The organism is Streptomyces sp. CNZ287 (genome assembly GCF_007827615.1).
The window spans coordinates 171,742-229,412 of record NZ_VISV01000005.1; the positions used below are offsets into that span (position 1 = coordinate 171,742).

A 57,671-nucleotide genomic window follows, 5' to 3' on the forward strand; every position below is an offset into this window, starting at 1 on the left:
GCCCCCGTGTACGGCAACGGACGCGCCCCCCGCGGACCGGCCGCAAGCGGCCATCGCCGCACGGCACTTCCGGCCCCGGGGGCGCGTCGAAAAACAGCCAGGGCTCAGGCTTCCCTGGCACCCGCGTACATGTCCTCGATGAGGTCCGCGTACTCCTTCTCCACCACGGGACGCTTCAGCTTCAGGCTCGGCGTCAGCTCCCCGTGCTCGACGTCGAGGTCCCGCGGCAGGATCCGGAACTTCCTGATCATCTGCCAGCGCTGCAGCCGCTCGTTGAGCTGCTGCACGTACCCGTCGACCAGCTCCCGGGCCTCCGGGGAGGCGACCAGCTCGGCGTACGACCTGTCCGCCAGACCGTTCTCCTTCGCCCAGCCGGTGAGCGCCACCTCGTCGAGGGAGATCAGCGCGGTGCAGAAGTTGCGGTCGGCACCGATGACGAGGATCGAGCCGACGTACGGGCAGACGGCCTTGAACTGGCCCTCGACCTCGCTCGGCGCGATGTACTTGCCGCCGGACGTCTTGATCAGGTCCTTCTTGCGGTCGGTGATGCGGAGGAAGCCGTCGTCGGACAGCTCGCCGATGTCGCCGGTGTGGAACCAGCCGTCGTCCTCCAGCACCTCGGCGGTCTTCTCCGGCAGGCCGTGGTAGCCCTGCATGATGCCGGGGCCGCGCAGCAGGATCTCGCCGTCGTCGGCGATCCGCACCTCGCAGCCGGGCAGCGGCTTGCCGACGGTGCCGGTGCGGTAGGTCTCCAGGCGGTTGCAGAAGCTGGCGGCGGCGGACTCGGTGAGCCCGTAGCCCTCCAGGATGGGGACGCCGGCGCCGTCGAAGAAGTAGCCGATCTCGGGGGCGAGGGCGGCGGATCCGGAGACCATGCCGCGCATCCGGCCGCCGAAGGCGGCGCGGAACTTGCCGTAGACCAGCTTGTCCGCGAGGGCGTGCTTGGCCGCCAGGCCGACGGGCGCGGTGCGCTTGCCGGTGCGGCGGTGGTTGTCCTGGGTGACGCGCGCGTACTCGCGGGCGACCTCGGCGGCCCACAGGAAGATCTTGTACTTGGCGCCGCCGCCGGCCTTCGCCTTGGCGGCCACGCCGTTGTAGACCTTCTCGAAGATCCGCGGGACGCCGCACATCTGGGTGGGCCGGACGACCGGCAGGTTCTCGATGATCTTGTCGATCCGGCCGTCGACGGCCATCACGTGCCCGACCTTGATGTGCCCGGCGGTGAGCACCTTGCCGAAGACGTGCGCGAGCGGCAGCCAGAGGTACTGGGTGTCCTCCGGCATGACCAGCTCGATGCCCTCGATCGCGTAGCCCATGTACGACCAGGCGTCGTGGGCCAGCCGCACGCCCTTGGGACGGCCCGTGGTGCCGGAGGTGTAGATGAGGGTGGCGAGCTGCTCGGGGCGGAGGGCCCGGATGTGCTCCCGTACCGCCTCGGGGTGCTTCTCCAGATAGTCGGCGCCGCGCCGCTCCAGCTCGGCGAGGGAGAGCACCCAGCCGTCCGGGTCGCCCTCGGCGGCGAGCTCCTCTCCAGTGCCTTCGGCCTCCACCACGACGACGTGCGCCAGGTCCGGCAGCCCCGCGCGCATCTCGCGCGCCTTGGCGAGCTGGGCGGCGTCCTCGGCGACGAGCACGCGGCTGCCGGAGTCGGCGAGGATGTACGCGGTCTCCTCGGCGTTGGTGCTCGGGTAGACCGTCGTGTTGGCGCCGCCGGCGCAGAGGATGCCGAGGTCGGTGAGGATCCACTCCAGTCGGGTGTTGCAGGCGAGCGCGACCCGCTCCTCGGGCTGCAGGCCGAGGTCGAGCAGCCCGGCGGCGATGGCGAAGACCCGCTCGGCGGACTGCGCCCAGGTCAGCGACCGCCACTCGTCGCCCTCGCCGGCCGTGGCCGCGGGCACCGGGTACTGGAACGCCTCCCGGTCGGGGGTGGACTCGACGCGGTCAAGGAAGAGCGTGGCGACGGACGGCGGGCGGCTGTCCAGCTTCGTCTGGGTTTCGGTCTCGGTCACTGCATCCTCCGGCCCTGCTCTTCGCTGGTAACTGGCGAGTAACCAGCAGATTAGAGGGTGACATCGAACGGCGTAAGGGTCTGCAAGGCTCGGATAGGTCTCGAAGCCGGGCCGGGCGGGGATCCCCGCGCCCGGCCCGGTCCGTATGATTCCGCTTCGCGCCGCCCGGGGCGGCCGCCGCTACTTCTTCGCCTTGCCGTCCTCGTCCGAGGAGAGGACCGCGATGAAGGCTTCCTGCGGCACCTCCACGTTGCCGACCATCTTCATCCGCTTCTTGCCTTCCTTCTGCTTCTCCAGCAGCTTCCGCTTCCGGGAGATGTCACCGCCGTAGCACTTGGCGAGGACGTCCTTGCGGATGGCGCGGATGGTCTCGCGGGCGATGACCCGGGAGCCGATGGCCGCCTGTACGGGCACCTCGAACGCCTGCCGCGGGATCAGCTCCTTCAGCTTGGCGACGAGCCGGACGCCGTAGGCGTACGCCTTGTCCTTGTGCGTGATCGCGGAGAAGGCGTCGACCTTGTCGCCGTGCAGCAGGATGTCGACCTTGACGAGCTGGCTGCTCTGCTCGCCCGTGGGCTCGTAGTCGAGGGAGGCGTAGCCGCGGGTCTTCGACTTGAGCTGGTCGAAGAAGTCGAAGACGACCTCGGCGAGCGGGAGCGTGTAGCGGATCTCGACGCGCTCCTCGGAGAGGTAGTCCATGCCGAGCAGCGTGCCGCGGCGGTTCTGGCACAGCTCCATGACCGAGCCGATGTACTCGCTGGGGGTGAGGATCGTCGCCCGTACGACCGGCTCGTAGACCTCCTCGATCTTGCCGACAGGGAACTCGCTGGGGTTGGTGACGACGTGCTCGGTGCGGTCCTCCAGCACGACGCGGTAGATCACGTTGGGCGCGGTGGCGATCAGGTCGAGGTTGAACTCGCGCTCCAGCCGCTCCCTGATCACCTCCAGGTGCAGCAGGCCGAGGAAGCCGACGCGGAAGCCGAAGCCGAGCGCCGCCGAGGTCTCCGGCTCGTAGACCAGCGCGGCGTCGTTGAGCTGGAGCTTGTCGAGGGCGTCGCGCAGCTCGGGATAGTCGGAGCCGTCGACCGGGTAGAGCCCGGAGAACACCATGGGCTTGGGGTCCTTGTAGCCGCCGAGCGGCTCGGTGGCGCCCTTGCTGAGCCGGGTGACGGTGTCGCCGACCTTGGACTGGCGGACGTCCTTGACGCCCGTGATCAGATAGCCGACCTCGCCGACGGAGAGGCCGTCGGCCGGGGTCATCTCGGGCGAGTTCGTGCCGATCTCCAGCAGCTCGTGCTGGGCGCCGGTCGACATCATCTTGATCCGCTCGCGCTTGCCGAGCGTGCCGTCGACGACCTTCACGTACGTCACGACGCCGCGGTACGAGTCGTATACGGAGTCGAAGATCATCGCGCGGGCGGGGGCGTCCTTCACCCCCACCGGCGCGGGCACCTGCCGGACCACCTCGTCGAGCAGCGCCTCGACGCCCTCCCCGGTCTTCGCCGAGACGCGCAGCACGTCGGAGGGGTCGCAGCCGATGAGCCCGGCCAGCTCGGCGGCGAACTTCTCCGGCTGCGCGGCGGGCAGGTCGATCTTGTTCAGCACCGGGATGATCGTGAGGTCGTTCTCCATCGCGAGGTAGAGGTTCGCGAGGGTCTGCGCCTCGATGCCCTGCGCGGCGTCCACCAGCAGCACGCAGCCCTCGCAGGCGGCGAGCGAGCGGGAGACCTCGTACGTGAAGTCGACGTGCCCCGGGGTGTCGATCATGTTGAGGATGTGCGCCCGGCCGCTGCTCTCGCCCCCGGAGGGCGACCACGGCATGCGTACGGCCTGGGACTTGATCGTGATGCCGCGCTCGCGCTCGATGTCCATACGGTCGAGGTACTGCTCGCGCATCTGGCGCTTGTCGACGACTCCGGTGATCTGGAGCATCCGGTCGGCCAGCGTCGACTTGCCGTGGTCGATGTGCGCGATGATGCAGAAATTGCGGATCAGCGCGGGCTCGGTACGGCTGGGCTGCGGCACGGTGGTTTCGGTCGCGGGCACCTAGGGGTCCTGTCGGGAGGGAGGGGCGTGTCTGCACTCGTCGCCCCCATGGTCCCATGCGCGCGGGGCCGGGAGCGGTTTGGGCGGTTGTCCTGGCTGCTGGTAGCCTGAGCCACTGTGCCTGGACCCGGTGAGGTCCGGCAGTTCAGGTCCCACAGGACGATCGACGAACATCTCTCAAGAGGCAGCTACGTGGCGAACATCAAGTCCCAGATCAAGCGGATCAAGACCAACGAGAAGGCCCGGCTGCGCAACAAGGCCGTGAAGTCCGAACTGCGCACCGCGATCCGCCGTACCCGCGAGGCCGTCGAGGCGGGGGACGCCGAGAAGGCCGTGGAGGCGCAGCGCGCCGCCGCCCGCAAGCTGGACAAGGCGGTCAGCAAGGGCGTCATCCACCGCAACCAGGCGGCGAACAAGAAGGCCGCCCTGGCCAAGCGCGTCCAGGCCCTCCAGTCCTGACCCCGGGCCCTCAGGGGCCCACCCCCGGCCGGCAGCCGCGAGCCCTCTCACTCCGCTCCGGTCGGGCACCGAGAACACCACGCCGCACGCGGCCTGCGTTCGCCACGCGGGTGCGGCGCACAGCAACTCCGCAAGGCCCCGTCCCGGCCCCTCCCCAGGGCCACGGCGGGGCCTCGCGCATGGGCGCGTCGAGCCCGGGCCACGGAGGCGAACCGGTCGCCCCGGTCGTTCCTCGGTGGCTCCCGGACCTGTAGGTGCCAGGTCAGCGGGGGCGGGCGGCTGTGCTGATCGTGACCACGGCTTTCTCCAGGGCGTAGCCCGGGTCGTCCGAGCCGCCCTTGACGTCCGCGTCCGCCTGGGCCACCGCGCGGAGCGCCGTCGCCACGCCGTCCGCGGTCCAGCCGCGCATCTGCTGGCGGACGCGGTCCACCTTCCACGGCGGCATGCCCAGCTCGCGGGCCAGGTCGGCGGGGCGCATGCCGCGGGGGGCCGAGGCGAGGCGGCCGATGGAGCGGACCCCCTGGGCGAGGGCGCTGGTGAGCAGGACCGGGGCCACGCCCGTGCCCAGCGCCCAGCGGAGCGCCTCCAGGGCCTCGGCCGTACGGCCCTCGACCGCCCGGTCGGCCACCTCGAAGCCGGAGGTCTCGGCCCGGCCCGTGTAGTAGCGCGCGACGACCGCGTCGTCGATCGTGCCCTCCACGTCGGCCGCGAGCTGCGCGCAGGCGCCGGCCATCTCCCGCAGGTCGGAGCCGATCGCGTCGACCAGCGCCTGGCAGGCCGACGGCGTCGCGGTGCGGCCCGCGGCCCGGAACTCCGCCTTCACGAACGCCAGCCGGTCCGCGGGACGGGTCACCTTCGCGCAGTCGACCTCGCGGGCGCCGGCCTTGCGCGCCGCGTCCAGCAGGCCCTTGCCCTTGGCGCCGCCGGCGTGCGCCAGCACCAGGGTGATCTCGGGGGCGGGTGCGGCCACGTACGCCTTGACGTCCTTCACCGCATCGGCGGCGAGGTCCTGCGCGCCCCGCACCACCACGACCTTGCGCTCGGCGAAGAGCGACGGGCTGGTCAGCTCGGCGAGCGTGCCGGGCTGGAGGGCGTCGTGGGTGAGCTCGCGCACGTCGGTGTCGGGGTCGGCGGCGCGGGCGGCGGCCACGACCTCCTGCACCGCGCGGTCGACCAGCAGGTCCTCCTGGCCCACGGCGAGCGTGACGGGGGTGAGCGGGTCGCCGCCGGCGCTGCCGCCCTTGCTGGTCCTGGGGTTCCGCGTCGTCGCTGCCATCGCCGTACAGCATCCCACGCCGGTACGACACCGCCCGCGGCCGCGGGCACAATGGCCGCGTGAGCGACCTGACCTACGTACTCGTGCTGCCCGACCGCGACGCCGCGGAGGAGGTGGCCGGGCTGGCCGTGGAGCGCTTCGGCCTGGCCGGGGAGCCGCAACTGATCCGCGACGCCCTGGCCGGCGAGGACGACGCGGAGGACGCGCAGTGGCTCGTCGTCGTCGAGGACGCGCGGGAGGAGGCGGCGGCGGGTCTGGAGGAGCTGGCCGAGTCGTACGACGGCTGGCTGGAGGGCTCCGCGACCGTGCCGGACGACCCGGCCGGCTGACCGGCCGGGCGCGCGGCGCGGGCCCGTGGCGTCAGCCTGCCGCCACCACCTGTATGTCCAGTTCGATCTGGATGCTGGAGCCGACGACGGCGATGCCGCGGGCGAGCATGTGCTGCCAGGTGAGGGTGAAGTCCTCGCGGTGCAGTTCGGCGGTCGCCCGGCAGGCGGCGCGCAGTTCGCCCTCCATGCCGTAACCGGTGCCGAGGTAGCGGGTGTCGAGCGTGACGGTGCGGCTGACGCCGTGGATGGAGAGCGCGCCGGTGACGGCCCAGCGGGCACCGCCGCGGTGGAGGAAGCGGTCGCCGGCGAACTCGATCGCCGGGTAGCGCTCGACGTCGAGGAAGTCCGGGGAGCGCAGGTGGTCGTCGCGCATCTTGATGTTGGTGTCGATGCTGGCCGCCTCAATGGCGACGCGCATGGCCGAGTCCTCCATGCGCCGGCCGATGCGCAGGGCGCCGTTGAAGGCGTTGAACCGGCCGCGTACGCGCGCCATGCCGATGTGCTGCGCGACGAAGGCGATGGTGGTGTGCGCCGGGTCGATCTCCCAGTCGCCGGGCGGCGGGAGCTGCGGCAGCGGGGAGGGGCCGAGGGCGAGGTCGCCGAGGGAGTTGTGGGCGCCTTCCGCGACTTCGATCTCGCCGCGGTACGGGGTGAAGCCCTCGGCGTTGATCGAGAGCCGGTAGCTCCCGGCCGGGACCGCGACGACGAAGGTGCCGAACGGGTCGCTCTCGCCGCTGACGACCTTGCGCCCGGCGGCGTCGGCGAGCACGATCTCCGCCTGCGGCAGCGGCTGGTCGACGGGGTCGAGCACGCGGCAGCTCAGCACCCCCGCGTGTGCAGGGACCCGCACGCCGACCAGACCGGCGCCGCGCCGGGTTGCCGTGGCCGGGGATCTGCGCCGAAGACGACCGATCATGAAGCATCCACCCCCGTGGAATTTCAGTGGCTCGGGCACTCATTCGAGCACTGGTTCTGCTTTCTATGCAAACCGGGGGTTCACCGCCGGGTTGTGATGGCTGGGGCGGGCTTGGGTCAAGTGCCGGAGTTCAGCGGGCCGTTCGGATCCGTTTCCGGCCCGGCTAGCTGCCGCCGACGGTGGCGGCGGGGGTGCGGTCCTCTCCGTCTCCTTCCGCGGTGAGGGCGAGCGGGCCGTGCAGGTCGGTGCGGAGCACCGCGGCGCCCTGGGCGCGCAGGGCGGCGACGGTACGGGGCGAGGGATGGCCGTACGGATTGCCGGCGCCCGCGCTGACGAGGGCGAAGCGGGGTCTGAGGCGCCGTAGCAGCTCGTGGTCCTGGTACGCCGAGCCGTGATGCGGGACCTTCAGCGCATCGAGGCGGGGCAGCCGGGGGGCGGCGGCGAGCAACGCGCGCTGGGCGGGCGGCTCCAGGTCCCCGGGGAGGAGCACGGTGAGACCGGCCGTCTCCACGAGGAGGGTGACGCTGGCGTCGTTCGGCTCGGCCGGGGGCGGTGCGCCCGCCGCCGGCCACACCACCTGCCACGACAGCCCGCCCACCCGGCGCCGCTCCCCCGGACGCGCGCGGACCACCGGCACGCCCGCGGCGGCGGCCGTACGGCGCACGGCGGCCGCCTGGCCCGGGGGTTCGTCCAGGCCGCCGACCTGGACGGCGCCCACGGCCCGGCCCCGCAGCACGCCGGCCAGACCGGCGACGTGGTCGTCGTGGAAGTGGGTGAGGACGACGAGCGGGATGCGGCGGACGCCGAGGTCGCGCAGGCAGCGGTCGACCAGCGCGGGGTCGGGTCCGGCGTCCACGACGACCGCGTCCCCGTCGCCCGCGGCCAGCGCGAGCGCGTCGCCCTGGCCGACGTCGCAGGCCACGAGGCGCCAGCCGGCGGGCGGCCAGCCGGTGAGGACCCGGGTGAGGGGGACGGGGCGGAGGACGGCGAGCAGCACGAGGAGGGCGCAGGCGGTGCAGAGCCACCGGCGGCGGGCCAGGCGGCGGAAGCCGAGCAGGAGGGGAGGAGTCGCGGCGGCCAGGGCCAGCCCGCCGTACCACCCGCCCGGCCAGCCGTACGTGGCGCCGGGCAGCGCCGCCCCGGTCCTGGCGACGGCGGCGATCCACTCCGCCGCCCAGCCCGCGGGCGTCGCCAGCACCTCGGCGACGGGCATCGCGGGCAGGGCGACGGCGAGCGCCGCGAACCCCAGGACGGTGGCGGGCGCGACGGCGAACTCGGCGAGCAGGTTGCACGGAATCGCGACCAGGCTGACCCGCGCCGCGAGCACGGCGACGACCGGCGCGCACACCGCCTGCGCGGCCCCGGCCGCCGCCAGCGCCTCGGCGAGCCGCGGCGGCACCCGGCGGGCGCGCAGCGCCGCGCTCCAGCGGGGCGCGAGGGTGAGCAGCGCGGCCGTGGCCAGGACGGAGAGGAGGAAGCCGTACTCGCGGGCGAGCCACGGGTCGTAGAGGACGAGCAGCAGGACGGCGGCGGCGAGGGCGGGCAGCAGGGAGCGGCGGCGGCCGGTGCCGAGGGCGAGCAGGGTGAGGAGCCCGCAGACCGCCGCCCGCAGGACGCTGGGCTCGGGGCGGCAGACGACGACGAAGCCGAGGGTGAGGAGCCCGCCGAGGAGCGCGGTCACGCGCAGCGGAATGCCGAGCCGCGGCGCGAGCCCGCGGCGCTCGGCACGCGCGGCGAGGTGGGGCGGTCCGATGAGCAGGGCGAGCAGGATCGTGAAGTTGGCTCCGCTGACGGCGAGGAGGTGAGTGAGGTCGGTGGCGTGGAAGGCGTCCTGGAGCTCGGCGGGGATGCGGGAGGTGTCGCCGACGACGAGCCCGGGCAGCAGCGCGCGGGCGTCGGCGGTGAGCCCGTCGGTGGCCTCGCGCAGCCCGCCCCGCAGCGCGCCCGCGGCGCGCTGCGCGGCGCTGGGCCCGCCCACGACGTCCGGCGGCCCGTCCCCGGCGGCCCGCAGCACGGCCCCCACGGCCCGGCCGCCCCCGGAGTCCGGCGAAACCCGCGCGTCGACCCGCACCCGGGTCGAGGGCAGAAGCCCCAGCCACGCTTGCCGCGCGGCGGCGTCACGGGGCTGCACGAGGACCAGCACGGGTGTCCGCACGCGGATGGTCTGCGGGGCGGTGGGGGGTGGAGTGGGAGCCGGGTCGGCGGCTTCGGGGGGTGCGTCGACGGCCGTTGTGGCGGGGGGAGTCGGCGTCCGATCGGTGGAGGTGGTCGCCTCCGGATCGGCGGCTTGCGGTGCGGGAAGGGCGGTCGGCGGGCCGGCGGCGGTCTGTGGTGCGGGGCTCTTCGGCGACGCCTGGGGCGTGTCCGTGGGGCGGGTGGTGACGTGGCGGGCTTCGGCCCTGAGGAGTACGGCGGCGGGGGCGGCGGCCGGGCCGCGGGCCTGCGGGCGGGTCAGCCGGGGGTCGGAGGTCACCTCCATCTCGACGGTGGCCTGCCCGTACCGTTCGGCGACCGCGGGCAGCGGCCCCCGGTGGAGGTCGGCACCGTGCAGCGCCGCAACGCCCGCCCCCGCCGCACCGCAGAGCAGCGCCGCCGCCCCGGCCGCCAGCACCCGCGACCGCGCGGCGGCGACCGGGCGGACGGTGGCGGCGCCGCGTTCCGGGCGCGGCCCGTGCCACCTCCCGCGGAGGCCGGCGGCGGCAAGCAGCGCCAGCGCGGCGGCCGTTGCCAGCCCGCACGCCACCGGCACCGCCGCGCCCTCCCGGCCCAGCGCCAGCGCTGCCGCCGCCCAGGCGGCCAGCGCGGGCGGCACAAGCCGCAGATCGACCGGCCCCTCCGCCGCGGGGGCCTGGCCCGCCGTACCGTCCGCCCGTCGCGAGCCGGGTAGCCGGCCCCGGGGTGCCGGGGACCGGCCAGGCGCGGCGGTGGCCGTGGTCGAGGCGGGGTCACGGCTGGACATGGGGGCGGAGGTCCGCGAAGCGGCTGTCACCGATGCCGTTCACGTCGCGGAGTTGCTCGATGTCGGTGAAGCCTCCGTTCTGGTCGCGGAAGTCGATGATGTGCTGCGCCAGCACGGGGCCGATGCCCGGCAGGGCGTCGAGCTGTTCCAGCGTCGCGGAGTTGAGGCTCACCACCGCGCTCGGTCCGGCCGCCGGCGAACCGCCTCCCGCCGGTGGGCTCGGGGTGGGGGCCGGTGGCGCGACCGACGCCGCGGGCGGCGGCTCGCCGACGACGATCTGCTCACCGTCGACCAGCGGCCGCGCCCGGTTCAGGCCGTCCGCCTCGGCGCCGGGGCGGACACCGCCCGCGGCGCGTAAGGCGTCCTCGACGCGGGACCCGGCAGGCAGCCGGTGGACACCCGGCTCGCGCACCTTGCCGACGACGTCCACCACCACGTCCGCTGCCGCACTGGCGCCGGGCTCCCCGGCGGTATCCGGCACCGCCGCCTCCGCGGCAGGCGACGGCGCCGAGCCGCGTGCCTCCGGAGGGTGTACGGGCTGGGGACGGCCGGACCAGAAGTGATAAGCGGCGAGTGCGACCCCGGCGACGAGCACCAGCACCAGGGCCGCGCACGTCCCGGGCTCCAGCCCGCACCGCAGCCGGATCCACACCGGCAACCGCTCCCGCACCGCAACCCCCCACCGCTCCCATCGCCCCACCTCCCCGCGGTCGCGGGCGGGTCGGCCGCCGTCCCCCTCGGGCGGAGAAGCGGCACGCCCAGGGCGCGGGGCAGGGGGGAAAGCGGCGGCAGGGCGGGGTGGCGCGGCGGCAGGCGTGGCCACGGGGGCGAGGGCGGAGGCGGGGGCGAACATGGGCGTGGGTGGCCGGGCAGGCCCAGAGCCGGAGACGGGTGCGGGAGCGGGAGCGGGCGCAGAGCCACGGGCCGGCATCGGCCCGCCGTCACGGCTGCCCGCGCCCCGGCGGACGAACTGCCGCCGCGGCCCGGGCGGATCCGGTACGCCCTCGTCAAAGGGAGGCTCCGGCGCGGGTACCGCCGCTCCGGCGGCGCCGCTGCCCGCGTCCCGGCCGACGACGCGCCGCTGCGATCCCGGCCCGCGCGCCTCGCCGTCCGCGTCCCGCGGTGCCCACGCGGGCGGGACAGCGCGCCGTGCCGAACCGCCCTCGGGCGGTTGCCGATCGGTGCCGTCCGTGCGTGAGCGCGACGGCGACGACGAGGCACCGGGCGCCGCTCGGCCTGCTTCCTCCGCCGCTGGAGGCGGAGCGCTCGGGTGCCGACTCGGCGGCGCGGCCGGCTCTGCGGGCTGCGGCCCGTGCGGCTCCCCGGCCGTACTCAGGCCCTCGGCCGACCGTCCCGGCTTCGCCGGCCGCGGCCCCTCGGCACTCTCCCCGCCGGTCTCCCTCCGGGGAAAGCGGGGCGGGTCCTTGCTCGTCCAGCGGAGGTGCGGGCGCGGGTCGTCCGTGGGGTGGCGGACAGGCGGGCCGAGCATCGTCGTTGCTCTGTGGCGCAGGTGCTCCCGCGACGTGGTCCGCGGCGGCCCCGCCGCCCCGCTCCCCCGCCGACGGCGGCCGCGCGGCTCGTGGCGGCCCGGTCCCCTGGTCTCCGTACCCGTTCGTGCGCTCATGGCCCGAAGGTACGAGCCCCGCCCCCACCCCCGCTGATCACCGGCAATTCCTGTGGATAACTCGCCGGTTGTGGACAACCCGCGGCTACGCGCCGCCCCGCCGCGACACCACCGCGCCCAGCAGCCCCGGCCCCGTGTGCGCCCCGATCACCGCGCCCACCTCGCTCAGATGCAGCTCCCCGAGCCCCGGCACCCGCTCCCGGAGCCGGTCCGCCAGCTCCGCCGCGCGCTCCGCCGCCGCCAGGTGGTGCACCGCGACGTCCACCGGGCCCTCCGCCGCCCGTTCGAGCACCAGCTCCTCCAGCCGCAGGATCGCCCGGCTCGCCGTGCGGACCTTCTCCAGCAGCTCGATCCGCCCGCCGTCCAGCCGCAGCAGCGGCTTGACCGCCAGCGCCGAGCCCAGCAGCGCCTGGGCGGTGCCGATCCGGCCGCCGCGGCGCAGGTAGTCCAGGGTGTCGACGTAGAAGAACGCCGAGGTGCCCGCCGCCCGCCGCTCCGCCGCCTCCACCGCGTCGTCCACGGTGCCGCCCGCCTCCGCCGCCTCCGCGGCGGCGATCGCGCAGAAGCCGAGGGCCATCGCCACCATGCGGGTGTCCACCACCCGCACCGGCACCGGCGCCTCCTTCGCCGCCAGCACCGCCGCGTCGTACGTCCCGGAGAACTCCGCGGACAGGTGCAGTGACACGATGCCCCGCGCGCCCGCCTCCGCCGCCTTCCGGTACGTCGCCGCGAAGAGCGCCGGACCGGGCCGCGAGGTCGTCACCGGGTTCCGCTTGCGGAGCGCCTCGGCCAGTGAGCGGGCGGAGATCTCGGTGCCCTCCTCCAGCGCCCGGTCACCGAGCACGACGGTCAGCGGGACGGAGATGATGCCGTGCCGCCGCATCGCCTCGGGAGGCAGATAGGCCGTGGAATCGGCGACGATCGCGACATCGGAGGACATGCCCAAGACACTACTGGGCTTGCCGAACACCCCGCATCCGAGGGCCCGCACGGCGCGTACGGGCTAGGCGGTCCGCCGAGGTGTCGCCCGGTGTCCCGGCCCCGGACAGCGCTACGCCGACTCCGGTTTGCGCATCTTCTCGATCTTCGACAGCAGCGCCTGGAAGGCGTCCTGCCCCTCCGTCGTCCCGCCGGACGACAGGGCCGGCTGCTGCTTCGGCGACCGGCCCGCACCGTCCGCGGGCCGCGCCGTTTCACCGGGAGCCGCCTTGGACGGCCCCTCGGACGACGCGGCGCCCGGGGCGGTGGTCTCCTGCCCGTCAGCCGGCGTCCAGTGCCGCAGCGCGCCCGTCTCCAGGTCGATCTGCGTCGTCAGCGCGTCCAGCCCGTCCTCGTCCTGGGCCGTGTGCCGCGCGCGGTCCTGCGCCGCCCAGCGCAGCGAGTTCGCCGACTGCGCGATCCGCTCCGCGCGGCCGCGGAGCTCCGGCAGCCGCTCCGCGATGCGCGACTTGTCCGGCTCCCGCTCCAGGTGCCGCAGCTCGCCGTCGACCTGGCGCGCGTACTCGTGGAGCCGGTCGAGCAGCCCGATCGACTCCCGCAGCCCGGGGTCGCCCTGCACCGCGTGCTCCAGCTCGCGGCGGGTGGCGTCGATGGAGTTGCGCAGGGAGAGCCGCAGGCCCGCGATGTCGCCGGCCGCGCCGGGCTGCACCGCGCGGCGGGCCCTGAGCGTCGTCTCCTGGACCGTTCTGCGGGTGTCGGCCACCGTGCGCTCGACGCCCCGCTTCACCGCCCGCGTGGCCTTCACGGTCAGGACCACGCCCGCCGCGACACAGAGCACGAAGAACAGCGCCAGCAGAGCGACGACGACGTCCATGAGGTCCGCATCCCTCCATCTCGGGCCGCGCAGCCCCGGGCGGCCACGGCAGGCGGTCTGCCCTCCAGCGTACGGGTACGGGAAAGGCCGGGCGGCCCCGCAGGCCCCCGGCCCTCCCGGAATCGTCCCTTAGGGAACGCCCCCCGGGGACCGCCCGCGGCCGCTCCCGCGTCTCGCACGAAGGCGCCGGGCGGCCTCAGATGACCACGTTCACCAGCTTCGGCGCCCGTACGATCACCTTCCGCACCTGCGCTCCGCCCAGCGCCCGCACCACCGACTCGTCCGCCAGCGCCGCCGCCTCCAACTCCGCCTCGGTGATGTCGGGCGGCACCTCCAGCCGGGCCTTGACCTTGCCCTTGACCTGCACCACGCACGTCACCGTCTCGTCGGCCACGTACCGCGGATCGGCGACCGGGAACGGCTCGTAGACCACCGTGGTGCCGTGCCCCAGCCGGTGCCACAGCTCCTCGGCGACGTGCGGCGCCAGCGGCGCGACCAGCTTCACCAGCGTCTCGGCGACGCTCCGCGGCACCGCCGGCAGCTTGGTGACGTGGTTGTTCAGCTCGGTCACCTTCGCGATGGCGGTGTTGAAGCGCAGCCCCGCCATGTCCCTGGTGACCCCGTCGACGGCCTTGTGCACCGCCCGCAGCGTCGCCTCGTCCGGCTCGGCGTCCACGACGGTGACCGCGCCGGTCGACTCGTCGACGACATTGCGCCACAGCCGCTGCAGCAGCCGGTACTGGCCGACGACCGCGCGGGTGTCCCAGGGCCGGGAGACGTCCAGGGGGCCCATCGCCATCTCGTACAGCCGCAGCGTGTCCGCCCCGTACTCGGCGCAGATCTCGTCCGGCGTGACGGCGTTCTTCAGGGACTTGCCCATCTTGCCCAGCTCGCGCCGGACCTGCGCGCCGCCGTACCAGTAGCCGCCGTCGCGCTCCTCGACCTCCGCGGCGGGCACCGGGAAGCCGCGGGCGTCGCGGTAGACGTACGCCTGGATCATGCCCTGGTTGAACAGCTTGTGGAACGGCTCGGCGGACGAGACGTACCCCAGGTCGTACAGCACCTTGGACCAGAAGCGGGCGTACAGCAGGTGCAGCACGGCGTGCTCGGCGCCGCCGACGTACAGGTCGACGCCGCCGTGCGGCTTGCCCTCGGCCGGGCCCATCCAGGCGCGCTCGATCGCCGGGTCGACCAGCCGCTCGGCGTTGTGCGGGTCCAGGTAGCGCAGCTCGTACCAGCAGGAGCCGGCCCAGTTGGGCATGGTGTTGGTCTCGCGCCGGTAGCGCCGCGGCCCCGAGCCGTCGCCCAGGTCCAGCGTGACGTTCACCCAGTCCGCGTTCCGCGACAGGGGCGTCTCGGGGCGGCTGCCGGCGTCGTCCGGGTCGAAGGTCCGCGGCGAGTAGTCCTCGACCTCGGGCAGCTCCAGCGGCAGCATCGACTCGGGCAGGGCGTGGGCGACGTCGTTCTCGTCGTAGACGATCGGGAAGGGCTCGCCCCAGTAGCGCTGGCGGCTGAAGAGCCAGTCGCGCAGCCGGAAGCTGACGGTGCCCTCGCCGACGCCGTTGTCCTCCAGCCAGGCGATGATCTTCCGCTTGGCGTCGGCGATCTCCAGGCCGTTCAGGTCGATGCCGTCGCCCGCGGAGTTGATCGCGGGTCCTTCGCCGGTGTACGCCTTGCCGTCCCAGTCGGCGGGCGGCTGCACGGTGCGGATGATGGGCAGCTCGAAGACCTCGGAGAACTCCCAGTCGCGCTGGTCCTGTCCGGGTACGGCCATGATGGCGCCGGTGCCGTAGCCCATCAGGACGTAGTCGGCGATGAAGACGGGGACGCGCGCGCCGTTGACGGGGTTCAGGGCGTACGCGCCGGTGAACACGCCGGTCTTCTCCTTGGCTTCCGCCTGCCGCTCCACGTCGGACTTGGCGGCGGCCTGCGCGCGGTACGACTCCACCGCCTCCGCGGGCGTGGCGTGCCCGCCGGTCCACACCTCGTGGGTGCCCTGCGGCCAGCCGGCCGGGATGATGCCGTCGACCAGCGGGTGCTCGGGCGCCAGCACCATGTAGGTGGCGCCGAACAGGGTGTCGGGGCGGGTGGTGAAGACGGAGATCCGGGTGCCCTCGTGGCCTCCCCCACGACTCGCTTCGCTCGCGTGGGTGGTACCCCCAACGGGGAAGTCGACGCGGGCGCCCTCGCTGCGGCCGATCCAGTTGCGCTGCTGCAGCTTGATGGCCTCGGGCCAGTCCAGCTCGTCCAGGTCGGCCAGCAGCCGGTCGGCGTAGGCGGTGATCCGCATCATCCACTGCCGCAGATTCGCCTTGAAGACGGGGAAGTTGCCGCGCTCGGAGCGGCCGTCCGCGGTGACCTCCTCGTTGGCCAGCACGGTGCCCAGGCCGGGGCACCAGTTGACCGGGGAGTCGGAGGCGTACGCCAGCCGGTAGCCGCTCAGCACCTCGGCGCGCTCCTCGGGCGTCAGCTCGCCCCAGGGCCGCCGGTCGGGCGTCTCGCGCTTGCCGGTCTCGAACTGCTCGACCAGGGTGGCGATCGGGCGGGCGGCCCCGGCCTCCTCGTCGTACCAGGACTCGAAGATCTGCAGGAAGATCCACTGGGTCCACTTGTAGTAGTCCGGGTCGATCGTGGCGAACGACCGGTCCCGGTCGTGCCCCAGGCCCAGGCGGCCCAGTTGGCGGCGCATGGAGACGATGTTCGCCTCGGTGGTGACGCGCGGGTGGGTGCCGGTCTGCACGGCGTACTGCTCGGCGGGCAGGCCGAAGGCGTCGAAGCCCATGGTGTGCAGGACGTCGTGGCCCGTCATGCGCGCGTAACGGGCGAAGACGTCGGTGGCGATGTACCCCAGCGGGTGGCCCACGTGCAGGCCCGCGCCCGAGGGGTACGGGAACATGTCCATGATGAACTTCCGGGGCCGGTCCGACGCCGCGGCCGTGTCCACCGCGTACGTGCCCTCGCGCTCCCAGAAGTCCTGCCAGCGTCCCTCGATCTCGGCCGCCAGGGCCGCGGTGTAGCGGTGCGGTGCCGTCGGCGGCACTGACTCGGTGGCGGCGGCGGTGGTCGTCTCGCTGCTCATCGTCCTCAAAGCTCCTGGTGGTCTCTGCCTGCGGTCCGGATGCGGAAACGAAAAAACCCCTCGCACAGGAGGGGACGCCGCGCTGAGTGTTTCCTGCCGTCAGCGCGGCCCGCTAAGCAGAAGGCGTCGGGCACGCATGCGCTCAGGATATCGCAGCCTGAAGGGGAGCCGAGTGGAGCTAAGGAGATTCGAACTCCTGACCCCTTGCATGCCATGCAAGTGCTCTACCAACTGAGCTATAGCCCCTGGGCGGGCTTCACCCTACCCCACCGCGGCGGTGGCGGATCAGGCGGTCGCGAACGAGTAGAAGCGCTTGAGCGTGCAGTGCTCGTCCAGCAGCCGGCCGTAGATCGGCTCGCCCTCCAGCTCGCGGTACGTCTCGATGGGATCGCCCTTTATGATCAGCGCCCGCGCGCACTCCTCGCACCAGTACTGGTAGTCGGGGTTGAGCGGCTCCATGTCGCGCACGATGGGGGTGCCGTTTCCGCACCAGTCGCACTTCCTGCTGTGTGCTCCCATCACTCAGCTCCAGCTATGGCCGCAGGCCGTGCACACATAGGACACTCCGCCGTTGTCACCGAGCACCTGCGCGACGTGCGAGGAACCGCAGGCTGGACAGTGCAGGGCGGAGGCGCGGATGGCTCCCGGCCTGCGGGACCCGGCCGCCGGCTGCCTCCTGGTGGCGCACGAAGGCATCTCGCAGCCCCTCCCTTCGGCTTCCGCCCTGTGAGGATGCTGTGATTCTGCCACGCGCGGCCGAGGTGGTCAGCGCCGATACCGGTACCGAACCCCCGCGAGCAGCCCGAGCACCCCCACAGCGGCCAGCGCGAGCAGCGCGTACCACACCGCGTCCGCGGAACTACGCGCCGTGAGCGCCCCCACGCGCTCCAGATACAGGGTGCCGATCGTCGCCACGCCGATGAGCCCGCCGAGCTGTGCGGTGGTCGTCAGCAGCCCGCTGGCGTGCGGCGCATCCTCGGTACGTACGAGCGCGAGCGCGGCCGTCAGGTTGGGGCTGAAGGCCAGTGCGAGGCCCAGGCCGACGCCGGTCAGCCCGGCGTAGAAGCCGGGGCCGCCCTCGCCGGCGCCGCGCATCGCCAGGCCCACCGCCAGGAACGACACCGTGAGCGTCACGAAGCCCGCCGGCACCAGCGCCGGGTGCAGCCGCTCCGGGAGCCGCTGCCAGGTCAGCCCGGCGGCCCCGAAGGCGACGGCGGTCGGCACGAAGGTGAGCCCGGCGCGCAGCGGGCCGAAGCCGAGCCCCGACTGCAGGTGCAGCGCCATGACGAACATGAACGCGCCGTTGAGCACCATCGCAAGCCCGGAGCGCACCACGGCCACGGGCATCCCCGGCGCACGCACCACGCGCGGAGGGAACAGCGGCACGCCCCCGCGCCGGGCCAGGCCCGACTCGTACGCCGCGAAGGCCACCGCCGCCGCGACGCTGCCGCCCAGCATCACCCAGCCCCAGACGGGCCAGTCCAGCTCCTGCCCGAGCACCAGCGGCACGGTGAACAAGGTCACCGCGGCCGCCAGCAGCACCAGCCCGCCGCGGTCGAGGACGCCGCCGTACGGGGCGCCGCCCGCCGCGGACCGCGGCTCGTCGGGCGGCAGCAGCCGGGCGCCGAGCACCAGCAGCGGCACGCCCACCACCACGTTCACCAGGAACACCGGGCGCCAGCTCCAGCCGAAGAGGTCGGCGCTGACCAGCAGGCCGCCCGCTATCTGCCCGGCGGCCGCGCCGGTGGCCAGGACTGCCGCGTAGACGCCGAGGGCCCGGACCCGCTCGGTGCCGGTGAAGTTGCGCTGGATCAGGCTGAGCACCTGCGGGATCATCGCCGCCGCGCCCGCGCCCTGCACCAGCCGGAACGCGATGAGCTGTCCCGAGGTGGCGGCCAGCCCGCAGGCGAGGGAGGCGGCGGTGAAGAGCACGAGGCCACCGAGGTACATGCGGCGGTGGCCGAGCATGGCGCCCAGCCGCGCGCCGGTGATCAGCAGCACCGAGTACGAGATGACGTACCCGGCGATGATCAGTTGCAGCTCGGCCCCCGAGGTGCCCAGGTCGGTGCGCATGGTGGGGGCGGCGACGTTGACGATGAAGACGTCGAGCAGCGCCATGAACTGCCCGGCGAGGACGATGCCGAGAAGCCAGCCGGTACGTGTGCCGGCCGCGTTGTCGGTGCCGCGCGCTTTACTGGAGACGGCGGCGGCGCCCAGCGCGCTCCCGCCGCCGGGGGACGTCGTGGTGGTGTCAGGCATGCAGCGAGCATCCCCCGAGCGTCGTACTGGTAGTGAGAGTCTGCCGATGCTGGTACTGACAGCACCTGGCACGGCGGGCGCAACGCCCTGACCCTGGGGAGATGAGCATGACGACGATGGCGACCGGACGCCGCAGGCCGGAGCTGGCGGCCTTCCTGCGCAGCCGCCGGGCGCGCATCACCCCCGCGGACGTCGGCATGCCGCCGGGGCCGCGGCGCCGCACCCCGGGGCTCCGCCGCGAGGAGGTCGCGCAGCTCTCCGGCGTCGGCGTCACCTGGTACACGTGGCTGGAGCAGGGCCGGCGCATCAACGCCAGCCCCCAGGTGCTCGACGCGGTGGCGCGCACCCTGCGCCTGGACGCGATGGAGCGCGAGCACCTCTACCACCTGGCCGAGGTGCCCTACGCGCCCGAGCCGGCCGCCGCCGCCCAGTCCATCGGCCCCGAGGTGCTGGGGATCCTGGCCGCCATGGACCTGCCCGCGGCGGTCTACAACTCGCGCTATGACGTGCTCGCCGCCAACGAGCTGTACGAGCGCATGTTCCCCGCCGTCCGCGCCGCCGGACCGCAGGGCCGGAACGTGCTGTGGCAGCTCTTCTCCGCCCGCGCCTGCTGCTGCGCGATGGTCAACCGGGACGAGGAGCTGCCGATCCTCGTCGCCACGTTCCGCGGGGCATACGGGCGGCACGTCGGCGAGCCGTCCTGGGAGCGGCTGATCCGCACCCTCTCCGAGACCAGCGAGGACTTCGCGGAGATGTGGCGCAGCGGGGACGTGGCCCCGCCGGGCTCGCGCATCAAGGTCGTGCAGCACGCCTCGGTCGGCGAGCTGCGCTGCGTGTCGACGTCGCTGTCCATCACGGGCGCGCCGGAGACCCGGATCGTCGTCTACACCCCCGCGGACGAGATGAGCCGCAAGCTGCTCGACTGCCTGCGGACGCTGGCGGACCCCCTGATCGGCTGCCCGGCCCACGCCCGCCCCCTCTCCGAGGAGCGCGCCCGCCAGGCGGCGCTGAAGGGGCCGGAGAACGGCGAATCCCGCCCCAGCGGGACGGGGGCGGGGTGAACAGAGCGCGGGGCTGCGGGAGTGGAGGGGGCGCGGGTGGCGAAGCCCCCGCCAGGCGCGGACGAAGTCCGCGCAGAAACGACAAAGGCGACATGGTCCGCGCTTTCCGCGGGCACTCGTCGCCGGCCGGTTTTGTGGAGCTAAGGAGAATCGAACTCCTGACCTCTTGCATGCCATGCAAGCGCTCTACCAACTGAGCTATAGCCCCTTGCAGTCGCCCTGCCGAACCGCGGGGCGAACGAGGTAGAGCTTAGCCGGAAGGGGCCCGGAAACAAAAATCGGTTACCGGAGGCCGCCCGGGAGCTACGTGTCGTCGCCCAGCACCGGCTCCGGCAGGCTGCCCGCGTTGTGCTCCAGCAGCCGCCAGCCGCGCACCGACTCCCCGAGCACCGACCAGCTGCAGTTCGACAGCCCGCCCAGCGCCTCCCAGTTGCGCGGCTCGATGCCCAGCAGCCGCCCGATGGTCGTCCGGATCGTGCCGCCGTGGCTCACCACCACCAGGGTGCCGGCCTCCGACAGCTTGTCCGCGTGCGCCAGCACCACCGGCGCCGCCCGGTCCGCGACCTCGGTCTCCAGCTCCCCGCCGCCGCGCCGCACCGGCTCACCGCGCTTCCACGCCGCGTACTGCTCGCCGTGCCGCGCGATGATCTCCTCGTGCGTGAGTCCCTGCCAGACGCCCGCGTACGTCTCCCGCAGCGCGCTGTCGTACGTCACCTGGAGGTTCGTCAGCGACGCCAGCTCCGCCGCCGTGGCACGGGTGCGCAGCAGGTCGGAGCAGATCATCGCGTCCGGACGGAGCGCCGCCAGCAGCCGGGCGGCGCGCCGCGCCTGCAGCACGCCCGCCTCGGTCAGCTCGATGTCGGTCTGGCCCTGGAAGCGCCGCTCCAGGTTCCAGGCCGTCTGGCCGTGCCGCCACAGGACGATCCGGCGGTCACGCATCCCGCCGGGCCCCGTCACCGTGGGCCTCCGCGTACTCCGCGGCGCGGCCGCGGGTGGCCACCGCGTCCGGCGGCAGGTCCAGCTCGGGGCAGTCCTTCCACAGCCGCTCCAGGGCGTAGAACACCCGCTCCTCGGAGTGCTGCACGTGGACCACGATGTCCGAATAGTCCAGCAGCACCCAGCGGCCGTCCCGCTCGCCCTCGCGCCGCACCGGCTTGGCGCCGCGCTCCTTCAGCAGCGCCTCCTCGACGCCGTCCACGATGGCCTTGACCTGGCGGTCGTTGGGCGCCGAGGCGAGCAGGAAGGCGTCGGTGATGGCGAGGACGTCGCTGACGTCGTACGCGACGATGTCGTGCGCGAGCTTATCGGCGGCGGCCTGGGCCGCGGTGCTGACCAGGTCGATGGAGCGGTCCGTTGCGGTCACGGGCAGGGCTGTCCACTTCTGTCGGGAACTCGGGGTATCGCTGCGGATACGTATTCCAGGATCTCACGCCCGTACGACAGCGCCGTGGCTCCCGGCTCCGTCACCCCTCGTAGTCCTGCCCGAGGACGACCACCACGTCGGCGTTCGCCGGCGTCTTGCCCTTGGTCACCGCCTTCTCCGGCAGCCCCAGCGTCTTGGCGACCTGCACGGCCTGCTCCTTCGCCGCCGCGTCCGCGTAGCGCACCTCGGAGGCCGCTGCCGGCTCCGCCGCCTGGCCGCCGTCGACGAACGTGAAGCCGCCGTTCACCAGCGCGACCTTCGCCGACTCCGCCGGCTTCGCGCTGCCCGCGCCGTTCTCCACGCTGACCCGCGCCGCCGTGGCCCCGCCGGGGTTCTTGACCGTGCCGCCCAGGACGTCCTCGACGACCTTCTGCGTGGCCTGCTCGCTCGGCCGCCCGTCGCCACCGACCTCCAGCGTCTCGGTCGCGTACGCGCCCTCCTTGGCCAGCTCCGACAGCGACGCGAGCGACGCGGCCAGCTCGGCCTCGGACAGGGACGGGTCCAGGACCATGCCCATGGACTTCACCAGGCTCTTGGCGCCCGCGGTGTCGCTCGGCAGTTGCTTCAGCACGGACTGCATGACCTGCCCGAAGCGCCGCAACTGCGCCGTCTGCGGCTCGCCGTCCGCCTGGTACGTCGCGTAGGCGATGGCCTGCTCGCCGTTGAGCCTGCGCTTCTCGCCCTTCTCGACCAGCGGTTCCTCGCCCTTCTTCGCGCCCGGCACAGTCGCGTCGGCGTCGAGGATGACGCCGCCGACGCCCTCCACGAGGATCTCCAGATACGGCGTGTCCAGCCGCCAGCTCCCCTTGATCTGCGAGCCGAGGAGCGCGTCGATCGCGTCCCGGGTGGCGCCCGCGCCCTGCTCGTCGACGGCCTGGCCGAGGGTGGTGGCGGTGCCGTCGTCGCCGGAGACGGCGAGGTCGTTGGGGAGCAGCACGGTGGTGCCCTTGCCGGTGCTGGCGTTGTTCACGAGCAGCGCCGTGGCGCTGCCGCCGCCGTCGGTGTCGTGCAGGTGCACCACCAGGGTGTCGCGCTTCTCCTCCGCCGCCTCCGCCGGCGCCGAGTCGCCGCCGACGAAGGGGAGGCGGTCCGTGGCCCACAGATAGCCGGTGCCGCCGAGCACGGCGAGGACCATGGCGAGCAGCAGCGCGACGCGGCGGTTGCGCCCGCGCCGCTTGGCCTCCTCGCGGCGCTCGGTGCGGCTCTCGGTGAACTTCAGCCAGTCGATGACGTCTTCGGAGGACTCGGTCTCGTCCTCGACGAAGGAGAACTGCTCGGTGGCGTACTCGCGGGGCTCGTGCGCCGGCCCGCCCCGGCCGGGGGGCTCCTCCCCCGGCGGCCGCTGCTGCGGGATGCGCCCCCACTCGCCGTCGGGCGGTACGGGCGTCACGGGCTGCTCGCCGGAGTGGGCGGCGGGGCCGTACGGGTCGTAGTCGTAGTCGTACCCGACGGCCGGGGGCGGGGCCTGCGGGGCGTAGTGCTGCTGCTGTGCCCGGGGGGCCTGGGGCGGGTAGACGGCGCCCTGCCGGGGCGGGGGCGGCTGCTGGGCGTACGGGTCGTAGTCGTACCCGTAGCCGGAGGACGGATCCCGGTAGCCCTCGGCGCCGGGTTCCTGGGGGGCGCCCTGCCGGTCGTAGTCGTAGCCCTGCTGTCCGTACGGGTCGTAGCCGCGGGCGTAGGGGTCCTGGTACGGGTCGTGGCCCTGCGGGCCGCGGTATCCGTCGTTCACTGGTGCCCCTTCCATAATGGGCAATCCCCGCCCACGGTCCCCCCGTGCTTATCCTTCGCTCCCCGTGCGGCCCCCGCCGCTCCGTAGATCCTGCGCGTCAACCGCCGTCGCGGTAAAGCCTTCGCTTGTTGATGTAGCGCACAACGCCGTCAGGCACCAAATACCAGACGGGTTCGTCGCGAGCCACCCGTTCCCGGCAATCCGTGGACGAGATGGCGAGCGCGGGCACCTCGACCAGCGACACCCTGCCCTCGGGCAGCCCGGGGTCGTGCAACCGGTGACCCGGCCTGGTCACCCCGATGAAGTGGGCGAGCGAGAACAGTTCCTCCGCGCCCCGCCAGGTGAAGATCTGGGAGAGCGCGTCCGCGCCGGTGATGAAGAACAGCTCCGCGTCCGGTTCGAGCCCGTGCAGCTCCCGGAGGGTGTCGATGGTGAACGTCGGCCCCTCGCGGTCGATGTCGATGCGGCTGACCGAGAACTGCGGGTTCGACGCCGTGGCGATCACGGTCATCAGATAGCGGTCCTCGCGCGGCGAGACCGCCTTGTCGCTCTTCTGCCACGGCTCGCCCGTGGGCACGAAGATCACCTCGTCGAGGTGGAAGCGGGCGGCGACCTCGCTCGCCGCCACCAGGTGACCGTGGTGGATGGGATCGAACGTCCCGCCCATCACGCCCAGTCTGCGTCTCACCGCCCTCAGCGGTCCCGGTTGAAGCGGGTGGTGATGAAGAGCAGGAGCAGCAGGACGAACAGCGTGCTCCCGCCGACGAAGTACGCGTTGGGGCTGGAGTCGCCCTCGTGCCCGCCGCCGCCACCGCTCTCGGAGGCGGAGGCGAGGGTCACGGCGAGGTCGTGGGCGGCGGTCAGAGCGCTCATGGTCACGGTGGCCAATCCGGTGTCGTCGGGTGGGCGTGCCTCGACATCGTAAGCGGGTCCGCGGCCCGCTCCCACGTCGGCTCCGCCATCGGGGGGCGCCGGGCGCGGCCGGCGCCGCGGACGCCGAGGTCACCGTGGAGTACGGATGCCGTGACGAACCTGCTACGGAACTCCCGGCCACGCCGGCCCGTTGTCGCACTAGCCTTGGGGGTCAGCCGTACGGGGAGGGGACGGACAGACATGCCTGAACTCAACAAGAACGTGCCGAGCCGAGAACGCCGGAGGTTCCCCGGCATCTCGTCCCGGGCGTACGAGCACCCTGCCGACCGCTCCGCGCTCGTCTCTCTGCGCAAGCTCACCGGGTTCGACAAGGTCTTCAAGGCGATCAGCGGCATGCTGCCGGAGCGCTCGCTGCGGCTGCTGTTCCTCTCCGACTCGGTGCGGGTCAGCGACCAGCAGTTCCAGCACCTGCACGACATGCTGCGCGACGCCTGTTACATCCTGGACCTCGACAAGGTCCCGCAGATGTACGTCAAGCAGGACCCCCAGCCCAACGCGATGTGCATCGGCATGGACGAGCCGATCATCGTCGTCACCACCGGCCTCGTCGAGCTGCTCGACGAGGAGGAGATGCGGGCCGTCGTCGGGCACGAGGTGGGCCACGCGCTCTCCGGCCACTCGGTGTACCGCACGATCATGCTCTTCCTCACCAACCTCGCCCTCGCGCTGGCCTGGATCCCGCTGGGCGCCCTGGCGATACGGGCCATCATCGCCGCGCTGCTGGAGTGGTTCCGCAAGTCGGAGCTGTCCGCGGACCGCGCAGGGCTGCTCGTCGGGCAGGATCTGGAGGCGTCGATGCGCGGGCTGATGAAGCTCGCCGGCGGCAACCACCTGCACCAGATGAACGTCGACGCGTTCCTCCAGCAGGCCGAGGAGTACGACCGGGGCGGCGACGTCCGCGACTCCGTCCTGAAGATCCTCAACGTGCTGCCGCGCAGCCACCCCTTCACCACCATCCGCGCCGCCGAGCTGAAGAAGTGGTCGGAGAGCCGCGACTACCAGCGGATCATGGACGGCCACTACCCGCGGCGCGACGAGGACAAGGACGCCTCCGCGCGCGAGTCCTTCCGCGAGTCGGCCAGCAGCTACGCGGACACGGTGAAGAACAGCAAGGACCCGCTGCTGCGGCTCGTGAACGACATCGCGGGCGGGACCGCCGACATAGGCGGCAAGCTGCGGGACCGCTTCAACAACCGCGGCTCCGGCGGCTCCGCCCCGGCGGACGGCTCCGGCCCCGCGGACCCCTCGCCCAACTGAGCACCGTCCCCCCTCCGCTCAGCGAGCGCCCACCGTACGCGATCCGCCGCCCCCTCGTCCCGGGGGCGGCGGCGTCGTTCGTACGGCGTGTGCCGCCTCGTACGGGCGCGCGCTCCGTGCCTTTGGCCCGTACCCCCGCGCGCCGGACAGGGCCTACGACACCTTCGCCGCCTCACCCGTGTCCAGCACCCCGCAGAGCGACCCGCTCAACTGCCCCGGCGTCGCGAACGGGTTGGTCCCGTGCGGCGTCTTCCGCGGGTCCCGCTCGCCGGCCAGCAGCGGCCGCAGATACACCGAGGCGTCCGCGGTGCACGCCAGCGGCCCGGCGGTCAGCGCGGTCTCGGCCAGCTCCAGTTGCCGGTCGCGCAGGTCGTCGTGGTCGAAGCGGATGCGCACCTGGCGGCGCACGGTGAAGAGCGACGCCTTCGCCTCGGGGGCCCCGCCGGACGCCTTCGCCGGGCGCAGCACGTAGACGAAGACGTGGTCCGCGCTCACCTCCAGCTCTTCGTCGCTGACCTCCGCGAAGGTCACCGCGCCGTCGACCCGTACCTTCCGGTCGGCCAGCCGCACGTGCTCGGGGTCGAGGCGGACCATCCAGCCGGTCGCGGCGTGCCTGCCGTCGTCGGCGGGGCGGGCGAGGCTCTGGTCGAACTGGCCGTGCTGCTGCGGGTCGAGCTGGATGCGCACGTCGCGGACGTTGCCGCCGGTGAGGGTGCGGGCGTCGACCGCGGAGGTGACGAGGTAGTCCTTGCTCGCGGTGAGCGCCTGGACGACCTGCTCCTCGGTGAAGTTCCGGGTCGCGTCCGGATCCGGGAGGTCGATGCCGTCGGCGCCGGTGCCGAAGTCCGCGGCGGGGCTGCCGGCGATCAGCTCGTCGGGCTCGCCGCCCGGCACCGGGCCGTCGGGCGTCAGGGGGACGACGGTGCTGCGCAGCGGCGCCGCGGCGGGGGCGCCGGGCTGCCGGTAGGGCATGCGTACGCCCATGTAGATGGCGGTGCCGAAGGCGAGCGCGATGAGCAGGACGAGCACCAGGGCCTGCCGGGAGGCGCCGGGCCGCTGGGGGCGGCGGCTGCGTACGGCCGGGGCGTGGTCGCCGACGCGCTCGCTGGCGGAGTACTCCTCCAGGCGGGCAGCCTTGACGAACGCCTCATCGAAGACGATGGAGCGGTATTCGTCGTCTCCGCCTCCGGGGGCGCGCTCGGGTGTCCCGTCGGGCGGGCCTTCGTGCCCGGCCATATACAGAAGAGTAGGTCCACGGCGCCCCCCGTAAACCGGCGCGTCGGCGCCAACTTGCCGCTGCGCCGTGGGGGTACCGCCCACGCCCGCAGGGCGTAGGGGGAGGGTGAGGATCAAACGGGCGGAAGCGGTTGCGGCAGATCGGCGGCGGCGCGCGCGGGGGTTCCGCACGGGGTTCCGCAGGGGTCAGCGCGGTGTCAGCGACGGTTCGAGGGCGTCCGCGCCGGTCGTGGCCGAGGGGCTGGAGCCGCCGGGGGGCGGGGCGTCGTCGCGGCCGTCGGCGCCGGAACGGTACACGGCGGCGAAGGACAGCGCGACGATGCCGACGCCGAGGAGGAGGGCGAGCAGCAGGGCGACGGGCCGCTGCCAGTGCCCGTGGCCGCGGTACGGGCGCAGGGCGCCGCCGTAGGGGCCGTACGGGTCGGGGGCGTCCGGGTCGTCCCAGCCGTCGTAGATCCGGTCGTCGTTCGCCACGTCGTCGAGGACGGCCTCCGCCTGGGCCCGCGCCTCCGCGGCTCCGACCATGCGCTCCACGGCACTGGGCTCGTGGAAGTGGGCCGAACGGACGAAATCCTCGTCGAGCACCACGGCGGCGAACTCCTCGTCCGCGCCTCCGTGGTGGTGGCTGTCGGGCTCGTCACCGTCGGCGTACGGTGGCCTGCCCCCCACATCATCCGGCACCCGACCAGCGTAAACCGGGACAGTCGGGATGCGCCAGGCAGCGCGGGAGCCGGACCCAGGGTCCCGCCACTCCGGCGGGCCCGCGGGGCGGGTGGGACGGGCCCCGGAAGGCGCCTGTACGGCCTCCTCGCGGCCCGGACGCGTCCGCGCGGGTCGTGAAGCCCCGCTGGGCCGTTCGGCGGCGACGCGCCCGGCTACTGGCCCTTGAGCTGGCCGTCGCCCGTGACGACGTACTTCGTCGAGGTCAGCTCCGGCAGCCCCATCGGCCCGCGGGCGTGCAGTTTCTGGGTGGAGATGCCGATCTCCGCGCCGAAGCCGAACTCCGCACCGTCGGTGAACCGGGTGGAGGCGTTCACCATGACCGCGGCGGAGTCCACCAGGGCGGTGAAGCGGCGGGCCGCGCCCGTGTCGCGGGTGACGACGGCCTCGGTGTGCCCGGAGGACCAGCGGCGGATGTGCGCCACCGCGTCGTCCAGGGAGCGCACCACGGCCGCGGCGATGTCGTACGACAGGTACTCCGTGGCCCAGTCCTCGTCGTCGGCGAGCCGCACCTCCACGCCGGCCGCGGCGCCCGCCTTCACCCAGGCGTCGTCCCCGTGCACGGTGACGCCCGCGGCCTCAAGGGCCCGCAGGGCGCGGGGCAGGAACGCGTCGGCCACGGCCTGGTGGACGAGGACGGTCTCGGCGGCGTTGCACACGCTGGGGCGCTGCGCCTTGGAGTTGACGAGGATCTTCTCGGCGAGGTCGAGGTCGGCGTGCTCGTCCACGTACACGTGGCAGTTGCCCGTGCCGGTCTCGATCACCGGGACCGTGGACTCCTCGACGACGGTGCGGATGAGACCGGCGCCGCCGCGCGGGATCAGCACGTCGACCAGGCCGCGGGCGCGCATCAGCTCGTGCACGGACTCCCGGCCCTGCCCGGGCACCAACTGCACCGCGTCCGGCGGCAGCCCGGCCGAGGCCACCGCGTCGCGCAGCACGGCGACGAGGGCGGTGTTCGAGGCGTACGCGGAGGAGGAGCCGCGCAGCAGCACCGCGTTCCCCGACTTCAGGCAGAGCGCGGCGGCGTCCACGGTGACGTTGGGCCGGCCCTCGTAGATGATGCCGACGACGCCCAGCGGCACCCGCACCTGGCGCAGCTCCAGGCCGTTCGGCAGCGTGGAGCCGCGGACCACCTCGCCGACGGGGTCCGGCAGCTTGGCGACGTCCCGGACGTCGGAGGCGATGCCCGCGACGCGCTCCTCGGTGAGCGTCAGCCGGTCCACGATCGCGTCGGAGACCCCGTCGGCCCGCGCGCGGGCGACGTCCTCGGCGTTGGCCGCGACGATCTCCGCGGCGCGCGCCTGAAGCGCGTCGGCGACGGCCAGCAGGGCGGCGTCCTTGGCCGCGCGGGGCAGCGGGGCGATCATCGCCGCCGCGGTACGCGCCCGCTGGGCGGCCTGGCGGACCGGGGACTGGGTTTCGCTGCTCATGCCGTGCAGGGTAGTCGGCGGTGCCGACATCGTGGACGGGCCGTATCACTCCGCGAGACACGGCACCGGCGGGTGCGTGCTCTCGCGCTTCACCTCGTGCGCGTGCGCCGGTAGCCGCCCCGGGGCGCGGAAGCTGCCGCGCGCGCCGGAGCGTACGCCCCCGTACGGCCCGCTACGGACCGCGGCCGTCCCGGTCGCCCGGCGCGGCTCAGAACGGATGGACCCCCACCGGCACCGCCGGGGCGGGCCCGTACCCGTCGGCGATGCGCTGGTGGTACGTCTCCCGGGCGATCACCTCGAGCCCCACGATCTCCCACGGCGGCAACTGCGCCGACGCCCGGTGCTCCCCCCAGAGCCGCAGCGCCACCGCCGCCGCGTCGTGCAGGTCGCGGGCCTCTTCCCAGTAGCGGATCTCGGCGTGGTCGTTGGCATAGCGGCTGGTCAGCAGGAAGGGATGGTCGTGCGCCAGCCGTTCGAGACCGCGTCTGATCTCCTTCAGCGGTGCCTCGGGTCCCGCGACGCTCAGCGTGACGTGCCACAGCCGGTGGGCACCGCCGGCGGCGGGCCCGTCGGCGTCCGCCACGGCCCCCGGCTCCTCCGCGCTGCCCGCATGCCCACCTCCGGTCCCCTGGACGCTGTTCAACGTCCGCTGTGCCGTTCCCCGGGGCAGCGCCCCTGGACGCCCTTGTGTCACGGGCGGCCTCCTGAATACGAGTCTGCAACGGGCTGCGCGCCGCGGCAGCCCCATACAACAAAGTTGACCAGCCCACGCGCCCGCCCGTGGTGCTTTTGCCCAAGGTCTCTGCCGGGACACCGGTTTTTTCGCGCGCCGCGCGCCGGTCTCACACGGGGTACGGCGCCCGTCGCGCGGCACGTACCGCCCGCGGCCTGTCAACCGTCAGTTGCCGCCCGCCATGTGCGGCACCTCGGTTGCCGCACGCGCCTGCCGCGCCGCACCCTCGCGCCTCACTTGTCGAGCACCACCAGGTCGTCCCGGTGCACGACCTCGCGCTCGTACGCCGGGCCCAGTTCCTTGGCCAGCTCGCGGGTGGAGCGCCCGAGCAGCCGCGGCAGCTCCTCGGCGTCGAAGGCGACGAGCCCGCGCGCGACCGCCCGGCCCGAGGTGTCCCGCAGCTCCACCGGGTCGCCCGCGGTGAACCGGCCCTCCACCTCCTTGATCCCGGCCGGCAGCAGCGACGTCCGCCGCTCGGTCACGGCCCGTACCGCGCCGTCGTCCAGCACCAGCGCCCCCAGCGGGGTGGAGGCGTGCGCGAGCCACAGCAGCCGGCCGCGGGCGCGCCGCCCGGTGGGGTGGAAGTACGTGCCGGTGGGCTGCCCGGCCAGCGCCGCGTCCGCGTGCACGGCGGACGTCAGCACCACGGGCACGCCCTCGCCGGTGGCGATCCTGGCGGCCTCCACCTTGGTCACCATGCCGCCGGTGCCCACCCCGGCCCGCCCGGCGGTCCCCAGCCGGACCCCGGCCAGCTCACCGCGGTGGCGCACCTCGGCGATGCGGGAGGCGCCGGGGGCGCCCGGCGGGCCGTCGTAGAGGCCGTCGACGTCGGAGAGGAGCACCAGCAGGTCGGCGCGGGCCAGGTGGGCGACGAGGGCGGCGAGCCGGTCGTTGTCGCCGAAGCGGATCTCCTCGGTGGCCACGGTGTCGTTCTCGTTGACCACGGGCACGGCGCCCATGGCGAGCAGTTGCTCCAGGGTGCGCTGCGCGTTGCGGTAGTGGGTGCGGCGGCTCATGTCGTCGGTGGTCAGCAGCACCTGCCCGACGCGCCTGGCGTAGCGGGCGTACGAGGCGGTGTAGCGGGCCATCAGCAGCCCCTGCCCGACGCTGGCCGCCGCCTGCTGCCTGGCCAGGTCGCGGGGACGCTTGCCGAGCCCGAGCGGCGCCAGCCCGGCGGCGATGGCACCCGAGCTGACCAGCACGATCTCCCGGTCGCCGTGCTTGGCGAGCGCGTCCACCAGGGCGTCGACCCGGTCCGCGTCCAGCCCGCCGGCCGCGGTGGTCAGCGAGGAGGACCCCACCTTCACGACGACCCTGCGGGCAACCGCCGCGGCTTCCCGACTCGCCCCTGCCACCTGTACCCCTGCGCTTTCCCGGCCCGCGTCCCATACCTACGGAACTGCGAATCTACGCCACCGCCCGGCCGCCCCGCGGCGCCGTCCCACGGTACGGACACCCGCCCGGAACACGCTTCCGCGGACTCCGCGGGTGCGCCCGCCCTCCATTCCTGGGCTGATATCAGAAACGAAATGGCCCTCAAGGGCCGCTACACGCATTTGCGCCCGATTGGCGGCCCATGCCGGGTGGAGAATTGTCTCCTGCCCCGTGACCGTCATACGGTCTGGGGTCAACTCCCTACCACCCCCGGAACCAGGCGGTCCCGGGACCGTCCTCACGACCTCCCTGCCAGGAGTCAGCACCCGTGCCTTTCGCCGGTATCGCCCCCCGCCGCGCCGTGCAGCTCATGGCGCTGACAACGCTGCTAGCAGCGTATTGCGCGCAGCTCGTCGGCGCGCTCAAGCCCAACGTGCCCCTGCTCGTCGCCGCGGCCGCGGGCGGGCTCGCCCTCGACCTCTACCTGCAGCACCGGCAGCCCGGGCTGCTCTCCCTGCTCAGCAGGGTCCGCTTCGACGTCATGGTCCGCCAGCTGCTGCGGGACATGCTCATCCTCTTCGGCCTGCTGCAGATCGACGGCATCGAGCCGCTGCGGGAGCAGTCCGCGCTGACGGTCATGCTGCTCTCGTCGTACCTCGTGCACTTCCTCATCCAGGGCGTCACGATCATGGTGCGCCGGGACCGGACCGTGCCGGTCGTCACCCGGAACGTCGACGTCTCCGCGCTGGGCCTCGCGCCCGCGCCGCCGCGGATCCTCGCCCGCCGCTCCAGCCACCGCCTGCTGTACCTCTCCGTGCCGGTCACGGTCGGGCTGCTGACCACCGCCGCCACCGCGGACGCGGTGTGGGGCGTGCTGGGCCTCGGCATCTCGCTGGCGCTGAGCGGGGGCGGCGCCCTCTACCTGGCGACCTGGCTGCTGCCCGCGAAGCGCACGGCCGACGACCAGCGGGTGCGCGAGTGGTTCGCCGCCTGGCTGCAGGAGTACCAGCCGACGGTGGGCCTCTACTTCTCCGGCGGCGCCACCTCGGCGTACCAGGCCAACATGTGGGTCTCCACGCTGGCCGCCCTCGACGGCAAGCCGCTGATCGTGCTCCGCGAGCGCTTCATGGTGCAGAAGATCACCGCCACCGACGTGCCGATCGTCTGCCTGCCCAAGGTGGCCGACCTGATGCTGCTGGAGCACTCGACGCTGAAGATGCTGCTGCACCCGGCGAACTCCGGGAAGACCTCGCAGGTGCTGCGCATCCCCACCATCAAGCACGCCTTCACCAACCACGGCGAGAGCGACAAGCTGTCGAGCTGCAACCCGTACGCCAAGGCGTACGACGAGGTGTGGGTGGCGGGCCCCGCGGCCCGCGCCCGCTACCAGCTCGCCGACATCGGCGTCGACGACCGCGACGTGATGGAGGTCGGCCGCCCGCAGCTCGCGCCGATCCGCCCGTACGCGGGACCGCCGCCCGCCGGCGGCCTGACCACCGTGCTGTACGCCCCCACCTGGGAGGGCTGGGACGGCAACCCCGGCAACACCTCCGTCGTGCTGGCCGGCGAGAACATCGTGCGCGAGTTGCTCGCCGACCCCCAGGTGCGGCTGCTGTACAAGCCGCACCCGCTCACCGGCTCGGTCGACCCACGCGCGGGCGAGGCCAACAAGCGGATCCAGGCGATGATCACCGAGGCGAACGCGGCCATGGTCGCCGAGGCCGCCGCGGGCGGCCAGGGCGCGGGCGGCCGGGGCGCCGAGCGGCCGGGCCCCGAGGCCGCCGCTGAGCTGGCCCGGGTCCAGGCGGAGCTGGACGAACTGGCCACCACGACCTTCCGCACCGGCGCCGACGAGGTCGAGCGCATGCTCGTGCAGTCCTCCCCCGAGGCCGGCAGGGCCGAGGCCGTACAGGCCGCGACCGCCGCGTGGGAGGAGGCGTACTGGGCCTCGCTGCCCGTCTGGGAGCACCAGATCATCACCGACTCCCGCCCCGGCATCTACGCCTGCTTCAACGTGGCGGACGTGCTGATCAGCGATGTCTCCAGCGTCATCTCCGACTACCTGACCAGCGAGAAGCCGTACGCGGTCGCCAACACCAGCGGGATGACGGAGGCGGAGTTCAAGGCGGAGTTCCCGACCGTGCGGGCAGGGACCATCCTCGGCCCGAGGGCGAAGCAGATCCCCGCCCTGCTGGAGGCTGTCCGCGACCCGGAGCACGACACGCTGGTACGGGCCCGTGCGGAGCTGAAGGAGCACCTCCTCGGGCCGTCGGAACCGCCGTCGCTGGTGCGCTTCAACGCCGCCGCGGTGGCGCTGTGCGCCAAGGCGGACGCGCGCGCGGCGCGCATCGAAGCGCGAGGGGAGTCCGATATCCCTTCTCAGCGTCGGGACGCGGCGGAGGAGCTGGAGCTGGAGCCGGAGGAGCCGGCGGGCGTCTAGGCCGCGTCCCGGACACGGACCCGGTGACAGACGAGAGCGTCGACCCGATCGCGGAGGCGAGCGTCGACCCGGATGGCGATCCGGATCCGGTGCCGTGAACGGCGGCGGCCCGCGGGAGCACTTCCCGCGGGCCGCCGCCGTCGTTCGTCAGGGCCCGGATGGTCCGGGTCAGGCGAAGGGGTCGAAGTCCTCATACTCCTCCTCCGCCCGCTCCGCGTCCCGCTCCCGGCGGCGCTGCGCGGCCGGCCGCGGGGTGTCGAAGCGGTGGTCCTCGCCGCGCCGCCCCAGCATCTCCGCGCCGGAGGCCATGGCCGGCTCCCAGTCGAAGACGACGGCGTCCTCACCGGTGCCGATCACGACGTCGTCGCCGGGCTTCGCCCCGGCCTTGCGGAGCCGGTCCTCTACGCCGAGCCGGTTGAGCCGGTCGCCGAGGTAGCCGACGGCCTCGTCGTTGCCGAAGTCGGTCTGGCGCACCCAGCGCTCCGGCTTCTCGCCGGTGATACGGAACAGGGCCCCGTCCGCGTCGCCGCCCTCGCGGACGACGGAGAAGCCCGCCTCGTCGACGGCCTGCGGGCGGATGACGATGCGCGTCGACTCCTGCTTGGGCCGGGCCGCGCGCGCCTCGCCGACGATCCCGGCGAGCCCGTACGACAGCTCCTTCAGGCCCGTACGCGCGACCGCCGAGACCTCGTAGACGGTGAAGCCGCGCGCTTCGAGGTCCGGGCGGACCATCTCGGCGAGGTCGCGCCCGTCCGGGATGTCGATCTTGTTGAGGACCACCACGCGCGGCCGGTCGTCCAGCCCGCCGTACGCGCGCAGTTCCTCCTCGATGACGTCGAGGTCGCTCACCGGGTCGCGGTCGGACTCCAGGGTCGCGGTGTCCAGCACGTGCACGAGCACCGAGCAGCGCTCGACGTGCCGCAGGAACTCCAGGCCCAGGCCGCGGCCCTCGCTGGCGCCGGGGATGAGGCCGGGGACGTCCGCGATCGTGTACGTCACGGCGCCCGCGGTGACGACGCCGAGGTTGGGCACCAGGGTGGTGAAGGGGTAGTCGGCGATCTTGGGCTTGGCCGCGGACACCACGCTGATCAGGGACGACTTACCCGCACTCGGGTACCCGACGAGCGCCACGTCGGCGACGGTCTTCAGCTCCAGCACCACGTCGCGCGCGGTGCCCGGCTCGCCGAGCAGCGCGAAGCCGGGGGCCTTGCGGCGCTGGGAGGCGAGCGCCGCGTTGCCGAGGCCGCCGCGGCCGCCCTGGGCGGCGACGAAGGTCGTGCCGTGCCCGACGAGGTCCGCGAGCACCTCGCCGTCCTTGGTGAGGACGACCGTGCCGTCCGGCACCGGCAGGACGAGGTCCTTGCCGTTGGCGCCCGCGCGGTCGCCGCCCTCGCCCGGCTTGCCGCTGGTGGCCTTGCGGTGGGGGGTGTGGTGGTAGTCGATCAGGGTGGTGACGTTCTGGTCGACGGTGAGGATGACGTCACCGCCGTGACCGCCGTTGCCGCCGTCGGGGCCGCCGAGCGGCCGGAACTTCTCGCGGTGAACGGAGGCGCAGCCGTGTCCCCCGTTGCCCGCGGCCACGTGCAGGGTGACGCGGTCCACGAAGGTGGTCATGAGGGTGTGCCTCCCGGCGTTGAGGTGCGATCGGGGGTCGTTCGGTGTCGTACGGAACGCTCGCGCCGTACGGGATGCTCGTGCCGTACGGCGCGCGTGTGCCGTACGACGTCAGGGGAACGCGCCGAGGGCGGCCCGGCTTCCCCGCACGTCGTCCGTGGCACGTGCGGAGCGGCGGACCGCCCTCGGATCAGGTGTGTGGTGTCCGGAGCCGGTGCTTACTCGGCGTCCTGCACGATGTTCACGACCTTGCGGCCGCGGCTGGTGCCGAACTGGACCGAGCCGGGGATGAGCGCGAACAGCGTGTCGTCGCCGCCGCGGCCCACGCCCGTGCCCGGGTGGAACTTGGTGCCGCGCTGCCGGATGATGATCTCGCCGGCGCCGACGACCTGGCCGCCGAAGCGCTTGACGCCGAGCCGCTGGGCGTTGGAGTCGCGACCGTTCCGAGTGGACGATGCGCCCTTCTTGTGTGCCATCTCTCCTCAGTCCTTACTTGGCGGCCGGCGCGGGGATCTGGGTGATCTTCAGCGCGGTGTGCAACTGGCGGTGACCGATCCGCTTGCGGTAACCGGTCTTGTTCTTGTACTTCAGGATGTCGATCTTGTCGCCCTTGTGGTGGTCCACGACCTCGGCCTGGACCTTCACCCCGTCCAGGACCCAGGGGTCGCTGGTCACGGTCTCGCCGTCGACGACGAGCAGGGTGGAGAGCTCGACGCTGTCGCCGACGCTCTTGCTGGCCATCCGGTCTACCTCGATGACGTCGCCCACAGAAACCTTCTGCTGGCGGCCGCCGGTGCGCACGATCGCGTACACGCGCTTCAGCTCTCTTCCTCAGTCGCGACGGAGACCCCTGATGCCAGCCGCCCGGCTGGGACACATGGGATGAGCGGCCTCTCCCGCCGCTCACGAGGAGACTGCGGGAGGGAGTTGCTCAGGAGCCTGGCGTGTCCTAGAGACACGCCGACGGTCCAGGTTACGGGCCCCTTGACCACCTGGTCAAACCGGTCTAACGGAGGGCGCGCTCGCCGTCCTGGGGCAGCGACTTCACACCCTGGCACAGGTTCGTCCTGTCCGCCGTGCCGGGCCACGCCACAGCCCGCACCGAGGTGTAGTGGCCGAGGTACGTGTCGTGCACCGGATCGCTGTCGATCTTGACGACGGCCTCGTCGTTCTCGCGCAGCGCGGGGCCGGTGAAGTTCTGCGAGCCGGTGAAGACCAGCTTGTCCCGGGAGCCGGCGTACATGCCGTCGATCAGCACGTACTTGTTGTGCACGATGTACGGCGTGGTCAGCTTCTGGCCCGGGTTCTGCGGGTCGCGGTCGTCGTTGTAGCAGCGCAGCGAGGGCCCGCCGGAGGCGTGCAGCACCTCCCAGGTGCCGGGGGTGCCGCCCTGGCTCCTGGCGCTGTCGGACTCGGCGTAGACGAGGCTGACGCCGCAGCCCGCCTTCTTCAGCGCGACGAGCTTGTCGGCGATCGCCTTGCGGGTGATCTTGAAGATCGCGACCCGGACCAGGGTGCGCCGGGTCACGCCCGCGGAGTCCCTGTACGTGCAGCGCACGTTGTCGAGGACGGCGTGGATCGTGTCCGTGCTGTTGGTGGTGCCGGACCGGGGGAAGAAGTACGCCTTGTAGAGGCCGTTGCTGGCGGTCACCGCGCGGTAGCGCCAGGTCGACCACTGGGCGCCGACCATGTCGCGGAAGTACTCCGCGTACGCCCCGTACATCGCCGGGTTGTCCGGCAGCAGCAGGGCGTCGTTGAAGAACTTCGTGTGCGCGGAGGGGGTGGAGTTGGAGGTCGTCTGGACGACGACGTTCCGCGCGCCCTCGACCTCCGAGAAGAGCCAGAACTTGTTGTGCATGATCGACGCCCCGAACTTCGGGTCGCCGAGGCAGGACTTGTCGACCGGGCAGAGCTTGACGAACGACCCCGCCGTCGTGCTGGTGCCGAGCGCCGCCTTCAGGCTCGCGTACATGGTGTTGTCCGGCCGGTCGCTGCGGCTCGACTCGTCCAGCAGCACCTGCACGTTCACGCCGCGCGCGCGGGCGCGTACGAGCGCGTCCACGACCGGCTGCTCCCAGATGTGGTAGACCGCCACCTTGATCACCGAGCCGGGAACGGCCGCGTCGGTCAGCTCGATCAGCCGGGTGCGGATCGCGTGCTGCTCGTCCACCGTGCCCAGCGGGTCGTTGAAGATCGGCCCCTCGATCCAGACCCGCGGCTCCGCCGCCGCGCCGCCCGCGCTGCTCACGGCGTGCGCGCCGGCCGCGGACAGGACGGTGGCCAGCGCGACGGCCTGGCGCGCGCCCTTGCGCGGCGAGACGGCCCGGTGGCGTCCGGTGGGCTTGAACACGGACATGGAAGGAACGACCCCCTGGGGTGCACGGCTGCCGATTGCTGCCTCGACTGCCGTGCGGTGGGGGCGCCCGCGCGTTCGAGTGCGGTGTATCCAAACCGGGCGCCGGGACCGATGTCAAGCGCACGGATAAAGGGGGCAAAAGCCCCTCGCCCCGCCGGCGGACCGGCGGGGCGAGGGGCGTACGGCATCGGCCTGGGCGGCGTCAGTCCTCCGTGGTGACGGAGACCGAGGGCGGGGAGCCCTGCTCGGCCGCGGCGGTCTTCTTGACCGACTTCTTGGCCGTGGCCTTCGCCGCCGTCTTGGTGGCGGCGGACTTGGTCGCGGCCTTCTTCGCGGTGGTCTTCGCCGTCTTCTTGGCCGCGGCCTTCTTCGCCGTGGCCTTCTTGGCGGAGGCGCGCTTGGCCGCGGTCTTCTTACGGGTCCGGGGCTTCTCCGCGGCCTCCGTCTCAGCGGCGGCCGCCTCCGGCGCCTCCGCGGGCGCCACGGGCGCCTCCGCGGGCTCCACCGCCGGCGCCGCCTCGGACTCCGCGCCGGCCGGCTCCGCCGCCTGCGGCGGGCCGCCCGGCGACATCGCCTTACGGGTCACCCGCCGCCGCGAACGGGCCGGGCGTACCGCCTCCGCGGGCTCGCCGGCCTCCGGCCGCTCCGCCTCGGCGGGCTCGGCCGCCGGCTCCGCGGGCGCGGCCTCGACCGATGCGGCCTCGCCGCCGGCCTGGACCTCCTTGACGTCCTTCGCCGCCTCCTTGGCCTCCTTGCCTTCCCTGGCTTCCTTGCCCTTCTTCTTCCGCTTGCCGCCGCCGGCCCCCGCCGCCGTGGCCTGGTCCATGTGCACGATCACGCCGCGCCCGTTGCAGTGCGCGCACGGCTCGGAGAACGACTCCAGCAGGCCCTGCCCGACCCGCTTGCGGGTCATCTGCACCAGGCCCAGCGACGTGACCTCCGCGACCTGGTGCTTCGTCCGGTCGCGGCCCAGGCACTCCAGCAGCCGGCGCAGCACCAGGTCCCGGTTGGACTCCAGCACCATGTCGATGAAGTCGATCACGATGATGCCGCCGAGGTCCCGCAGCCGGAGCTGCCGCACGATCTCCTCGGCCGCCTCCAGGTTGTTCCTGGTGACCGTCTCCTCCAGGTTTCCGCCCTGGCCGGTGAACTTGCCGGTGTTGACGTCGACCACGACCATCGCCTCGGTCCTGTCGATCACCAGCGAACCGCCCGACGGCAGCCACACCTTGCGGTCCAGCGCCTTCATCAGTTGCTCGTCGATCCGGTACGTGGCGAAGACGTCCACCTCGGACGTCCACTTCGACAGCCGCTCGACGAGGTCCGGGGCCACGTGCGAGACGTAGCCGTGGATGGTGTCCCATCCCTTCGCGCCGCTGACGATGACCTTCGAGAAGTCCTCGTTGAAGATGTCGCGGACGACCCGGACGGTCATGTCCGGCTCGCCGTAGAGCAGCGTGGGCGCGTTCCCGCTCTTCGCCTTCTTGCGGATGTCCTCCCACTGCTTCTGCAGCCGCTCCACGTCCCGGCGCAGCTCGTCCTCGCTGGCGCCCTCGGCGGCCGTACGGACGATGACGCCCGCGTCCTCGGGGACGATCTTCTTGAGAATGGTCTTCAGCCGGGCCCGCTCGGTGTCGGGCAGCTTGCGGCTGATGCCGGTCATCGAGCCCTCGGGCACGTACACGAGGTAGCGTCCGGGCAGCGAGACCTGGCTGGTCAGGCGGGCGCCCTTGTGGCCGATGGGGTCCTTGGTGACCTGGACCAGGACGGACTGACCGGACTTCAGCGCGTGCTCGATGCGGCGGGGGCTGTTGGCGAGGCCGAGGGCCTCGAAGTTGACCTCGCCGGCGTAGAGGACGGCGTTGCGGCCCTTGCCGATGTCGACGAACGCGGCCTCCATGGAGGGCAGGACGTTCTGCACCTTGCCGAGGTACACGTTGCCGACGTACGACGCCGACTGCTCCTTGTTGACGTAGTGCTCGACGAGGACGTTGTCCTCCAGCACGCCGATCTGCGTACGGTCGCCCTGCTGGCGCACCACCATCACGCGCTCCACCGCCTCGCGGCGGGCCAGGAACTCGGCCTCGGTGATGATCGGCACCCGCCGCCGGCCCTGCTCGCGGCCCTCGCGGCGGCGCTGCTTCTTGGCCTCCAGCCGGGTGGAGCCCTTGATGGACTGCACCTCGTCGCTGGGCTCGGCCTTGGCGCGGGGCTCGCGGACCTTGACGACGGTGCGCTCCGGGTCGTCGGGCGCCCCCTCGGCGCCGTCCGCGCCCTCGGTACGGCGCCGCCTGCGGCGCCGCCTGCGGCTGCTGGTGCTGGAGGAGCCGCCCCTGGCGCGTTCGCCTTCCCCGGCCTCGCCCTCCGCGGCTTCGGCGTCGGCCTCAGGGGCCTCCTCACCGTCCTCGGCGGCCTCGTCGCCGCGGTCGCCGTCCTCGGCGCCCTCGCCGCGGCGCCTGCGCCGCCCGCCGCGGCGGCGCCGGCGGCGGCCGCGGTCCTCGCCGTCCTCGTCCTGCTCGTCCTGCTCGTCGCGGTCCTCGGCGGCGGCTTCCTCGGCCTCGCCCTGTGCCTCGGTGGCGGCTTCCGCCCCGGCCTCGATCTCGTCGGCGTCCTCGGGCTCCTCGGCCTCCTCCGGCCCCACCGCCGCCTCGGCGGCGGCGCGCTGCGGGGTCTGGAACGCGGGCTCGGTGAAGACGGGGGCCTGGAAGAGCGCCAGCGGCGCGGCACCGAAGCCGGGCGGCTGCTCGCCGCCGTCGGAGAACTGCCCGGCGGTGTCGTCCACGGCCGGCTCGGTGGCGGCAGCGGCGCGGCGGGTGCGCCTGCGGGGCGCGGAGTCGGGCTCGGCGGCGGCCTCCGCGGGCGCGGGGCGGTCGCCCGTCACGGGCTCCTCCGCGGCGGCGGCAGCCCGGCGGGTACGGCGGCGGGGCGCGGCGTCGGCGTCGGCGGCCTCCCCGGCGGCCGCGCCGGTGGCCCGGCGGGTACGGCGGCGGGAGGTGCCGGAGTCCGCGGGGGTCTCGTCGGCGGCCTGCTCGGCGGCGGCACCGGCCTCGGCGGCGGGCTCGCCCGCCGGGGCGGTCGCGCGGCGGGTGCGGCGGCGGCCGGTGGCTGCGGGCCCGGCGGCGGGCCCGGCCGCGGCAGCGGTCTCGGTCTCGGCGACGGCCGGAGCGGAGTCGGCGGCGGGCGCCGGGGCTTCGGCGGCGGACTCGACGTGGGTGGGCTCGCCCGCGGGCGCCGTGACCCGGCGGGACCTGCGGCGCCGGGTGCCCGCGGCGGGCTCGGCGGCGTCCTCGGCGGCGGGTGCGGCGGGGGGCGCGGCGGGGGTTTGGTCGCCGGGCGCGGCGCCGTCCGCGGTCTCCGCGGTGCCGGCGGACTCGGCGTCGGTCTTGCGGCGGCGTACGCGACGGGTGCGCGGCGCCGGCTCCTCGTCGGCCGCCGGGGTCTCGGCGGGCGCGGCCTGGGCGGCGTCGGCGGCCGGCTCGGCGACGGCCGGTTCCGCGGCCTCCGGCGTACCGGCGCTGCGTACGACCCGGCGCCGCTTGCGCCCCTTCGGGGCGGCGTCGGCATCCGGCTCCGGCCGGGACTCCGCGGCGGGGCCGGTCCCGGCCTCCGTCGCCTCCGCCGCCGCCTGCGGCGCGGCCTCGCCGGCCTGCTCCGGTGCCGCCGGCTGCACCGCCGCCTCCGTGCCGGCGGCCGGGGTGGCCACCGTACGGGTCACCCGGCGGCGCCTGCGGCGCGTGCCGGAATCGGCGGAAGAGTCGGCGCCCTCGGCCTCTGTTTCGTTGTCGGCCACGGTGTGGGCTCCCTCGTTGGTGCTGTCATGGTGGTCTGTGGTGGTGGCGTCACCGGCCGCGGCGGGCTGCGGTACGGGCTCGGCGGCGGCCGCCGCCTGCGGCGTCCCCGCGGACCGTACGAACCGCCGCCTCCGCGGCGGCCCGGCCTCGGCGGCCGGCTCCTGGCCGGACACGGGCACCGTGTGCCCGGACGCCGCGGAGCCGGGCTGCTCGCCCACCGGCACCACGACGGTGTCCGGTGCGGCAGCCTCCGGCGTGCCGGCGTCGCGTACGACCCTGCGCCGCGAACGCCTCGCCGGCGGGGCGGCCGCGGTGCCGGAACCCGGCTCCGCCGCCGCCGTCCCGGCGGTGATCTCCCTGTCGACGGCCGCGGGCGACCCGGCGGCCTCTGCTACGTCCACGGCCGGCTCGGCGAGCACGGGCACAGGCGTGCCCGCCGGCTCTCCTGCGGGCTCATACGTCAGCGCCGGCCCCGGTTCCCCGGTGGTCGGCTCCGTCGCTCTCCGCGGCACCTCCCCCGCCGGCTCCGCCGCACGCCGGCGGCGGAAGGGCAGGCGGTCACTGGGGGTGTCGAGCGGGCCGCCGACGGCGGCTCCACCATCGCCGGTGATGCCCGCGGAAGGCGACTGCGCTTCCGAAGGCTCAATCGGTTCGAGCATGCGGGCGGTTCTCCCGTCACGCCCCCGGGCGCCACCTCCCGTACGGCGGCGGCGCCCGTGCCGTGCACAGGGCCACCGCCCGGGACGTATGCGCCGCGCGAGGGCTCTTGTCTCGCTCGCCGGACCCGCCCTCCTCGGGCGGACCGGCGAAAGTCTGCTGGTCCATGCGCCTGCCGGGCCCGGGGTGGCTCCCTCGTCCACCGGCGGCGCTTCGACACCGTCCCTACCCGGTGCCGTCCCCTGCCGTGGGCGGGGTTCCGCTCGCGACCTGCGGTGTGGCGGCGAGGGCCGCGGCATCGTCGCGGTCCGGCGCGAGCGGATCGGTCACCATGCCGGTCTCCGCGTCGAGCGGCCCCTGCGCCAGCCTGGTCACCGCTGCCGGGACCGGCGGCGCCAGGTCAGCCGCGACTCGCAGGCCGGACAGGACGTCGTCGGGTCGTACGGCAGGTGTCAGGTGCCGCACTACCAGGCGCAGTATCGCACAAGGACCCGCCTGCGGCCTATCGCCCCCGGCCGGGAGCACATCGAGCGCGGCCACCGCGCCGCGCGTGTCGAAGGTCCTCATCCCCTTCTTCGTCTGCCGTTCCACCTCGACCGTCTCCGCGGCGAGGAAGGCGCGGACCGCCTCCTGCGCCGTGGCGGGCGGCACGCCGTCGAGCCGCAGCTCCCACACCGACGCCCCCAGCCGGTCGGCGAGTCCCGGGGCGCGGGCCTCGACGGCGTCGACGACGTCGAGACCGTCGGGCAGGGACTCGTCGAGCAGCGCCCGCAGCAGCTCCGGGTCGCGGGCCTCGGCGAGCGCGATCTCCAGGTACTCGGCCTCGCTCGCCGTCCCCGTGGGGGCGGCGTTCGCGTACGAGACCTTGGGGTGGGGGGTGAATCCCGCGGAGTACGCCATGGGCACCTCGGCCCGGCGCAGCGCCCGCTCGAAGGCGCGCTGGAAGTCGCGGTGACTGTTGAACCGGAGGCGGCCGCGCTTGGTGTAGCGGAGTCGGATGCGCTGCACCGCGGGTGCGGGCGGCGGGCCTTCGGGCTGTCGCTTGCCCAGAGTCGTTCAGTCCTTCGTCCGTGAGCTTGTCCTGCCCCCAGGGTACGTGCCCGCTTTTCCGGCGGCTCCGCTCAGTCGGCCTTTCCGCTGCGTCTCCTCTGCGTCGTACGGACGCCGCGCCGGCCGCCCGCGCCGCCGCGGGCCGCCCGCCGCACTACTCCTTCGGCTCCCCCGTGGCGACCCAGTACCGCAGCTTGAGCCCCCGCCGGTCCTCGAACACGCCCCCGTTGGCCTCGATGACCTTCCGCGACGCGACGTTGTCGTGGTCGCAGGTCACCAGCACCTCCGCAAGCCCCAGACCGCGGGCCACCGGCAGCGCCTCGCGCAGCATGGCGGTGGCGTGGCCACGGCGGCGGGCGGTGGGGCGGACGTCGTAGCCGATGTGCCCGCCCTGCTCCCGCAGCCAGCCGGTGAGCGAGTGCCGGATGGCGATCCGGCCGAGGTAGGCGTCCCCGTCCACGTACCAGAGCGTGGTGCAGTGCACCCAGCCGGGGCGGATCATCGGGATGGTCTCGTCGGCCTCGGCGCGCAGCCCCGCGACGTACGAGGCGAAGACCGCGGGGTCGTGCCAGCGCCGGCGCCAGCGGCGCAGGTCCTGGCCGATGGACGTGTCGTCGCCGACCGCGCCCCTGCCCTCGGCCTCGAACTCCTTCATCGCCCCGGCGAAGGAGGCGCGGAATCGAATGTGGGGGGTGGTCAGTTGCGGCATCGCCCCATGCTTACGGCGTCCGGAGGGTCGAGGCAACCGGATAACCGGAGGTCACAGCGTATTCACAAATCAGTTGAGGCGGATGCGCACGGTGAGGCGCAAGGGAGAATTTCCGGTAATCAAGGGGTTTGTGGAAGCATGACACTGAAAGTGTCCCTTTCCTCACTGGTGGTGACCATGGGCCAGCACGCCTCCCGATTCCCCTCCCGTACGCAACGCGCCCTGCTGCGCGCCGGCCTGACCGCGGCGGCGGCCGGGTCCGCGCTCGCGGCCGGCGGAGCCGCGGGCGCCGCCGCGGCGCCCGCGGACGGCCCGGCAAGCAGGGCGCTCGACACGCTGGACGAGCTGAAGGTCGGTGAGGACAACGAGATCGACGCCGAACAGGTGGCAGCGGCCCTGGCCGGCGTCTCCCAGGGCGTGGACACGACCAGGCAGACCGCGCTCGGGCCGCTGACGGCCCTCCGGCTCAACCCGATGGCCAAGACCGGCTCCGACCCGCTGGACAACTCGGTGGGCACCGCGGTCGGCGAGGGTGGTGCGCCGGTGAGCACGGCCGCGGTCACCGGGCCGCTGGCCGAGGGCGCCTCGCTGGGCGAGCTGCCGACGGCCGGCCCGGTCGTCTCGGGCCTCGTCGACTGAGGGCGGCCGCCCGGGAACCGGGCGGAGGACCGGCGCGGACGGCCCGCGGAGTTCGCTCCGCGGGCCGTCCGCGTGCGCCGGGGCCCGCCGCCGTCGTCCGTGCCCGCCGTACGCGCCCCGCGCAAGGCCCCGGCCCGGGGCGAGTGGGACTCGCCCCGGGCCGGGTGCCGGGTTTCCCCGTGTGGTGCGGACTCAGCCGGCGTCGTTGCCCGCGCCGTTGCCCGAGAGGATCGGGAAGTCGTCCAGCAGGTGGGACAGCGGGGCGTCGCCCTGGTCCGCGCTGGAGTTCTTGGCGCAGGTCTGGTTCTGGTTCTGGCTCAGGATCTCGGAGACGGCGGTCGTGCCGGCGAAGTTCTTCGCGACCTGGGGCAGCGCGATGCAGGGCTCGTTGAACGAGCCGTTGATCAGGCTCATGTTCGGGCTCATGTAGCCACCCGTCTTGGTGTTGCCGTAGGCCTGCGTCGAGCCGTTGCCGTTGGCGTACGGGCCGTCACCGGTGTCGTCGGCGGCGAGCGCCTGCGGGGCGGCCATCGCCGAGGCGCCGAGCATGGTGACGGCGACCGCCGCGGTCTTCAGGTACTTCTTCATGATGTTCTTTCCTTTTCCACCTGAGGGAACAACGATGCGGGCACGCTGTACAACTCCGCACCCTTGAGTGAGTTATCCGGTACCGCCCGTTCGGACGATCGGATTGTGTTCCGGAGCGAAACCGACCGCTCAGGAGCCGCCGCGCGACTCCGCACCGGCGGGTGCCAGGGCGTTCTGTGGCAGGGCGCCCTGGATGACGTCGTGCGCCGCTTCGCCGACCGGTCGGGTCAGCTCCCGGACCGCCGGCCCGTCGACCGGCAGGTTGTGCTGCACCAGTTCGGTCGGCGGCCGGTTGACCAGACCCTCCACGGCCTGCTGGGCCGCGGCGTCCAGACTCAGGTCCGGGCTGGTGAGCCCGGGGTCGATGGCGCCCGCCTGGCCGGCAGTGCCGAGCGCCAGGGCGGCACCGCACAGGACCACGGCAGACTTGACGTACTTCACTTGGCATCCTTTCCGCCACGGAGTCATCGGGCGAATTTCCTTACCGTCGGAGCGACGGCCGTTCTCCCGAAACCCCACCTTCGTTAGTCGAAACGAGGGCGGCGCGCCGACGACACGGTACGCGGAATAATTGCCTGCAAGTCCCCCGTGCGGAGCAATGATGCGATTGTCGACGTAACCCGGAAATGCGGCGGCGGAATGCCGAGAAATTCCAGGGGACGGGCACGGAAAAGCCCCGGGACCGGCTTTCGGACCCGGGGCTCACCCGTGTTGTCGCCCACGCGTGCGGGTCTCGTCAGCCGGCCCGAAGGCCGGCCCGCGTCACCCCTCGTTTCGGCCCGTCCGGCCGTTGACCACGCTCAGCGGCAGCAGCTTCTTGCCCGTCGGGCCGATCTGGATCTCCGTGTCGAGCTGCGGGCAGACGCCGCAGTCGAAGCAGGGCGTCCAGCGGCAGTCCTCGACCTCGGTCTCGTCGAGCGCGTCCTGCCAGTCCTCCCAGAGCCAGTCCTTGTCCAGGCCGGAGTCCAGGTGGTCCCAGGGCAGGACCTCCTCGTAGGAGCGCTCGCGGGTCGTGTACCAGTCGACGTCCACGCCGTGCGCCGGGAGGGCCTTCTCCGCGGAGCGCATCCAGCGCTCGTACGAGAAGTGCTCCCGCCAGCCGTCGAAGCGGCCGCCGTCCTCGTAGACCGCGCGGATGACGTCGCCGACGCGGCGGTCGCCGCGGGAGAGCAGGCCCTCGACGATGCCGGGCTTGCCGTCGTGGTAGCGGAAGCCGATGGCGCGGCCGTGCCTCTTGTCGGCGCGGATGCGGTCGCGCAACTTCTCGAGACGGGCGTCGGTGTCCTCGGCGGAGAGCTGCGGGGCCCACTGGAACGGCGTGTGCGGCTTGGGCACGAAGCCGCCGATGGAGACGGTGCAGCGGATGTCGTTGGACCGCGCGACCTCGCGGCCCTTGGCGATGACCTTGGCCGCCATGTCCGCGATCTGCACGACGTCCTCGTCGGTCTCGGTCGGCAGCCCGCACATGAAGTAGAGCTTGACCTGCCGCCAGCCGTTGCCGTACGCGGTGGCGACGGTGCGGATCAGGTCCTCCTCCGAGACCATCTTGTTGATGACCTTGCGGATGCGCTCCGTGGCGCCCTCGGGGGCGAAGGTGAGGCCGGAGCGGCGGCCGTTGCGCGTCAGCTCGTTGGCCAGGTCGATGTTGAAGGCGTCGACCCGGGTGGAGGGCAGCGACAGGCCGACCTTGTCCTCCTCGTAGCGGTCGGCGAGGCCCTTGGCGACGTCGCCGATCTCGCTGTGGTCGGCCGACGACAGCGACAGCAGGCCGACTTCCTCGAAGCCGGTGGCCTTCAGGCCCCTGTCGACCATCTCGCCGATGCCGGTGATGCTGCGCTCCCGTACCGGCCGGGTGATCATGCCCGCCTGGCAGAAGCGGCAGCCGCGGGTGCAGCCGCGGAAGATCTCGACGCTCATCCGCTCGTGCACGGTCTCGGCCATCGGCACCAGCGGCTGCTTCGGGTACGGCCACTCGTCGAGGTCCATGACGGTGTGCTTGGAGACCCGCCACGGCACGCCGGAGCGGTTCGGCACGACCCGGGCGATGCGGCCGTCGGGCAGGTACTCCACGTCGTAGAAGGACGGGACGTACACCCCGCCGGTCTTCGCCAGCCGCAGCAGCAGCTCCTCGCGCCCGCCCGGACGGCCCTCGGCCTTCCACGCCTTGACGATGTCGGTCATCGTCAGCACGGCCTGCTCGCCGTCGCCGATCACCGCGCAGTCCACGAAGGCGGCGATCGGCTCCGGGTTGAACGCGGCGTGCCCGCCGGCGACGACGATCGGGTCGTCGTCGCCGCGGTCGGCGGCGGCCAGCGGGATGCCGGCGAGGTCGAGGGCCGTCAGCAGGTTGGTGTAGCCCAGCTCGGTGGCGAAGGAGACGCCGAGCAGGTCGAAGGCGCGCACGGGACGGTGGCTGTCCACGGTGAACTGCGGCACGTCGTGCGCGCGCATCAGCTCCTCCAGGTCGGGCCACACGCTGTACGTGCGCTCGGCGAGGGTGTCCGCGCGCTCGTTCAGCACCTCGTAGAGGATCATGACGCCCTGGTTGGGCAGGCCGACCTCGTAGGCGTCCGGGTACATCAGCGCCCAGTGGACGTCGACCGCGTCCCAGTCCTTGACGGTGGAGTTCAGCTCACCGCCGACGTACTGGATCGGCTTCTGGACGTGCGGGAGGAGGGCTTCCAGGCGGGGGAAGACCGACTCGACGGTGGGTGCGGGCACGGCAGTCATCGGGAAAGCTGTCCTCGTCGGTCCTGTGGTAGGTACGCGGGTGACCATCCAGCGTAGCGCGCGCCCCGCGCGTGCCCCTCTTCACGCTGCTCAGAGATGCTTCCGGGACAGCCGCGGAAGCAGGTCGCGCAGCTCCGCGGCACGCGCCTCCTCGCGCGCGTAGAGGACGCCGTACGTGAACGAGGGCTCCCCCGCGGCCTGCGCCTGCACCGCGATCTCGCGCAGCGCGGACCGCGCCAGCACCCCGTCCTGGTAGTCGCCCAGCAACTCCTGGACCTCCCGCATCAGCGACGTGACGGTCTTGGCCTCCCGGCCCAGCGCGGGGCGGGCGACCTCGGCCGCGTAGCGGGTGCGCTTGGCGGCCTTGCGGGTCTCGTGGATGGCGGTGTCGCGGTCGGGGCCCGGCGCGAGGTCGAAGGTCTCCTGGAGGGAGCCGGCGAAGCGGCGGTACTGGCGGTCGACGGCCTTGCGCAGCACGGGCTCCGCGGGGCGTTCCGCGGCGGTGCGCAGCGGCGGGTCGGTGAGGATCGCGTCGAGGGCGTCGAGCAGGGCGAGGTAGCGGCCGCCGTCGAGCACGGCGACGATACGGCGCCGGGAGCCGGTGCGGCGGGCGGCGGACCAGGTGCGCAGCCGGCCGCGGACGGGGCCGAGGACGAGCGGGCGGTCCAGCTCCGCGAGAGCGGCGTGGATGCGCTCGGTGAGCACCTCGCGGTCGCGGTCGACGCCGAGTTCGCCGGCCAGCCAGCGGAGTTCCGCGGAGACCGGGTCGGTGACGGTGCGGTCGAGCACGGCGCGGTAGCTGCGGAAGGTGCTGCGCAGCCGGCGGCTTGCGACGCGCATCTGGTGCACGGCGTCGGGCTGGTCGCGGCGGACGGCGGGGTCGAGCTCGACGACGGCGGTGATCTGGGCGCGTACGTAGTCGAGGACGAGGTCGCCGGCGGGCCGGGCGGCGGGCTCGGGGTGCTTCTTGCCGGCGGCCTTCTTCTTCTCCCCCTTCTTGCCCGGCTTCTTCTTGTCCGCGCTCTTCTTCTTGCCGTCCTTGCTGGTGTTCGGCTTCTTGTCGTTCTTCTTGTCGCCCTTCTGCTTCCGCTCGTCCGTCTCCGCCAGCGCCCGCGCCAGCTTCGACGGCGCCGTGGAGCGCCGCAGCCCCGCCCCGGTCAGCGCCGCGTCCACCGCGTCCAGCACCTCCGGGTCTCCCCCGGCGCTCAGCTCGGCCTCCACCTCGGCCCACCGCGCCGTCGCCCCCGTCTCCGGGCGCTCCGCGGTCACCCGGTCGACGGAGACCTCCGCGACCGGTTCGCCGTCCGCGTCGAGCAGTTGGTGGACGTCCCGCTCCGTGCGGATGCGGACGACGGGCGCCAGCTCGGCGTCGCGCGTACGGGAGCGGACGAGGGCCGCGAGGCGGCGCGGGATGCCCTCGCAGAGCGGGGCGCGGATCTCGTCGCGTACGCCCGCGGCGACCGGCAGCTTCAGATGCCAGCCCGCGTCGTCGCCGCCCGTGCGGCGGCGCAGGGTGATGCCGTCGGCCGCCAGCCGGCGGGCGGCCGTGTCGTAGTAGACGGCGTCGAGCAGAGCGGTGCCCTGGTCGATCACCGACGTCACGCCGTGGACGCCCGTCAGGTCCGGCAGCGGGGGCAGTTCGCGGGTGCCCGCCGTGGCCTCGTACTTCCGCTCGATCTCGCGCACCGTGTCCACCATGAATCGAATTTAGCCGCGGATGGGCGAGGGGTCATGAGGTACGCGGCGCCGGATCACGGGAATGTGCCGGGTGGCGAGGGTCCCGGGGGTGTCCTAGCGTCGCGCCTGGAACGACAAGGAGCTCGCCCATGGCCCAGACGCGCACCATCCCCGCCATCAGCTACGCCGAGGACATCGACGAGGGCGTGACCGGTGTGGACGCCGGGCTGCTGGTGCTGCGGGCGGTGGCCGGCATGATCCTGGCGGGGCACGGGGCGCAGAAGCTCCTCGGTTGGTTCGATGGCCCGGGGTTCGACGCGACGGCGGCGACGCTGGCAGGGGCCGGCTATCCCTCCGGGCGGACGATGACGTGGGTGCTGGGGCTGAGCGAGATCGTGGGCGGGTTCGCGCTGGTCATCGGCTTCCTCACCCCGTTGGCGGCCGCCGCGGTGATCGGCGTGATGATCAACGCGGTCGCCTTCAAGTGGGGCTACGACTGGAGTGGCCCGATCGCGGCGACGGATCCGCGGGGCATCGAGTACGAGTTCCTGCTCGGCGCCGCGGGCGTGGCGCTGGCGCTGACCGGGGCGGGGCTGGTCTCCGTGGACGGTGCGCTCGGGCGCGGCGGGAGGCTCGCGCCGGGGGTGGCCGCGGTGCTGCTGGGGGTGGCGGCGGGGGTGGGCGTGCTCATCCTGCGGCGGCTGTAGCACGGGCGGGCCCCGGCTCCGTAGCGCCGGGCCTCACCTCGCAGCGGCGCTCAGGCGGAGAGGGGCCGCTGCGCCTTGATGGACTGCAGCAGTCCCACCGCGATCCACACCGCGAACATCGACGAGCCGCCGTAGCTGACGAACGGCAGCGGCAGGCCCGCCACCGGCATGATGCCGAGCGTCATCCCGATGTTCTCGAACGCCTGGAACGCGAACCACGCCACCACGCCCGCCGCCACGATCGTGCCGTACAGGTCGCTGGCGTCCCGCGCGATCCGGCAGGCCCGCCACAGCATCACGCCGAGCAGCACCAGGATGAGCCCCGCGCCGACGAAGCCCAGCTCCTCGCCCGCGACCGTGAAGATGAAGTCGGTCTGCTGCTCGGGCACGAACTGGCCGGTCGTCTGGCTGCCTTCGCCCAGGCCCTTGCCGGTCGCGCCGCCGGAGCCGATGGCGATACGGGCCTGGTTGGTGTTGTAGCCGACGCCCGCCGGGTCGAGCGCCGGGTTGGCGAAGGCGGCGAAGCGGGCGACCTGGTACTCGTCGAGCATGCCCAGCGAGACGATCAGCGCCGCGCCGCCGACGCCCGCCAGTACCAGCCCCAGCACCCAGCGGTTCGACGCGCCCGAGGCCAGCAGCACGCCCAGCACGATCGACGTCAGCACCATCGCCGAGCCGAGGTCCGGCATCAGCACGACGATCCCGATGGGCACCGCGGCCAGGCCGAGGGCCTGGACGACGGTGCGGTGGTCGGGGTGCTCGCGGTCGCCTGCGTCGACCCGGGCGGCGAGGATCATCGCCATCCCCAGGATGATCGTGATCTTGGTGAACTCGGCCGGCTGGACCGTGAAGCCGCCGCCGAGGTCGAGCCAGGCGCGGGAGCCGTTGATGGTGCTGCCCAGCGGGCTGAGCACCATCGCGACGAGCACCAGCGACAGCCCGTAGAGCACGGGCACCACCCCGCGCAGCGTGCGGTGGCCCACCCAGACGGTGGCGGCCATCAGCGCGATGCCGATGGTGGTGAAGATCGCGTGCCTCATCACGAAGAAGTACGGGTCGCCGCCGGTGAGGTCGTCGCGGTTGCGGGTCGCCGACCAGACCAGCGCCGTGCCCAGGACGGAGAGCGCGAGCCCGGAGAACATCAGCATCCAGTCGACCCGGCGCACCAGCGAGTCGCGCGCGGTCAGCCTGCCCCACGTGCCCAGCTCGGGGGTGAAGCGCCGGACCGAGTACCCCTCTGCGGCCGTCATCGCGCCTCGATCCTGCCGTCCGGCGAGATCTTCGGCAGCTTCTTCTCCGGCTCGGGCAGCAGCGCCTTCTTCTTGCCGCCGACGCCGTAGAGCGCGTCGTAGACGGCGCGGACCGCGGGCGCCGAGGCGCCGGAGCCGGTGCCACCCTGGGACATGGTCATGACGATCGCGTATTCGTCGGTGTACGTCGCGAACCACGAGGTCGTCTGCTTGCCGTAGACCTCGGCGGTGCCGGTCTTCGCGTGCATCGGGATCTTCTCCTGCGGCCAGCCGCCGAAGCGCCAGGCGGCGGTGCCGCGGGTGGCCACGCCCGCGAGGGCGTTGTCCATGGCCGCGCGCGTCTCCTTGTCCATCGGCAGCTTGCCGTGCTCCTCCGGCTCGATCATGTCGACCTTCTTGCCGTCGGCGCTGACGATGGCCTTGCCGACGGTCGGCTTGTAGAGCGTGCCGCCGTTGGCGAGGGCCGCGTACATCGTCGCCATCTGTATCGGGGTGACGAGCGTGTCGCCCTGGCCGATGGAGTAGTTGACGGAGTCACCGGCACGCATCTGCATGCCCTCCCGGCAGTTCTCGTACGCGATGCGCTGGGCGTAGTCGCCGTCCTTCTTGCCCTGCTTGCACCAGGCGTCCTTGTTGGCCCGCCAGTAGTCCTTCTTCCACTGCCTGTCGGGCACCCGGCCGGGGACCTCGTTGGGGAGGTCGACGCCGGTCTCCGCGCCGAGGCCGAACTGGTGTGCGGTCTTGTAGAACCAGTCGTCGGGCTTCTTCTTCGGCTTGATACCGCCGTCGTTCTGCCACTCCTGGTGCGCCAGCCGGTAGTAGACCGTGTCGCAGGAGACCTCCAGCGCGCGGCCGAGGCCGATGGCGCCGTAGCTCTGCGACTCGAAGTTCTTGAAGACCTGGCCGCCGATGCTGTAGTCGCTGCTGCACTCGTAGCTGCCGTCGAAGTCGTAGCCGGCGTTGACCGCGGCCGCCGTCGGGATCGGCTTGAAGATCGAGCCGGGCGCCGACTGGCCCTGGATCGCCCGGTTGAGCAGCGGGTAGTTGGCCTTCTTGCCGGTGAGCCTCTTGTACGTGCCGGAGTCGATGCCGCCGACCCAGTCGTTCGGGTCGTACGACGGGTTGGACGCCATGGCGACGATGCGGCCGGTGGCGGCCTCCATCACCACCATCGCGCCGGAGTCCGCCTTGTAGTTCGTGCCGGTGTTGTCGTCGAACTCGGTGCGGGCCTTCTCCATCGCCTTCTCCAGCTCCGCCTCGGCCAGCGCCTGCACCCGCGAATCGATGCTCGTGACCAGGTTGGAGCCGGGCACGCCCGGCTGCTTGTCGGCCTCTCCTATCACCCGGCCGAGCTTGTCGACGCGGTAGCTCGTCACCCCGGCCTGGCCGCGCAGTTCGGAGTCGTAGGAGCGCTCCAGGCCCGAGCGGCCGATCTGGTCGGTGCGCAGCAGCGGGTTGTCGCTGTCCTCGGCGTCGGCGATCTCCTCGTCGGTGACCGGGGAGAGATAGCCGAGCACCTGGGCGGTGTTCGCGTCGTTCGGCGAGCCGTAGCGGCGGACGGCGCTGGGCTCCGCGGTGATGCCGGGGAACTCCTCGGCGCGCTCGCGGATCTGCAGCGCCTGGCGGGCCGTGGCCTCGTCGGTGATGGGGATCGGCTGGTACGGGGAGCCGTTCCAGCAGGGCTTGGGGGTCTTGGCGTCGCAGAGCCGGACCCGCTCCATGACGGTCTTGGGGTCCATGCCGAGCACGTCGGCGAGCTTGGTCAGTATCGCCTCGCCGTCGTCGTCCATCTTCATCAGGTCGGTGCGGCTGGCGGAGACCACGAGGCGGGTCTCGTTGTCGGCGAGCGGTTCGCCGCGGGAGTCGAGGATGGAGCCGCGTACGGCGGGCTCGATGACCTGCTGGACGTGGTTGCCCGCGGCCTCCGCCTCGTACTCGTCGCCGTTGCGGATCTGCAGGTACCACAGCCGGCCGCCGAGCGTGAGCAGCAGCGAGAGCACGAGGACCTGGATGCCGACGAGCCGGACGGTGACCCGGGTGGACTTGCCGGTCTCCGGGATGTTGGTCACAGCCGCTTCACCCCTTTGATGCGGGTGGCCTTGGCGGCCTTGGACTTGGGGCCGAACAGGTTGCCGCGCTGCCGGCCGATGCCGCCGCGGCCGTAGGAGCGGGCGCGCTTGACGGCGGTGCGGCTGACCGTGCCGCCGGCCAGCCAGCGGTACGAGGAGTCGCCCGCGGCCGAGCCGCCGGTGGCGGTCTCGGCGGCCTCGGCGGTCGTGTCCCGGTCGGCCTTGCGGGCCAGCGCCATCACCAGCGGCACGGTGAACGGGGCGAGCAGCAGGTCGTAGATCGCGGCGGTGAAGACCAGGCTGCCCAGGCCCACGCCGCGCACCGAGCCCTCGCCGACGAGGGCGCCGACGCCCGCGTACAGCAGCGTGGAGCCGACGGCGGCGCAGCCGACGACCATCATCGGGCCCGCGGCGGTGCGCACCTGGCCGGTCTCGGGCTTGATGAGCCCGGCGAGGTAGCCGATGACGGCGAGCACGAGGGCGTAGCGGCCCACGGCGTGGTCGGCGGGCGGCGCGATGTCGGCGAGCAGTCCCGCGGTGAAGCCGACGAGGGCGCCGCCGACGTGCCCGTAGACCATCGCGAGGGCGAGGACGACGAGGAGCGTCAGATCGGGTACGGCGCCGGGCAGATGGAGCCTGGCGAGCACGGTGACCTGGAAGACGAGGGCGGTCACCAGCAGCGAGGCGCAGAGCAGGACGCGGTTCACGTGCCTCATGCGGTCAGTTCACGTCCTCTCCGGCTGCGGGGCCCCCGGCGGCGGGATCGGCCGCCGGGTCCTCGCCGGCACCGGTACCGGCCCCGGCGTCCGCCTCGCCCTCGGCCGCGCCGCCGTCCGCCTCGCCCTCCCCGCCCGGGGGGACGGTGACGGTGACGGTGGGCGTCGGGGTGGCCTTCGGCGCGGGCGGCAGGACCGTGTCGCGCGGGTCGTCGCGGGGCGGCTGGACGACGACGCCGACGATGTCGAGCCGGGTGAAGGAGGCGTACGGCTCGACGTACACGGTGCGGGTGACGTCGCCGACCGGCTCGACCGACGAGACGACTCCTATCGGCACGCCCGGCACGAACGGCCGCGATTCGCTGGAGCCGAAGGTCACCAGCCGGTCGCCCTTCTCCACCTTCAGCTTGCCGTTGAGCAGTTCGACCTTCATGGGCCGGTCGCCCTGCCCGGTGGCGAAGCCCAGTTCGCTGGTCTTCTCCAGCCGGGTGCCGACGGTGAAGTCCGGGTCGTTGGCGAGCAGCACGGTGGCCGTGGACGGGCCGACGGTGGTGACGCGCCCGACGAGGCCGTCGCCGTTGAGTACGGTCATGTCCCGCTCCAGTCCGTCGCGGGAGCCGGCGTCGATGGTCACGGTCCAGGACAGGCCCTGGGCCGCTCCTATGGCGATGACCTGGGCCCCCTTGATGCCGTAGCGCCCGGCGCCCGCGGTGCCCAGGATCTTGTCCAGCTCGGCGGCGCGGGCGCGGTTGCGGTCGTCGCTGCCCAGTCGCTGCTTCAGCTCGGCGTTCTGCCGCTGCAGCTCGGCGATCTTGTCGTGCCTCTCCCCCGACTCGCGGACCGCCTCGATCGCGTTGCCCACCGGGTCGACCACCGTCGCGACGCCGTTCTCGACGGGCCCCAACGCCGCCGCGGCCCCCCGCTTCGTGGCGTCCAGGGGAGAGTCGTCCCCGCCCCGGATGTCGACCGTGATCAGCGCGAACGAGATGGTGATGAGCAGCAGGAGCAGGACCCGGCTCTCTCGTGTGTCCCTCACGTGCTTCCGAAGCGCCTTCCTGGGTGTCCCGGCGGTGGGGTGCGGACTTGTGGGGCTAACGACGGGGCTGCGCGTCCAGCACCTGCTGCAGCGCCTCGAACTCCTCGACGCACTTGCCGGAGCCGAGCGCGACGGAGTCGAGCGGCTCCTCGGCGAGGTGGATCGGCATCCCCGTCTCGTGCCGCAGCCGCTCGTCGAGGCCGGCCAGCAGCGCGCCGCCCCCGGTGAGCACGATGCCGCGGTCCATGATGTCGCCGGACAGCTCCGGCGGGCACTTGTCGAGCGTCGTCTTGACCGCGTCGACGATCGCGTTGAGCGGCTCCTCCATGGCCTTGCGCACCTCGGCGGAGGAGATCACAACCGTCTTCGGCAGCCCGCTGACCAGGTCGCGGCCGCGGATCTCGGTGTGCTCGTCGCGGTCGGTGTCGTACGCGGAGCCGATGGTGATCTTGATGTTCTCGGCGGTGCGCTCGCCGAGCAGGAGGCTGTACTCCTTCTTGATGTGCTGGATGATCGCGTTGTCCAGCTCGTCCCCGGCGACCCGGATGGACTGCGCCGTGACGATGCCGCCGAGGGAGATCACCGCGACCTCGGTGGTGCCGCCGCCGATGTCCACGACCATGTTCCCCGTCGCCTCGTGCACCGGGAGCCCCGAGCCGATGGCCGCCGCCATGGGCTCCTCGATGATGTGCACCTGGCGCGCGCCCGCCTGGGTCGACGCCTCGATGACCGCGCGGCGCTCGACTCCCGTGATGCCGGAGGGGACGCAGACGACGACGCGCGGACGGGCGAGGTAGCGGCGCTTGTGGATCTTCAGGATGAAGTAGCGCAGCATCCGCTCGGTGATCTCGAAGTCGGCGATGACGCCGTCCTTCAGCGGGCGCACCGCCACGATGTTGCCCGGGGTGCGGCCGATCATCTTCTTCGCCTCGGCGCCGACCGCGAGGATGCCGCCCGTGTTGGTGTTGATGGCGACGACCGACGGCTCGTTCAGGACGATGCCCCGGCCTCTGACGTACACCAACGTGTTGGCGGTCCCAAGGTCGACGGCCATGTCACGGCCGATGAAGCTCATGTTGTTCGCCATGGGGTACGTCTGGCCTTCCAGGGTGATGGCGGACGGGGGTCGGCAGCAGGGCGGCGCGCGCTACGGCCCGTAGGGGCCATCGTAGTCTCGCGAGGTCGCGGAGGGAGCGAGGGTGTCGCAGTCAATACGGCACCGTGTCGGTTGCGCATGCCCCCTTTTCGCTTGCACATGCCAAGAGGCGACCGAATGATCCGGTCGCCTCTCCGGGGCACGGGTCCGCTGCCGACCTGCGGGGACGTCAGGCGAGGTCGGGGAAGAACAGCTTCAGCTCGCGTGCGGCGGATTCCTCGGAGTCCGAGGCGTGCACGAGGTTCTCACGGACGACGGTGCCGAAGTCGCCGCGGATGCTGCCGGGCGCGGCGGCGATCGGGTCGGTGGGCCCGGCCAGGGCGCGGACTCCCTCGATGACCCGCTCGCCCTCGACCACGAGCGCGACGACGGGTCCCGAGGCCATGAACTCCACCAGGGGCTCGTAGAACGGGCGGCCCACGTGCTCGGCGTAGTGCTGCTCCAGGATCGAGCGGTCGAGGGTGCGCAACTCGAGCGCGGCGATCGACCAGTCGGCCTTCCGCTCGATCCGGCCGATGATCTCGCCGACCAGCCCGCGGCGGACCGCGTCGGGCTTGAGGAGGACGAGCGTGCGCTGGCTCATGTACGGCTCCTGGCAGTGCGTTGCTGGATTCGGGGGAATCCGACCTTACCCGGCCCCCCGCGGGCGCCCGCACGCATCCCGGCCTCCGGCGGCCCCGGCGGCTACGCCGGGGCGCCGCCAGGTTCGGCGGGGGCGCCGCCGGTCTGCTCCGCGGCGGCGGTCTGCTCCGCGGCGGCGCGGGCGCGCGCCGCCTTGGCCTCGTCGACGATCCGGCCGTAGTGCACCGACGCCCACCACAGGGCGGCGAAGACCGCGCCCAGGAAGAACATCGACGGCACCACGAAGCCGGAGGCGATCAGCGCGATCTGCAGCCCCCAGCCGACCTGCACGGCGCCGGGGCGCCCGAGCATCCCGCAGAGCAGCACGCACAGCACCATGGCGGCGCCGCTGACCCCCCAGATCGTGCCGTTCGACAGGTCGGACTGCTGCATCGCGACGAGACCCGTCAGGCCGACGACCAGGATCTCGCCGATCAGCGTGCTCGCACAGAGCGTGCGCATCGCTCGCCCTTCTCTTCGGTTCCAGCGGGGGTGACGGACCCGGCGCGGCGGGCACCGGTGCACTCGTCCCTCCCCGCCAGGGTAGTCCCCCGCTACTTCGCGCCCAGCAGCAGCCGGGCCTCTCCGGCGGTGATGACGGAGCCGGTGACCAGCACGCCCGCGCCGGCGTACTCGTCCTCCTCCTCCGCCAGGGTGATGGCCGCCTCCAGGGCGTCGTCCAGCCGCGGCTCGACCTGGACCCGCTCGCTGCCGAAGACCTCGACGGCGATGGCCGCCAGCTCGTCCGGGTCCATGGCGCGGGTGGTCGAGTTCCGGGTGATGACGACCTCGGAGAAGATCGGCTCGAACGCCTCCAGCACGCCGCGCACGTCCTTCTCCCTGCTGGTGCCGACGACGCCGACCAGCCGGCTGAAGCCGAACGCCTCCTGCACGCCCGCGGCGGTGGCCAGCGCGCCGGCCGGGTTGTGGGCGGCGTCGAGGATGACGGTGGGCGAGGTCCGCACGATCTCCAGGCGGCCGGGCGAGGTGACGGCCGCGAACGCGCGCCTGACGGTGTCCGCGTCGAGGCTGCGGGCGTGCTCGGAGCCGACGCCGAAGAACGCCTCGACCGCGGCGAGCGCCACCGCGGCGTTGTGCGCCATGTGCTCGCCGTGCAGCGGCAGGAAGACCTCCGGGTACTCGCCGCCGAGGCCGCGCAGCGTCAGCAACTGCCCGCCGACCGCGACCTCCCGGCTC

The 57,671-nt window shown here is 73.2% G+C and carries 47 protein-coding genes and 2 tRNA genes (1 of these 49 running past the window's edge); 7 read left to right on the top strand and 42 right to left on the bottom strand.

What is annotated here, in order from left to right:
- Nucleotides 1–104: 104 nt before the first annotated feature.
- Nucleotides 105–2,009: an AMP-dependent synthetase/ligase gene (locus FB457_RS12735; RefSeq protein WP_047015751.1), complete on the bottom strand. Its 1,905-nt coding sequence runs from the start codon at nucleotides 2,007–2,009 to the stop codon at nucleotides 105–107.
- A 180-nt stretch (nucleotides 2,010–2,189) separates the two neighbouring features.
- Nucleotides 2,190–4,055 carry a translation elongation factor 4 gene (lepA, locus tag FB457_RS12740; RefSeq protein ID WP_047015752.1) on the bottom strand — a complete coding sequence of 622 codons (1,866 nt, stop codon included), beginning with the start codon at nucleotides 4,053–4,055 and terminating at the stop codon, nucleotides 2,190–2,192.
- 192 nt (nucleotides 4,056–4,247) lie between these two features.
- On the opposite strand from lepA, the gene rpsT reads away from it, so the two are divergent.
- Entirely contained in the window at nucleotides 4,248–4,514 is a 267-nt protein-coding gene (gene rpsT / locus FB457_RS12745; RefSeq protein WP_027770079.1) for a 30S ribosomal protein S20, read from the top strand.
- A gap of 262 nt (nucleotides 4,515–4,776) precedes the next feature.
- On the opposite strand, the gene holA is transcribed toward rpsT, so the two are convergent.
- Entirely contained in the window at nucleotides 4,777–5,790 is a 1,014-nt protein-coding gene (gene holA / locus FB457_RS12750) for a DNA polymerase III subunit delta (protein WP_047015753.1), read from the bottom strand.
- Between the two features lie 59 nt (nucleotides 5,791–5,849).
- Between holA and FB457_RS12755 the strand changes: the two genes are divergently transcribed.
- Complete coding sequence (locus tag FB457_RS12755; RefSeq protein ID WP_145781905.1) at nucleotides 5,850–6,119, top strand: hypothetical protein; 270 nt, start codon at nucleotides 5,850–5,852, stop codon at nucleotides 6,117–6,119.
- Nucleotides 6,120–6,150: 31 nt separating this feature from the next.
- Here the strand turns inward: FB457_RS12755 and FB457_RS12760 are convergent, their stop codons facing one another.
- The 9 genes from FB457_RS12760 to FB457_RS12800 all read right to left on the bottom strand — a co-directional run bounded on the left by FB457_RS12760 (nucleotide 6,151) and on the right by FB457_RS12800 (nucleotide 18,769).
- Nucleotides 6,151–7,035: a YceI family protein gene (locus FB457_RS12760; protein ID WP_078898220.1), complete on the bottom strand. Its 885-nt coding sequence runs from the start codon at nucleotides 7,033–7,035 to the stop codon at nucleotides 6,151–6,153.
- 163 nt (nucleotides 7,036–7,198) lie between these two features.
- Nucleotides 7,199–9,835 (bottom strand): ComEC/Rec2 family competence protein, encoded by a 2,637-nt coding sequence (locus FB457_RS12765; protein ID WP_145781985.1) that lies wholly within the window; start codon nucleotides 9,833–9,835, stop codon nucleotides 7,199–7,201.
- 145 nt (nucleotides 9,836–9,980) lie between these two features.
- Nucleotides 9,981–10,664, bottom strand: a complete 684-nt coding sequence (locus tag FB457_RS12770) for a ComEA family DNA-binding protein (protein ID WP_347614091.1) — start codon at nucleotides 10,662–10,664, stop codon at nucleotides 9,981–9,983.
- 1,039 nt (nucleotides 10,665–11,703) lie between these two features.
- A complete protein-coding gene (locus FB457_RS12775; protein WP_047015757.1) occupies nucleotides 11,704–12,558 on the bottom strand; it encodes a DegV family protein in 855 nt (284 codons plus the stop codon).
- Between the two features lie 111 nt (nucleotides 12,559–12,669).
- Nucleotides 12,670–13,431, bottom strand: coding sequence for a hypothetical protein (locus tag FB457_RS12780; RefSeq protein ID WP_047015758.1), 762 nt, complete (start codon nucleotides 13,429–13,431; stop codon nucleotides 12,670–12,672).
- 196 nt (nucleotides 13,432–13,627) lie between these two features.
- Nucleotides 13,628–16,510 carry a leucine--tRNA ligase gene (gene leuS / locus FB457_RS12785; RefSeq protein ID WP_047015759.1) on the bottom strand — a complete coding sequence of 961 codons (2,883 nt, stop codon included), beginning with the start codon at nucleotides 16,508–16,510 and terminating at the stop codon, nucleotides 13,628–13,630.
- Nucleotides 16,511–16,683: 173 nt separating this feature from the next.
- Nucleotides 16,684–16,756, bottom strand: a tRNA-Ala gene (locus FB457_RS12790).
- A 39-nt stretch (nucleotides 16,757–16,795) separates the two neighbouring features.
- A complete protein-coding gene (locus tag FB457_RS12795; RefSeq protein ID WP_026276023.1) occupies nucleotides 16,796–17,029 on the bottom strand; it encodes a hypothetical protein in 234 nt (77 codons plus the stop codon).
- 246 nt (nucleotides 17,030–17,275) lie between these two features.
- Nucleotides 17,276–18,769: an MFS transporter gene (locus FB457_RS12800; protein ID WP_145781906.1), complete on the bottom strand. Its 1,494-nt coding sequence runs from the start codon at nucleotides 18,767–18,769 to the stop codon at nucleotides 17,276–17,278.
- Between the two features lie 107 nt (nucleotides 18,770–18,876).
- On the opposite strand from FB457_RS12800, the gene FB457_RS12805 reads away from it, so the two are divergent.
- The gene (locus FB457_RS12805; RefSeq protein WP_145781987.1) at nucleotides 18,877–19,830 is read left to right on the top strand and encodes an MmyB family transcriptional regulator; all 954 of its coding nucleotides are present in this window, start codon (nucleotides 18,877–18,879) and stop codon (nucleotides 19,828–19,830) included.
- A gap of 135 nt (nucleotides 19,831–19,965) precedes the next feature.
- On the opposite strand, the gene FB457_RS12810 is transcribed toward FB457_RS12805, so the two are convergent.
- The 6 genes from FB457_RS12810 to FB457_RS12835 all read right to left on the bottom strand — a co-directional run bounded on the left by FB457_RS12810 (nucleotide 19,966) and on the right by FB457_RS12835 (nucleotide 23,855).
- Nucleotides 19,966–20,038, bottom strand: a tRNA-Ala gene (locus tag FB457_RS12810).
- Between the two features lie 95 nt (nucleotides 20,039–20,133).
- Entirely contained in the window at nucleotides 20,134–20,769 is a 636-nt protein-coding gene (locus FB457_RS12815; RefSeq protein ID WP_145781908.1) for a histidine phosphatase family protein, read from the bottom strand.
- Nucleotides 20,762–21,193, bottom strand: coding sequence for a ribosome silencing factor (gene rsfS / locus FB457_RS12820; protein WP_047015762.1), 432 nt, complete (start codon nucleotides 21,191–21,193; stop codon nucleotides 20,762–20,764). The genes FB457_RS12815 and rsfS overlap by 8 nt, the downstream gene beginning before the upstream one ends.
- 100 nt (nucleotides 21,194–21,293) lie before the next feature.
- Nucleotides 21,294–22,982 (bottom strand): LytR C-terminal domain-containing protein, encoded by a 1,689-nt coding sequence (locus FB457_RS12825; RefSeq protein WP_145781910.1) that lies wholly within the window; start codon nucleotides 22,980–22,982, stop codon nucleotides 21,294–21,296.
- A 97-nt stretch (nucleotides 22,983–23,079) separates the two neighbouring features.
- A complete protein-coding gene (nadD, locus tag FB457_RS12830) occupies nucleotides 23,080–23,679 on the bottom strand; it encodes a nicotinate-nucleotide adenylyltransferase (RefSeq protein ID WP_047019906.1) in 600 nt (199 codons plus the stop codon).
- Nucleotides 23,676–23,855, bottom strand: a complete 180-nt coding sequence (locus FB457_RS12835; RefSeq protein ID WP_047019907.1) for a hypothetical protein — start codon at nucleotides 23,853–23,855, stop codon at nucleotides 23,676–23,678. Before FB457_RS12835 ends, nadD begins: the two co-directional genes overlap by 4 nt.
- Nucleotides 23,856–24,095: 240 nt before the next feature.
- Here FB457_RS12835 and FB457_RS12840 point away from each other — a divergent pair, with 240 nt between their 5' ends.
- The gene (locus tag FB457_RS12840; RefSeq protein WP_145781911.1) at nucleotides 24,096–25,172 is read left to right on the top strand and encodes a M48 family metalloprotease; all 1,077 of its coding nucleotides are present in this window, start codon (nucleotides 24,096–24,098) and stop codon (nucleotides 25,170–25,172) included.
- 153 nt (nucleotides 25,173–25,325) lie between these two features.
- On the opposite strand, the gene FB457_RS12845 is transcribed toward FB457_RS12840, so the two are convergent.
- The 5 genes from FB457_RS12845 to proB form a co-directional block, all read right to left on the bottom strand.
- On the bottom strand, nucleotides 25,326–26,408 hold the full coding sequence (locus tag FB457_RS12845; RefSeq protein ID WP_145781913.1) for an SCO2583 family membrane protein: 1,083 nt from the start codon (nucleotides 26,406–26,408) through the stop codon (nucleotides 25,326–25,328).
- A gap of 186 nt (nucleotides 26,409–26,594) precedes the next feature.
- Nucleotides 26,595–27,089 (bottom strand): SCO2584 family spore wall biosynthesis protein, encoded by a 495-nt coding sequence (locus FB457_RS12850; RefSeq protein WP_253911206.1) that lies wholly within the window; start codon nucleotides 27,087–27,089, stop codon nucleotides 26,595–26,597.
- Between the two features lie 194 nt (nucleotides 27,090–27,283).
- Entirely contained in the window at nucleotides 27,284–28,561 is a 1,278-nt protein-coding gene (locus FB457_RS12855) for a glutamate-5-semialdehyde dehydrogenase (protein WP_047019908.1), read from the bottom strand.
- Nucleotides 28,562–28,769: 208 nt separating this feature from the next.
- Nucleotides 28,770–29,255, bottom strand: a complete 486-nt coding sequence (locus FB457_RS12860) for a hypothetical protein (protein ID WP_047015767.1) — start codon at nucleotides 29,253–29,255, stop codon at nucleotides 28,770–28,772.
- A gap of 272 nt (nucleotides 29,256–29,527) precedes the next feature.
- On the bottom strand, nucleotides 29,528–30,649 hold the full coding sequence (proB, locus tag FB457_RS12865) for a glutamate 5-kinase (RefSeq protein ID WP_078898221.1): 1,122 nt from the start codon (nucleotides 30,647–30,649) through the stop codon (nucleotides 29,528–29,530).
- A gap of 347 nt (nucleotides 30,650–30,996) precedes the next feature.
- Here proB and FB457_RS12870 point away from each other — a divergent pair, with 347 nt between their 5' ends.
- Nucleotides 30,997–33,108, top strand: coding sequence for a glycosyltransferase family protein (locus FB457_RS12870; protein ID WP_145781915.1), 2,112 nt, complete (start codon nucleotides 30,997–30,999; stop codon nucleotides 33,106–33,108).
- Between the two features lie 168 nt (nucleotides 33,109–33,276).
- On the opposite strand, the gene obgE is transcribed toward FB457_RS12870, so the two are convergent.
- The 7 genes from obgE to FB457_RS12905 form a co-directional block, all read right to left on the bottom strand.
- Nucleotides 33,277–34,722: a GTPase ObgE gene (gene obgE / locus FB457_RS12875; RefSeq protein WP_047015770.1), complete on the bottom strand. Its 1,446-nt coding sequence runs from the start codon at nucleotides 34,720–34,722 to the stop codon at nucleotides 33,277–33,279.
- A gap of 218 nt (nucleotides 34,723–34,940) precedes the next feature.
- On the bottom strand, nucleotides 34,941–35,198 hold the full coding sequence (gene rpmA / locus FB457_RS12880) for a 50S ribosomal protein L27 (protein WP_047015771.1): 258 nt from the start codon (nucleotides 35,196–35,198) through the stop codon (nucleotides 34,941–34,943).
- A gap of 13 nt (nucleotides 35,199–35,211) precedes the next feature.
- Nucleotides 35,212–35,535, bottom strand: a complete 324-nt coding sequence (gene rplU / locus FB457_RS12885) for a 50S ribosomal protein L21 (protein ID WP_047015772.1) — start codon at nucleotides 35,533–35,535, stop codon at nucleotides 35,212–35,214.
- A 193-nt stretch (nucleotides 35,536–35,728) separates the two neighbouring features.
- Nucleotides 35,729–37,078: a phospholipase D-like domain-containing protein gene (locus FB457_RS12890; RefSeq protein WP_047015773.1), complete on the bottom strand. Its 1,350-nt coding sequence runs from the start codon at nucleotides 37,076–37,078 to the stop codon at nucleotides 35,729–35,731.
- A 202-nt stretch (nucleotides 37,079–37,280) separates the two neighbouring features.
- A complete protein-coding gene (locus FB457_RS12895; protein ID WP_186461973.1) occupies nucleotides 37,281–41,528 on the bottom strand; it encodes a ribonuclease E/G in 4,248 nt (1,415 codons plus the stop codon).
- A 223-nt stretch (nucleotides 41,529–41,751) separates the two neighbouring features.
- Entirely contained in the window at nucleotides 41,752–42,534 is a 783-nt protein-coding gene (locus FB457_RS12900; RefSeq protein ID WP_047015775.1) for a TIGR03936 family radical SAM-associated protein, read from the bottom strand.
- A gap of 196 nt (nucleotides 42,535–42,730) precedes the next feature.
- Complete coding sequence (locus FB457_RS12905; protein ID WP_047015776.1) at nucleotides 42,731–43,285, bottom strand: GNAT family N-acetyltransferase; 555 nt, start codon at nucleotides 43,283–43,285, stop codon at nucleotides 42,731–42,733.
- A 138-nt stretch (nucleotides 43,286–43,423) separates the two neighbouring features.
- On the opposite strand from FB457_RS12905, the gene FB457_RS12910 reads away from it, so the two are divergent.
- Nucleotides 43,424–43,924 carry a hypothetical protein gene (locus FB457_RS12910; RefSeq protein WP_486589016.1) on the top strand — a complete coding sequence of 167 codons (501 nt, stop codon included), beginning with the start codon at nucleotides 43,424–43,426 and terminating at the stop codon, nucleotides 43,922–43,924.
- Between the two features lie 192 nt (nucleotides 43,925–44,116).
- On the opposite strand, the gene FB457_RS12915 is transcribed toward FB457_RS12910, so the two are convergent.
- The 4 genes from FB457_RS12915 to FB457_RS12930 form a co-directional block, all read right to left on the bottom strand.
- On the bottom strand, nucleotides 44,117–44,512 hold the full coding sequence (locus tag FB457_RS12915; RefSeq protein WP_047015777.1) for a rodlin: 396 nt from the start codon (nucleotides 44,510–44,512) through the stop codon (nucleotides 44,117–44,119).
- A 129-nt stretch (nucleotides 44,513–44,641) separates the two neighbouring features.
- The gene (locus FB457_RS12920) at nucleotides 44,642–44,953 is read right to left on the bottom strand and encodes a hypothetical protein (protein WP_047015778.1); all 312 of its coding nucleotides are present in this window, start codon (nucleotides 44,951–44,953) and stop codon (nucleotides 44,642–44,644) included.
- Nucleotides 44,954–45,274: 321 nt separating this feature from the next.
- Nucleotides 45,275–47,242 (bottom strand): TIGR03960 family B12-binding radical SAM protein, encoded by a 1,968-nt coding sequence (locus FB457_RS12925; RefSeq protein WP_145781917.1) that lies wholly within the window; start codon nucleotides 47,240–47,242, stop codon nucleotides 45,275–45,277.
- Between the two features lie 90 nt (nucleotides 47,243–47,332).
- On the bottom strand, nucleotides 47,333–48,940 hold the full coding sequence (locus tag FB457_RS12930; protein ID WP_145781919.1) for a CYTH and CHAD domain-containing protein: 1,608 nt from the start codon (nucleotides 48,938–48,940) through the stop codon (nucleotides 47,333–47,335).
- A gap of 128 nt (nucleotides 48,941–49,068) precedes the next feature.
- On the opposite strand from FB457_RS12930, the gene FB457_RS12935 reads away from it, so the two are divergent.
- Nucleotides 49,069–49,626 carry a DoxX family protein gene (locus FB457_RS12935; RefSeq protein ID WP_145781921.1) on the top strand — a complete coding sequence of 186 codons (558 nt, stop codon included), beginning with the start codon at nucleotides 49,069–49,071 and terminating at the stop codon, nucleotides 49,624–49,626.
- Between the two features lie 50 nt (nucleotides 49,627–49,676).
- On the opposite strand, the gene rodA is transcribed toward FB457_RS12935, so the two are convergent.
- From rodA to folC, 8 genes are all read right to left on the bottom strand, one after another.
- Nucleotides 49,677–50,876, bottom strand: coding sequence for a rod shape-determining protein RodA (rodA, locus tag FB457_RS12940; protein WP_047015782.1), 1,200 nt, complete (start codon nucleotides 50,874–50,876; stop codon nucleotides 49,677–49,679).
- Nucleotides 50,873–52,945 carry a penicillin-binding protein 2 gene (gene mrdA, locus FB457_RS12945; RefSeq protein WP_047015783.1) on the bottom strand — a complete coding sequence of 691 codons (2,073 nt, stop codon included), beginning with the start codon at nucleotides 52,943–52,945 and terminating at the stop codon, nucleotides 50,873–50,875. Before mrdA ends, rodA begins: the two co-directional genes overlap by 4 nt.
- Nucleotides 52,942–53,661 (bottom strand): rod shape-determining protein MreD, encoded by a 720-nt coding sequence (mreD, locus tag FB457_RS12950; RefSeq protein ID WP_047015784.1) that lies wholly within the window; start codon nucleotides 53,659–53,661, stop codon nucleotides 52,942–52,944. The genes mrdA and mreD overlap by 4 nt, the downstream gene beginning before the upstream one ends.
- Before the next feature lie 4 nt (nucleotides 53,662–53,665).
- Nucleotides 53,666–54,697, bottom strand: coding sequence for a rod shape-determining protein MreC (gene mreC, locus FB457_RS12955; RefSeq protein ID WP_047015785.1), 1,032 nt, complete (start codon nucleotides 54,695–54,697; stop codon nucleotides 53,666–53,668).
- 55 nt (nucleotides 54,698–54,752) lie between these two features.
- Entirely contained in the window at nucleotides 54,753–55,772 is a 1,020-nt protein-coding gene (locus FB457_RS12960) for a rod shape-determining protein (protein ID WP_047019910.1), read from the bottom strand.
- A 250-nt stretch (nucleotides 55,773–56,022) separates the two neighbouring features.
- On the bottom strand, nucleotides 56,023–56,436 hold the full coding sequence (ndk, locus tag FB457_RS12965) for a nucleoside-diphosphate kinase (RefSeq protein ID WP_047015786.1): 414 nt from the start codon (nucleotides 56,434–56,436) through the stop codon (nucleotides 56,023–56,025).
- A gap of 101 nt (nucleotides 56,437–56,537) precedes the next feature.
- Complete coding sequence (locus FB457_RS12970) at nucleotides 56,538–56,936, bottom strand: DUF4233 domain-containing protein (protein ID WP_047015787.1); 399 nt, start codon at nucleotides 56,934–56,936, stop codon at nucleotides 56,538–56,540.
- A gap of 92 nt (nucleotides 56,937–57,028) precedes the next feature.
- Nucleotides 57,029–57,671, bottom strand: the 3' portion of a protein-coding gene (gene folC, locus FB457_RS12975) for a bifunctional tetrahydrofolate synthase/dihydrofolate synthase (RefSeq protein WP_145781923.1). 941 nt of this gene lie beyond the right edge of the window; only the last 643 of its 1,584 coding nucleotides appear in the window; the start codon falls outside the window, past its right edge; it ends in the stop codon at nucleotides 57,029–57,031.

Coding starts and splice junctions, on each gene's coding strand:
- holA (WP_047015753.1), bottom strand. CDS start 5,790: ATGGCAGCGACGACGCGGAACCCCAGGACCAGCAAGGGCGGCAGCGCC.
- FB457_RS12760 (WP_078898220.1), bottom strand. CDS start 7,035: ATGATCGGTCGTCTTCGGCGCAGATCCCCGGCCACGGCAACCCGGCGC.
- FB457_RS12775 (WP_047015757.1), bottom strand. CDS start 12,558: ATGTCCTCCGATGTCGCGATCGTCGCCGATTCCACGGCCTATCTGCCT.
- FB457_RS12780 (WP_047015758.1), bottom strand. CDS start 13,431: ATGGACGTCGTCGTCGCTCTGCTGGCGCTGTTCTTCGTGCTCTGTGTC.
- leuS (WP_047015759.1), bottom strand. CDS start 16,510: ATGAGCAGCGAGACGACCACCGCCGCCGCCACCGAGTCAGTGCCGCCG.
- FB457_RS12795 (WP_026276023.1), bottom strand. CDS start 17,029: ATGGGAGCACACAGCAGGAAGTGCGACTGGTGCGGAAACGGCACCCCC.
- FB457_RS12800 (WP_145781906.1), bottom strand. CDS start 18,769: ATGCCTGACACCACCACGACGTCCCCCGGCGGCGGGAGCGCGCTGGGC.
- FB457_RS12805 (WP_145781987.1), top strand. CDS start 18,877: ATGACGACGATGGCGACCGGACGCCGCAGGCCGGAGCTGGCGGCCTTC.
- FB457_RS12815 (WP_145781908.1), bottom strand. CDS start 20,769: ATGCGTGACCGCCGGATCGTCCTGTGGCGGCACGGCCAGACGGCCTGG.
- FB457_RS12835 (WP_047019907.1), bottom strand. CDS start 23,855: ATGAGCGCTCTGACCGCCGCCCACGACCTCGCCGTGACCCTCGCCTCC.
- FB457_RS12840 (WP_145781911.1), top strand. CDS start 24,096: ATGCCTGAACTCAACAAGAACGTGCCGAGCCGAGAACGCCGGAGGTTC.
- FB457_RS12845 (WP_145781913.1), bottom strand. CDS start 26,408: ATGGCCGGGCACGAAGGCCCGCCCGACGGGACACCCGAGCGCGCCCCC.
- FB457_RS12855 (WP_047019908.1), bottom strand. CDS start 28,561: ATGAGCAGCGAAACCCAGTCCCCGGTCCGCCAGGCCGCCCAGCGGGCG.
- obgE (WP_047015770.1), bottom strand. CDS start 34,722: ATGACCACCTTCGTGGACCGCGTCACCCTGCACGTGGCCGCGGGCAAC.
- rpmA (WP_047015771.1), bottom strand. CDS start 35,198: ATGGCACACAAGAAGGGCGCATCGTCCACTCGGAACGGTCGCGACTCC.
- FB457_RS12890 (WP_047015773.1), bottom strand. CDS start 37,078: ATGTCCGTGTTCAAGCCCACCGGACGCCACCGGGCCGTCTCGCCGCGC.
- FB457_RS12895 (WP_186461973.1), bottom strand. CDS start 41,528: ATGCTCGAACCGATTGAGCCTTCGGAAGCGCAGTCGCCTTCCGCGGGC.
- FB457_RS12905 (WP_047015776.1), bottom strand. CDS start 43,285: ATGCCGCAACTGACCACCCCCCACATTCGATTCCGCGCCTCCTTCGCC.
- FB457_RS12910 (WP_486589016.1), top strand. CDS start 43,424: ATGACACTGAAAGTGTCCCTTTCCTCACTGGTGGTGACCATGGGCCAG.
- FB457_RS12915 (WP_047015777.1), bottom strand. CDS start 44,512: ATGAAGAAGTACCTGAAGACCGCGGCGGTCGCCGTCACCATGCTCGGC.
- FB457_RS12925 (WP_145781917.1), bottom strand. CDS start 47,242: ATGACTGCCGTGCCCGCACCCACCGTCGAGTCGGTCTTCCCCCGCCTG.
- FB457_RS12930 (WP_145781919.1), bottom strand. CDS start 48,940: ATGGTGGACACGGTGCGCGAGATCGAGCGGAAGTACGAGGCCACGGCG.
- FB457_RS12935 (WP_145781921.1), top strand. CDS start 49,069: ATGGCCCAGACGCGCACCATCCCCGCCATCAGCTACGCCGAGGACATC.
- rodA (WP_047015782.1), bottom strand. CDS start 50,876: ATGACGGCCGCAGAGGGGTACTCGGTCCGGCGCTTCACCCCCGAGCTG.
- mreD (WP_047015784.1), bottom strand. CDS start 53,661: ATGAGGCACGTGAACCGCGTCCTGCTCTGCGCCTCGCTGCTGGTGACC.
- FB457_RS12960 (WP_047019910.1), bottom strand. CDS start 55,772: ATGAGCTTCATCGGCCGTGACATGGCCGTCGACCTTGGGACCGCCAAC.
- ndk (WP_047015786.1), bottom strand. CDS start 56,436: ATGAGCCAGCGCACGCTCGTCCTCCTCAAGCCCGACGCGGTCCGCCGC.
- FB457_RS12970 (WP_047015787.1), bottom strand. CDS start 56,936: ATGCGCACGCTCTGTGCGAGCACGCTGATCGGCGAGATCCTGGTCGTC.